Below are 57671 nucleotides of genomic sequence, written 5' to 3'. Positions count from 1 at the left end.
TGAGCAATTATGGAAATAAATGAATACATTGTTGAACAAATGGTTGATCCGACAGGAATCATAAGTGGAGATCGATATGAATTTCGACTCTATTTTACAGTGGATGAAGAGGATGAGTTATATGCGGAAGGAGGAACGGGACTGCGGGTCATTTTTGCAGTGGAAGGTGAGAAAGAATGGATTGCCACTTATCATTTCTTCGAACGATCGACGGAAAAGCCCCTCGATTTTGAAATGGAAGACGACGAAAAAGAAATTGTTTTGGCGTTTTGTAAAACGCATGCAGAAGGTTAATGTGTAAAAGTTGTGTCCGTTAAAAAAAAATGGCGAATACCAAAACACATTAAGTGAGTTTTATTGCAATTTGTTAGATAATGAGATGAGTGGATCGGAAAGAATGAATTTTCATCCAAGACTATTCTAATTGGAGTGTTTATATATGGATAAAGAAATCGTCGATATTACAATAATCGGGGGAGGTCCGACAGGGCTTTTCGCTTCATTTTACGCAGGAATGCGGGAGATGTCCGTTAAAATCATCGATAGCTTGCCTCAGCTTGGGGGCCAGCTCATTGAGTTGTATCCAGATAAATATATTTATGATGTGGGTGGTTTCCCTAAAATCCTTGCAAAGGACTTTGTTGCAAATTTAGTGACACAAGCCCATTATGCAAAGCCGGAAATCCTGCTAGGGGAGACGGCGCTATCAGCAACGCGTGATGGCGATCATTTTGTCCTTCAAACGGATAAAGGCGTGCATTTGACACGTACGATATTATTGACAGCGGGAATCGGTGCATTCCAGCCCCGTAAAATCGGTTTGAAGGAAGAAGTGGAGTTTGAAGGGAAGACGTTGCACTACGGCATCAAAGATTTATCCCTCTTTAAAGATAAAGAAGTGCTCGTATGTGGAGGAGGCGATTCAGCGGTTGACTGGGCGCTTATGCTGGAAGACATCGCTTCAACAGTGACGTTAGTCCATCGCCGTGAGCGTTTCACAGCCCACGAAACAAGTGTCAATCAACTGATGGAATCGAAAGTGAACGTGTTAACTTCCCGTGCAATCAAAGCGATTGAAGGGGAAAATGGAAACGTAAGCGGAATACTCCTTGCTGAAAAAGATGGTACCGAGCAACATATGCCAATCGATCATTTAATCGTCAACTACGGCAATATCTCTTCGCTTGGACCGCTGAAGGAATGGGGACTTGAAATGGACAAAAACTCCGTCTTGGTCAATTCCCGTATGGAGACGAATATTGAAGGAATTTACGCAGCAGGGGATATTACGAATTATGATGGAAAAGTAAAACTGATTGCTGTCGGACTTGGAGAAGCGCCAATTGCCGTGAACCACGCAAAAGCTTACGTCGACCCGAAAGCAAGACTACAGCCACTTCATAGTACAAGCATATTCAGTTAATCGTTCCTATACAAATAAGAAAAAAGGGATGCTCATCGATCAATGAGCATCCCTTTTTGGTAAGCCTTATTCGTGTTTTACCAATTATAGAAGTAAACTAATGGCGATTATGAGTAAAATTGGACCGAAGAGGATAAGATAGCCGATTGGGTTTCCGAAATTGATCGTCCAGCCGACCCCGAATCTCTTTTCAACAAAAATGGAAGGATCATTTTTATTGACATAAAAGACACCGGCTTTCCAGTATTGATCGTCGTCAACATCGGTAATCCCTGGAGCGGATTCGTCTTCCACTAGGACGTCAATCCTTGAGCCGCCCTGCCCGACTTTAAAGGCGTAAACTGCAGTTGCAATCAGTATGACAAACAAAAAGCCGAGTGGGAAGGCGAGCATGATGACCTCATTGCCAAGCCCTTCATGGATCGTGACAAGTTGTAAAAAACCGAATAGAATTGTGATCAAAAAACTGGTCATAAACAGAAACCAACTTGTATACTTCCGGAATGACAGTTGCTGGATTTGCGAAGTTTTGCTTTTCGCGGCATTTAGTTTAATGCCGGATTGTTTGGTCAGCGCATGGATACCGAGCATCATCCCTTGCATGACAAGCAAGATAAGTAAGAGGGCGACAACCGAAAAGGGCGTCTTTTCACTAAATGCATCGGGTTGACCGTTCGGGCCCCAATGTGTCGGGATCAGATCGGGCATATTCCCATATTGGGTTGCCGTATAGGCAATCAGTCCGATGGTGATCACGATCGGTAAGGCGTATAGAGCAGTCGGTAGCATTTCATCTTTCGATCGGATAGCTAAATCAGCAATACGCACTTGCTTCAAGTCTGACCCCCAGTTTTGCGAGCGTTTCAAACGGGTTATTTTCGCATGGAAGTAGAGGTAAAGCACCATGCTGATCAATAAGATTCCAAACTGAATACCCAATCCGATTAGAACGATGTGTTCTTCGGAAAGTACTGGCTGATTGGCCCAGATTGCATACCCCAAAAGAGCGACTGTACCAAGTAGTAAACAAATAGCCGAATAGGCTTTTTTGGAAGCAGTGACGGTTTTATGATCGGTATAACCTTCGGGAATGGTGACACCGAAAGCGAGCGTTTTTTTCAGTAAAAACGGAATGGAAGCCTGCATGATGATAATAAAGGCAATCATGACAAGGAAAATCGTCAGAGTCATTTAAGATTCCTCCTTCAAAGTAGAAATGATGGTAGAAGTAAGCGTTTCGATTCCTTCCGAAGTCATCCCCAGTGCAATCGCTTCAGCAATAATAGGTTCTAACTCTTCGACAATTCGCAGTCGATGCACCTCAGCTATTCCGTCACGGGGAATTGGGTTTATGACTGCACCTGATTTGGGAACGATTTGAATGAGCCCTTTTTTTTCAAGCTCATGATAGGACTTATTTACGGTATGCATATTCATGCCTAAGTCTGAAGCCAAAGACCTGACAGAAGGCAATGTATCACCTGCTTTCAATTGCCCTTGAGCAATGAGTATGATCAACTGATGGGTCAATTGTGTATAAATCGGGATACTTGATGATGGTTCAATATGAATAAGCACCATGGCACCTCCTCGTTGTTCTAATTGAAGTATAACAAATTTGTGTTAGTTTGTATATAACAAAGTCGTGGTGAATTTTTGGGGAAATTTTCTTTTGAAGCTCAAAACAGCCATGAAGAAGGATTTGAAAAAGACCTCCTGAACAGTGCTAGCACTTGTTCAGGAGGTCTGGTTTCAATCTAATTCTGATACGGTGACAAACGTGAATCCTTCACTTTGTAAGTATGTGAGAACGGCATCGAGCCCATCGGCCGTCGCTTGATGGATATCATGCATAAGGATGATGCTACCGTCTTTCACTGAATTTTGAACGTTAACGAGGAGTTGTTCGGCATTTCTATGTTTCCAATCGAGAGTGTCGACATCCCATAAAACAACAGGTAAATCCGTTTGACTACGTACTGTAGAATTCACTGCACCGTAAGGCGGACGGAAAGAAGTCGATTTTATTCCGGTCACTTCCTCAATAATTGAAGAGGTGCGTTCAATCTCTTTGTCGATTTTATCAAGACCGGCTTTTGTTAAATCAGGATGGGTCCATGTATGATTCCCTAATTCATGACCTGCGTCTGCTACATGTTTAGCGATTTCAGGGTAATATTCGACCCGGCTGCCAAGCATGAAGAATGTTGCTTTTGCATCATACTTCTTTAAAGTATCAAGGATTTGCATCGTCACTTTCGGGTCAGGACCGTCGTCAAATGTCAGGGCTACTTTCTTCACAACTGTCTCTGTGGAAGTGTCGGCATCTGTTACGTTATCTGTTTCGTCAGTATGGTCAATGTCCGTTCCGTCTGTTTCGCTGTCGTCTTGATTGTGTACAGGTTGACGATCGGTGTTATCCGGAATAGGGTCATTTTCCTTGTTGCCGTCGATGTTGTCCACCGGATCATCCATTTCTACTTGGTCTGTCGTCGTGTCTAGTAGTTTGAATTCATCGGCTAGCCACTCATTGCCCTCTTGAAGGGGAATAGTGATAATTGGTGGTCCGGCAGTGTCGGCTGCCACTGTGTTCTCAGCAAAATAAAAAATGAGAGATTCATCGGTAAGCGCGAAGTTCTGGTAATTTTCCCATTTAGGTTCAGTATACCGCTCTACATCTTCCGAAGAGAGCATCCCGTTCAATGCCGGATCCATGTATAAGATGTCACGGACAAGCGGCGCAATCTGTTCCAAATTCGTTAAATCATGATTGAAAAGATCTTCTATAGAAATTACTTCTCCAGTTTCCGGATTTAAGTGAAAAGAACGAATTTCAGTTGATCCGTTTTCGCCTCCGCTATAGCGATTGGTTAGCAGAACAAATGAATAATGGCTGGAATTGAATTGAAGCGTTTCAAAAGAAATATTCAGTTCCCCGGTCTTAGCGTTATCCTTCTGTTTTTTGTCATTCATTTTCACCAAATAATCTTGCTTCGCTTTTTTTATGTATGTTGAAATTTCATCGTTGAAATGGCTATGTTTGCTTTGTGGATACTGAATCGCGAATGGTGAAAAAGGATCATTTGATGTCTCAATAATGATTTTAATGCCCGGATAGTTTGAGTCGATTGTGTCGATCGTAATAGGTGTAGGAGCTGCTCCACCCGAGGACGCGGTATCCTTTTTGGATGCCTGTGAAATTAAATAGATAGCGGCTACCGTAAGAGTGATGATAGCGATGGAAAATGTCATGTCGATCCAGAAAGAGCGACGTTTCCGATGTGTTCTTTTCATACAGAATACTCCTTTTTTAGTTATAGAAAGTTAGACGGGCGAATCTAGAAATAGTTTCAAAAATCTAGTTAGATAATGTCGAATTCAGTCGGTAATTCTATTCTACTAGTATACATGAAAATGAAAAGCAAACCAAGGATTGACAAAAAAACGGAAGATATTAGTTTGCTAACTTTGAAAAAACTACGAATCTATAATTTATAGGTGTATGAAAAATGCTGCCAAGCGATTTGCATCGTCCATTTTGACATGGAAAATCCTTTTTTCGACAACGGCCATGTGTTATAATGTCAAGGTCCCGGATTTTGTGAATACGGGATTGCTTTTGTATGTTGACAAAACCATATGTATCATCCGATCCGGTTGTTGGCTATAACATGCAATTATAAAAAACAAGGTGGTTGGAAAAATGGAGAAAAATGCTTATCGGGTTCTTCTGTACTATAAATATGTACCTGTCGAAGACCCAGAAACGTTCGCAGCGGAACATTTGGCAGCTTGTAAGGAAATCGGTTTGAAAGGTCGTATCCTAGTCGGAACAGAAGGAATCAACGGAACATGTTCCGGTACGATTGAGCAGACAGATGCCTATATGGAACTGTTGAGAAGTGATGAGCGTTTCAGCGATATCGTATTTAAAATCGATGAAGCAGACGGTCATGCGTTTAAGAAAATGCATGTGCGTCCGCGTAAAGAAATTGTCAATTTAAGTTTGGATGAAGATATCAATCCGAATGAATTGACAGGAAAACGCTTAAGCCCTGAAGAATGGTTCAAGCAAATGCAGGAAGAGGATACGATTATCATCGATGCAAGGAATGATTATGAGTTCGATTTAGGACATTTCCGGGGGGCAGTTCGTCCGGACATTGAAAACTTCCGTGATTTGCCGGAATGGATTCAAGAGAACCGGGAGATGTTCGAAGGGAAGAAAATCCTGACATATTGTACAGGAGGCATTCGCTGTGAGAAGTTCTCTGGCTGGCTCGTACGCGAAGGCTTTGAAGATGTAGGCCAATTGCATGGCGGTATTGCCACGTATGGGAAAGATCCTGTCGCAAAAGGACAGCTTTGGGACGGACAAATGTACGTATTCGATGAGCGGATTGCTGTACCGATCAACCAGGTGGAGCATGTGGTCGTTGGTCGTGATCATTTCGATGGAACGCCATGTGAGCGCTATGTGAACTGTGCGAACCCTGAATGTAATGCGAAGATCCTCTGCTCTGAGGAAAATGAGCATTTCTATATGCGCAGCTGTTCGGACGAATGTCGCACACATCCGCGCAATCGCTACTTCGTCGAGCATAAGTTGACGGTCGAAGAGTACGATGCACGCTTGGAAGCGATCGAACGTCGTAAAAATGAAGTGCTTGCATCCAATTAATACGAATAAAACGTCAAGGTAGTTAGTTTGCTACCTTGACGTTTTTTGCTTTCGTCTAGACTCTGAGCGCCAGACGCCCTGCGCTTTTGTTATTATCTAGGAAATTATAAAATCTCGCATTGTGGATAAGTAGGAATGGAGTTAGTTACCGTCTAGACTCCGGGCGTATAGGCAGGCGCCCTACGCTTTTGTTCTTATACGCGAATCTCTTTCCTTCGACTTGAAGAAGGGATATTCAGTTCTTCCCGATACTTACTGATCGTCCGTCTGGAAATGGTGATTCCTTTTTCGGATTTCAAATAGTCGGCAATTTTTTGATCGGAATGGGGCTTGAATTTGTCTTCCTGATCGATAAAGCTTTTTAGCAAGGATTTGACGGTTGTTTGGGAGATGCTGTTTCCATCGGTCGTTTCCAGCTTCGATGTAAAAAGCAACCGAAGATTGAAGGAGCCTAATGGTGTTTGAATGACTTTATTCGCCGTCGCACGACTGACGGTAGACTCATGCATGCCAATCTCATCCGCCACATCTTTCAAAGTGAGGGGCTCCAATGCTTGAAGTCCCGTCAAGAAGAAGTTTTTCTGTTTTTCGAGCAGTACGTGCATAATGGAGATAATTGTATTACGTCGCTGTTCAATACTGTTCAGAAGCCATTGATAGCTTTTGTAATGCTCGTGCATATAGTTGGCAACATCACTTTTTCCTCGCAAATAACCCGAGTAATCTTGATGGATGTGGATGGAAGGCAAATTGCCATCATTCAAGTGGAATGTAAATTCATCGTTTATGTATTCAACGATTATATCCGGGTTCAAATAATCGGTTGCAAAATCGGCCATGAACGTACATGGTCGAGGATTCAGCGAACGAATTAAATCAGACAACCTTTTCACTTCTGCTAATGGTATTTTCATCAAAACTGATAGCTCATTCCATTTGCGATCTGCTAATAACTGCAAATGATGGTCCACTAAATATTCCGCCTCTTTTTCATCTGGATAGCTGTACTGCAGCTGTAATAGTAGGCATTCTTTCAACGACCGTGCACCTGTACCGAGCGGTGCAAACTGTTGGAGTAAATGGATTCCTCGTTCTATGTCAAGGTCGGTCAAGTTTAGGGATATCATAAAATCTCCATCCGGCAGATTTAAATAGCCGTTATCATCCAAGTTATAAATAAGTGTGCTCAACAAGAAGCGCTTATGCTCATCTGAGAACATGAATTTTGCTTGTGCAAATAATTCATCTCTCATATTGGCCTCAAATGATCGGGTTTTTTCAATCAGGGATTCAGAAGAGTCCGATGTCGGAGAAACCCTTTGGATACGCTCTTCATATTGATTTTGTCCATCCTTTTCCTTCAATTCGATCAAAGGATTTTCAAGTTCCTGTTCCCTGATAAATTGTTCGAGTTCAAAAGTAGAATATTGTAATAGTTCAATTGCTTGCCTAAGCTCAAAGGTCATTAATAGTTTTTGTTCCAGCTTTTGGTGAAGAACTAGCTCCATAATGTATCACTTCCTCTCATGGACAATAAATTTTGGCAGCGCTTTCATTGATATGATGCTATTATAGCATTAACTTCATAGAACTTCGAGGGAGAAAATGATTTTCCGTTTTCTGGACGCTGTTGTGCCAAGTGTGGTGGCTGTATTTTTGAACAATTGTAACTTGTTAGTTGCTTAAGTTTGATAAACGTGCTTTGATAGGATTTAGAGCGCGGATGGCTGCGGTCTGCCACGCATTTCCAAGTCACGTTTCGCATGCCGGGAATCATTGGAAATGTATTACATTTACGTTAAGGCGTAATGAATGAAAAGAAAGGGGCTTGCTAGTGGGGAGATACAGGTTTGAAGGGGAAGAACATCTCATGTTCCGAAAAACGCTTCGAAAATTTTTGCAAAATGAAGCGGTGCCGAACTATAAGAAGTGGGAGAGGGAAGGGATTATCCCAAAGTCGTTTTGGAAAGGTCTCGGCGAGTTAGGTTTTCTTTGTCCGCAAGTGAGCGAAGATTACGGGGGGCTTGAACTTGATTTTACCTTTAGCGTCGTTATTACGGAAGAGTTGGAAAGGGTCGGTACAAGTTTAGTCGGTATTAGTTTGCATAATGATATTGTCGTTCCTTATATCGAAGCTTATGGTTCTCCAGAACAATTAGAACGTTGGCTGCCTGGTTGCACCTCTGCAGACTATATTACAGGGATTGCAATGACTGAGCCGGATACAGGTTCCGATTTGGCGAATGTGCAGACAACAGCCATTCGTGATGGGGATCATTATATTGTGAATGGGCAAAAGACGTTTATCACGAATGGGGTCAATGGTAACTTATTCGTCGTCGTCGTAAAAACGGATCCAAGTGCTGAACCGAAGCATCGGGGAATCAGTCTCCTTGTGGTGGAAGAAGGGACGCCAGGATTCACAAAAGGCCGAAACTTGGACAAAGTCGGTCTTCATGCGCAAGATACAGCAGAGCTATACTTTGAAGACTGTCGTGTTCCTATCGCAAACTTGCTTGGTGAAGAAGGTCAAGGCTTTCCATATCTCATGGAAAAGCTTCAACAGGAGCGACTCGTCGTAGCTATAGGTGCGCAAATTGCATCCGAGGATATGCTTGAAATGACCATTAATTATGTGAAATCCCGTAAAGCATTCGGAAAGCCGGTCTCCTCTTTCCAGAATACCCAATTTAAACTAGCAGAAATGGCGACAAAAGTGGAACTTGGAAAAACGTTTCTCGAATCGCTCATCGAAGATCATATACAAGGCAAGGAAATTGTTAAAAAAGTGTCCATGGCTAAATATTGGCTAACTGAAACCGCCCATGAAATCTCTTCGGAATGTATGCGGTTACATGGGGGCTATGGTTATATGGAAGATTATAAGATTGCGAGGCGTTATCGGGATATTCCGGTCGCATCGATTTACGCAGGGACAAATGAAATCATGAAAGGAATCATTGCGAAGAAAATGGGCTTATAAGCTAAAGAAAGTGCTAGCGAGTAATACGCCGGCACTTTTTAAATTCACTTCATCTAACTGGGGTGGACTGTTACATTAAAAGCGTCTCGATTACGCCGAGGCGGCAAGTATATCAAAAAAGGAACTTTTCAATCCCTTAGCCGTCTTAGACAGTTGGAAAATGAAGGGGAAATCCAAAGGATAGGAAGGGAAATAAGAAGAGAGACCCTCCATTTCATCTTCGTAAAATGGTATACTAAGAACATTCAATTGAAATTGGAGGAACAGGTTTTATGCAGTGGAGAAATTTATATCGCGGATTCTTCATGGGAATCAGCGATCTTATTCCTGGATCGGGCGGAGCAACCATCGCCAACATTTTAGGAATATACGATGAGTTGTTAACGGCAATCAGAGGTTTTTTCAGTCGTGACTGGAAAAAGCATATCGGTTTTTTGGTGCCGTTAGCAATTGGCATTGCTGTTACGCTACTTGTATTCAGCAAAGTGATGGATTTTTTATTGAAAAATTATCATGCTCCAACACAATATTTTTTCTTAGGACTGATGATCGGCGTCCTTCCTTTTATCGCGAAACAAGCGAATGTGAAAAAGAATTTCAAGTGGTCCCATTTCCTGCTCATTTTTGCCGTAGGAATTTTACTAGCCATTGCAGCGTCGATGCTACCACATGGTCAAAAACCGATCACTGCTTTGACTGGCGGAAACGCAATCCTGCTCTTTTTAGCGGGATTAACAGGCAGCGTGGCAATGTTATTGCCTGGGATCAGTGGGTCCTTATTATTGTTAGTGCTTGGCGTTTATTCAACGGTAATCGGGGCACTTTCAAATTTCAATCTTCCAATCATCATCGTCATTGGTGCCGGTATGGTCGTTGGATTGCTTATTAGTGGCAAGACGATTCAATATTTGCTGTCGCACTATAAATACGCGACATTTGCAGCGATGATTGGTCTTGTTATCGGATCTTTATTTATCGTTTATCCCGGCATACCAGAAAGCGGCACACCGTTTGTACTCAGTGTGATTGCCTTCATTACAGGGCTGATCGTCGGGAACTTATTCAGTTCGCCGAATGATAGACTTGTTGAAAGTAAATGATGAAAAGCGCTACGTTCAAGACGATTAACATTCGTTTATGAACATAGCGCTTTTCTTATGTTTTCATAGAGCCGTCATGATTAGCTTGTTCCACGCATACTATAGATAAAACCATGCCCTGAATGGAGGGAATTCAATGGATATCTTAGACAAAGTAAGAAGCTTTAGAGAAGAAGAAAACAAGTTGAAGTGGGAAGGTACATTTGCGGAGTATTTGGACATTGTAAAGAAAAGGAAAGAAGTGGCCCAGACAGCCCATTCGCGTGTTTACAATATGATTAAAAGCTCGGGGTTAATTGAAAGAGATGGAAAACGCCTCTATCAGTTTTTTGGAGAAGAAATTTTCGGGTTGGAAGATGCGATTGAGCGGTTAGTGGAAGAATATTTTCATCCAGCTGCAAAGAGATTAGATGTCCGAAAGCGGATTTTATTGTTAATGGGACCGGTAAGTGGCGGTAAGTCGACCATTGTAACTTTGTTGAAAAGAGGACTTGAAAGCTACTCCCGAACAGATGAAGGGGCGGTTTACGCTATTAAAGGTTGTCCGATGCATGAGGACCCTCTTCATCTGATTCCGCAACATTTGCGTCATGACTTTTATGAAGCGTATGGCATTCGAATCGAAGGCAGCTTATCCCCTTTGAATACGATGCGTCTGGAAAAAGAATACGGTGGGGAAATTGAAAATGTATTAGTGGAACGGATCTTTTTCTCGGAAGATAAACGTGTCGGAATTGGGACGTTTACACCATCTGATCCAAAATCACAAGATATCGCGGATTTGACAGGGAGCATCGACTTTTCGACGATTGCTGAATTTGGTTCCGAATCAGATCCACGTGCGTATCGATTTGATGGGGAATTGAATAAGGCAAACCGAGGAATGATGGAATTCCAAGAAATGTTAAAACTGGACGAAAAGTTTCTATGGCATCTTTTATCCCTTACGCAGGAAGGGAACTTCAAAGCAGGACGATTTGCATTGATCAGCGCAGATGAACTGATTGTCGCGCATACGAATGAAACGGAATACCGTACTTTTATATCCAATAAAAAGAACGAAGCTTTGCATTCGAGAATTATCGTCATGCCGATTCCGTATAACTTGAAAGTTAGCCAGGAAGAACGTATTTATGAAAAAATGATCAAGGAAAGTGATATGTCCCATGTCCATATTGCACCGCATGCTTTACGTGTCGCCGCGATTTTCTCGGTATTGACGAGATTGGAAGATTCGAAAAAACAAGGCTTGGATGTCGTCAAGAAAATGCGGTTATATGACGGTGAAAATGTGGAAGGGTTTAACCAAGTCGATGTGGAGGAATTGAAAAAAGAGTTTCCGAATGAAGGCATGCATGGCATTGATCCGCGTTATGTCATCAACCGGATATCTTCGGCCATCATTCGTAAAGAAGTACCTTCCATCAATGCGCTTGACGTCCTACGTGCTTTGAAAGATGGATTGGATCAGCATGCTTCCATCTCCCAGGAAGACAGGGAAAAGTATATGAATTATATTGCCATTGCGAGACGAGAATTCGACGAGATTGCCAAGAAGGAAGTCCAAAAAGCGTTTGTCTATTCGTATGAAGAATCGGCCATCACGTTAATGAATAATTATTTGGATAATGTGGAAGCGTATTGCAATAAAAACAGATTGAGAGATCCATTGACCGGTGAAGAGATGAATCCTGACGAAAAGCTAATGCGTTCGATCGAAGAACAAATCGGGATTTCAGAAAATGCGAAAAAGGCGTTCCGGGAAGAAATTCTTATACGGATTTCCGCTTATGCGAGAAAAGGAAAGCGTTTTGACTATCGATCCCATGATCGTCTAAGAGAAGCGATTCAAAAGAAATTATTTGCCGATTTAAAAGATGTTGTCAAAATTACAACTTCATCTCAAACGCCGGACGAATCGCAGCTGAAGAAAATCAATGAAGTTGTTGCGAGATTGATTGACGAATACGGCTATAATTCTACCTCTGCCAATGAGTTATTACGTTATGTTGGAAGTCTATTGAATCGATAGTGAAGTTGAAGGGGAAAAACAAGACTGATGATGCATTGGTCTTGTTTTTTTCTCAAAAATCGTTGCTGTTCAATACACTGGAACTATAAAATTTCGGATAGATAATAGATAGGTGTGGGTGAAAATGAGCGAAAAACAGGAAAATCAGTTTGTCGTTTCTCAGGAAAACTGGTCCCTCCATCGGAAAGGGTATCAGGATCAGAAACGGCATATGGATAAAGTAAAGGAAGCCATTCAAAATAATTTGCCCGACATTATTAGTGAAGAAAGCATTATCATGTCGAATGGTCAAGAAGTCATTAAAATTCCAATTCGTTCCTTGGATGAATATAAAATCCGTTATAACTATGATAAGTCCAAACATGTAGGGCAAGGGGACGGAGATAGTCAAGTCGGGGATGTCGTGGCAAGTGATAAAGGACAGGAAAAGGCCGGGCAAGGGCAAGGGAAACAAGCCGGAAATCAGCCTGGCCGTGATTATACTGAGGCGGAAGTTTCCATTGCCGAAATAGAAGAAGCGCTCTTCAAAGAGCTGGAGTTGCCGAATCTTGAACGGAAGGATCATGCCGAGACGACAACGGATAAAATTGAGTTCAATGATATTCGAAAAAAAGGTCTTATCGGCAATATTGATAAAAAACGGACGATTTTATCGGCCGTCAAAAGGAATGCAATGAAAGGGAAGGCAGAAATTGCACCATTTCATAATGATGATCTTCGTTTTAAAACTTGGAACGAAGTGCAAAAGCCGGAGTCCAAAGCCATTGTACTCGCCATGATGGATACGAGTGCTTCCATGGGGAATTTCGAGAAATTTATTGCGAGAAGTTTTTTCTTTTGGATGACTAAATTTTTACGTTCGAAGTATGAAAGTGTCGAAATAGAATTTATCGCACATCACACCGAAGCGAAAGTTGTAACAGAAGATGACTTCTTTACGAAAGGGGAAAGTGGCGGAACGATCTGTTCCTCCGCATATCTCAAAGCATTGGAGTTAGTGAAGGAAAAGTATCATCCATCCCGTTATAATATTTATCCTTTTCATTTTTCGGACGGGGAAAACATGTCTTCCGACAATGCGAAATGCATTCAATTGGTCAACGAGCTCATGGCTGTTTCGAATATGTTCGGATACGGAGAAGTGAATGCGTATAATCGCTTTTCCACGTTGATGAACACCTACAAGACGATTGACCATCCGAAATTCCGTCCATATATCTTGAAGGAGAAAAAAGATGTGTATCACGCACTCAAAAGCTTTTTCCAAAAAAATGCGGAGGGGTTCGATTGACGGAATATAAAGCGCTTCATCGGGCCATCGGTGAGATTACAGACATTGCCAAAGGGTTCGGACTCGATTTTTATCCGATGCGTTATGAAATCTGTCCAGCGGATATTATTTATACGTTTGGGGCATATGGTATGCCGACACGGTTTACGCATTGGAGTTTCGGAAAACAGTTTCATCGAATGAAGTTGCAATATGATCTTGGACTAAGCCAAATATACGAATTGGTCATCAATTCGGATCCATGTTATGCATTCTTACTGGATACGAACAGCCTGATTCAAAATAAGCTGATCATTGCCCATGTTCTGGCCCATTGTGATTTCTTTAAAAATAATGTCCGTTTTTCCAACACACGTAAAGATATGGTTGAAAGCATGACCGCGACAGCGGAAAGAATTGCAGAATATGAAATGGTTCACGGAAAGGAAGAGGTCGAACGGTTCTTGGATGCGGTTTTGGCGATTCAGGAACATGTCGATCCTACTTTAACTAAGCGGAAGCAACCGATTGATGAGTTGGATGAAGAAATGGAAAGTTATGTACGAAAAACTCCGTATGATGATTTATGGAGTTTGGACCAGCAGGAACCTGCAACGAAAAAGTCGAAGAAAAAAGCAGGGAAATTCCCTGCAGAAGAAGAGAAAGACTTGCTGCTCTTCATTTTAGAAAATAGCCGGGAGCTTGAAGAATGGCAAAGGGATATCTTGACAATGATGCGGGAAGAGATGCTCTATTTTTGGCCACAACTTGAAACGAAGGTTATGAATGAAGGCTGGGCATCTTATTGGCATCAACGAATCCTGAGAGAAATGGACTTAACCTCGGATGAAACGATCGAGTTTGCCACATTGAATGCCAATGTGGTGCAACCTTCAAAAACTCGGATTAATCCGTACTATCTCGGAGTGAAAATTTTTGAAGACATCGAAAGGCGCTACAACGAACCGGATGAGGAAATGAGAAAACTGGGCGTCAAGCCGAATTCGGGCCGGGAGAAAATTTTTGAAGTGCGTGAAATCGAATCGGATATTTCCTTCATCCGCAATTATTTAACGAAAGAGTTGGCCGAGCAAGAAGATCTCTATTTATTCGAGAAAAAAGGAAGCGACTATAAGATTTCTACCAAAGATTATGAATTGGTTCGGGATCAGCTTGTCTCCATTCGGGTGAATGGTGGATTTCCATATATTGTTGTAGAAAATGGAGATTATTTACGCAACGGGGAATTGTATTTAGTGCATAAATACGAAGGGACAGAACTTGATCTACAGTATTTGGAAAATGTGCTTCCCTATATTTATCAGTTATGGGGTCGAATCGTCCATTTAGAAACGAGCGTGGAAAATATGCAAGTCGTCTATTCCTATGATCGCAACAAAGTTCATCGCCGGTATGTCTAGCCGGCAGCTAGGGGCTGTCCAGAAAGTCAGTGAAAATTGACTTTCTGCGACGGCTCCTTTTTATAAAGTTATATGAACCATCTAAAAATAATTAATCCTTTTAATTGAGAATAATTATCATTTATTGTATAGTAGATAGTAACGCTACATACTAATTGAGTAAGGGGAATAAAACATGCAAATATACTGGACTAAAATAAATAAGATCATTGAAGAAACACCTGAGGTTAAAACGTATCTACTGGACTGTCCGGAAGACTTTACATGGGAAGAAGGTTCCCACACCCACTTCGCACTGGAAGGTTTCAATGCCGGAGAGAAACCGAACCGAAGCCTGATACGCCATATGTCCATCTCCACATTACCGCATGAAAATTCAATCGGTATCACAACACGCATCAGAGAGCAGTGCTCTGAGTTTAAAGCAATTTTAAGAAATCTTGAAATCGGTGATGAAGTTGCCCTATTTAAAACGCATTCGAATGTGCCACTTAAAAGAGAAGATAAAAATGTTTACCTGCTGTCATCGGGTGTCGGCCTGGCAACTTTCAGACCGCTTGTACTTGATTATTTCGAACGTGCGGATAACGTCAAGCAAATTCATTCCTTGAACATCGATTCGTCAAAAGATTTCTTATTCACTGATATTTTTAAATCCGTACCTGACAAGAAGTTCACATCACAGTTCGTCGATAACCGTAAAGACTACTATGAAGAAGTGAAAAATCTTGCTGCAGACAAGGATGGGCTTTTCTATGTTGTCGGAAGCGATGAATTCATCGTGCAGAACATTGAAGTACTGCGTGAGCAGGGTATAAAGCCGGCACAGATTATCCTCGACAAGCATGAACGACAACGCTCTGAGTTTTTATCATTTGAATTGTCAATTTAATTACAGTACCCAATCATCTATACGAGTTTTTTTCTTGATCGACACGAGCTTTCTCCCTTAATGTTTTTCTTTTCCTAATCATTTACGGTTATGTTACCCTTAATGGAACAAATAGGTTGAAAGGGTGATTGGAATGGCAGGTCCAGCGTTAAAACAACTACATTCCCATCGTGCGATTCACGAAGGGGGATTATCGGGAGCGATCGGGAAAACGGAAGGAATGTTAGAGTTTTTACAGCAGGGGGATCTTACATCTGCAAATCGGGCAGCGGACGATCTGATCGATTACTGGAAAACACGTGTTATCAGCCATGCGGATGCGGAGGAAGAAGGGTTCTATGGGGAAATCGTTGAGGAACAACCGGAATTGAAGGATGCTGTTACCCAATTGACGAGAGATCATGATCTCCTTCGCATCATTGTGAAAGATATTGAGGAACTGCGTGAAAAAGAAAATTTAAGCCCCGCTGTACTGCAGCGCTTCCAAGCATTGATGGTCGTTAATGAAATACATAGCCGTGACGAAGAGCGTTTACTATTTCAATAATAATCTCTTTTAAGCACCGAAATCCGGTGCTTTTTTTTCATGCGTAAAGTCGAATTCATGGATAAGCAAATTCATCCAAATTACGGGAATTTTCAACATTATCATCCCCTTTTTGAAAAATATGATAAAATAGTATTTAAAGTTTTAATAATTTTAAAAGAAGGAGGGATGCGGTTTATGAATACATATGAAATTGAACATTTGGCGGAACAGCAGATGTTAATCGAAGATATAACGAATAACTTGGAAGTGGGAATTTGTCAATATGACGCAAAGGAAAACAAGTTTCTCTATCTCAGCCCGGCGATGGAAGGTCTTCTTGGCATCCCGGTCGCCGATGTGTTACGCGATCATCGGATGTTTGTTGCGAATTGTCACGCGGAAGACGTAGCAGACTTGGCTCGGTTTTATAAAGGAGCGTTCAAAGAACAAACAGACGTCGAATATCGGATACTAGATACAGCTGATGAGGTTCGTTGGCTGCGAACAACGATTACGCCAATCCTGGATGAGGCAGGAAATGTATTACGCTATATTTCCATAACCCAAGATATAACGAATCAAAAATTGCATGATGAACTTTTGCAAAAATGGGATAAGTTAAACGTTGTTGGGCAATTGGCGGCAAGTCTTGCCCATCAGATCAGAAATCCTTTGACAACGATTAAAGGCTTCATCCAATTGCTCGAGTTGAAAAATGACAAGTCTTTTAAAGCGATCATGACTGAAGAAGTCGAAACGATCGAGTCTATTATCGAGGAATTTCTACAACTTGCAAAACCGAGTAGTTCAACCGAGTTTTCCATAGCATTGGTTCAGAATAAGATCAAGCGGACCGTCTCTTTGTTAGAGAAGGAAGCGATGTTGCGCAATATAGAAATTAGAGTTTTTCCAAATGGTGAGGACGCTTTCATACGCTGTGAGTCGAAGCAAATTCAACAGGTTTTCATGAATATTATCAAAAATTCAATAGAAGCAATGCCTACTGGTGGAATTATCGAAATCCGGACTGTAGTAGAAGCGGATAATATGGTCAAAATTACAATTGCAGATACCGGTAGCGGGATGTCCATGGAGCGGCTTCAGAAACTTGGAGAACCGTTCTATTCACAGAAAGAGAAAGGAACGGGTCTTGGCTTAATGGTCAGTTATAAAATCATAGAGAGCCATAATGGAACCATCCAATTTGCCAGTCAAGAAGGTGTTGGAACGACTGTCGAAATTCGCCTGCCAATCGTTCTCTCTTCATGAAGAGGCATAACGCTTCCTGTCGGATTGAAGAAGGGCCTTTCTTCTTCTATAATAGGAGGATGGGATAATCTCCCGCATCAATCGAATGGATGATTTCGAAAGTAACAGGGGGATCTAAAACATTGATAACGAAAGCAACAACTGTGTTACGCGATTATTTTGGATATGATTCGTTTCGAACGGGACAGGAAAAGGTGATTAGCAATGTTCTGTCCGGAAAAGATACACTATGTGTAATGCCGACAGGTGGAGGGAAGTCCATCTGTTATCAAGTGCCGGCATTGGTCATGGAAGGGACTGTGCTCGTCATTTCCCCACTCATTTCGCTGATGAAAGACCAAGTCGATGCCCTACACGAAGCAGGCATCGCTGCCGCCTTCATCAATAGTTCACTATCCACGGAGGAATATCGGGATACGATGGACCGGGCGGAACGGGGGGAATATCGCCTTCTCTATGTTGCGCCGGAACGACTGGATTCCACAGCATTTACAAATCGGCTGCGTTCGATTTACGTTCCAATGATCGCAATCGATGAAGCGCATTGTATTTCACAATGGGGACACGACTTCCGTCCGAGCTATCGAAATATTCGTAGCATCATTTCGATTTTCGACGAGCGACCGATCGTGTTGGCACTCACTGCTACCGCCACGCCTGATGTGCGGGAAGATATATGCCGCCAACTTGACATTACTGAAACGAATACGGTAATGACCGGTTTTGAACGATCCAATCTTACCTTTTCGGTCATTAAAGGACAAGACCGGGACAAATTCGTGAAGGAATATGTAAAGAAAAATGATGGGGAAGCGGGTATTATTTACGCAGCGACACGGAAAGCGGTCGATTCCGTCTATGAAACGTTACGGAAAAGCGGGGTAGCGGTTGCCAAATACCATGCGGGCTTGTCGGATGTTGAACGGCAATCGGAACAAGATCGTTTCTTAATGGACGAAGCAACGGTGATGGTCGCTACAAACGCCTTTGGGATGGGTATCGATAAAAGTAATATCAGATACGTGATCCACTACCAGATGCCGAAAAATATGGAGAGCTATTACCAAGAAGCTGGTCGTGCTGGACGAGATGGTCTTGACAGCGATTGTACACTATTATTTTCATCACAGGACGTTCACACGCAACGTTTCCTAATCGATCAGTCACAAGATGAAAGCCGGATTCCAGCAGAACTGGAAAAGTTGCAGTCCATGATCGATTTTTGTCATACGGAAACTTGTTTACAGAAATTCATCATTACGTATTTTGGTGAAAAAGATGTAGCGGATTGCGGAAGATGTGCCAACTGTACAGATACAAGGGAAAGTTCCGATGTGACGGTGGACGTTCAAAAAGTGCTTTCTTGTGTCATCCGAATGGGGCAAAGATTCGGAAAAACGATGATTGCACAAGTGTTAACAGGTTCAAGAAACAAAAAAGTATTGGAATTCGGTTTTGATAAACTGACGACCTACGGACTGATGAAAGGACGTAACACAAAAGAAATTTCCGATTTCATCGAGTTCATCATCTCCGAAAATTGCCTTTCTGTTGAGAACGGGCAGTTTCCCATCATTTATGTCAGTGAACGCGGCAAAGATGTCTTAACCGGGAAAGTAAAAATCTATCGGAAAGTGTCCGTTGTGACGAAACAGATTACAAACGATGATCCGTTATTTGAACAACTGCGTGCACTCCGTCTGAACTTGGCCCAAGAAGCCGGTGTTCCTCCTTTTGTTGTCTTTTCCGATAAAACATTGCGGGATATGGCTGCACGAATGCCTGTAACAGATGAGGAATTCCTGGAAGTGAATGGAGTCGGCTTGTCGAAGTTGGAGCGCTACGGCGAAGCCTTCATGAACGAAATCAAATCGTATACGATGGAAAAAGCATAAAAAAACATCCGGAAGGTGACTGCAAAGCCAAGTCGTTCCGGATGTTTTTATCTTCAGTCAGCGGTTATCGATTTTCTCTGGGTACAGGTCATGATTCATCATCCGGTGATCGGCCATTTGTTCATATTTTGTGCCGGGTTTACCGTAATTGCAGTAAGGGTCTATTGACAACCCACCGCGTGGCGTGAATTTGCCCCATACTTCGATGTAACGCGGTTCAATGAGTTTGATCAAGTCGTTCATAATGATATTGACACAGTCTTCATGGAAATCGCCGTGATTCCGGAAGCTGAATAAGTAAAGTTTCAATGATTTACTTTCGACCAGTTTTTGATCAGGGATGAAACTGATATACATCGTTGCAAAATCGGGTTGGCCCGTCATCGGGCAAAGGGATGTAAACTCGGGACAATTGAATTTGACAAAGTAATCCCTTCCACTATGCATATTATCGACCGATTCTAATACGTCCGGATTGTATTCATATAAGTATTTTGTGTTTTGGTTGCCGAGTAATGTCAAATCACTCAATGTTGCTTCATCTCTTCCAGCCAATTAAAAAAACCTCCCGTAAATTTTGTCGGGGAGGTTCGTCTATGCAATCTAAAAAAGCCGTGTCGAATGATCGAGGCATCCATACATAGTTTTTTATAGAGGGTCGCTATGAACCTCTCCCAGACAGGGTATTCGTTTCGTCTTTGACTTTAGACGACAGGAGTGGATTTGTCAATAGAACGTTTTTTCATACCGAGCAGCGTGTAGGCCGCTACGGCTAGCAGAATGATCCCGGTTAGCATGAAAGCGCCGCGAAACTCAAGGTCCAAAAATCCGATCAGACCTGATCCTGCTACGACACCGATCGAGAAGAACGCGTAAAAATAGCCATATGCTTTCCCGCGGTATTCCGTCGTGGACGAGTCGATGAGCAGGGAATTGATGGAAGGGAATAGGAAAGCGAAGCCTACCCCGTAAATCGCCATGGCCACATATAAAAGATTCAATTCCTCGATCTGACTTAAAAACAACATGCTCAGCCCCATCAGTGAGATGCCGAATGCAAGCGTCGAAACCGGACGGGCACGGTCGAATATCCGGTTGATCGGCAATAGGAAGATCAGGATTGCAACGACGCCGAACGTGCTCAATAAGATCCCGCTCGTTTTCGTATCAAATCCGAGCGATTCGACTTTCAATGGCAGGACGAGCGCAAGGACGCCTTGTGAGAACATAAGAAAAAATGCGCCTGCAAATGCCCGAATCATCCCTGGGTTCCGGAATAAGTTTTTCACTGGAAAGCGCCGGGATGGTTTGGTCTTGCGTTTACGGACATAGTTGAAGGAACGGAGAACAAAGAATGCGAGGATCGCCAATAGAAGCATAATCCCCCCATTGACAGCCATGATGAACGGCGTGCTCGTTTTAGCAGCCACAATTCCGCCATACGCCGGACCGATAATGGCAGCAAGTCCGACAAATGCACCTGAAATGGCAACATTACGACCTCTTTTCGATTCTTCTGCCCGATTGGCGAGAAAAGTGAATGCCGCCGGAACGATCAACCCTTCCATGAAACCGTGGATGAATCGGACACCGAGCAATGCCGTCGCATCCGCTACGGCCGAGTAGAGGAAAAGGGAAAGAGCAGAAGCGAACAATCCTAATACAAGTAAAAGGAATGGCCCTCTTTTATCGGTCATAAAACCCGAGATGATATTGCCGATCGTATTGGAAAAGGAATACATACCGACAGCAAGTCCGACCAAAAATGGGGTGCCCCCAAGCGAAAGTGCAAATGGACTCATGACGGGTAACTGTGAAAATAAATCAAAAAACGAGAAAAAGACGATCAGATAAACAAAACCGCGCATAATGAAGCCTCTTTTCAATTGAAATGCATCCCTTATAGTTTAACATTTTTTTGGAGATTAGTGAAAAGGCTAGATTATGAACAATGTAGTTGGATTAGCCTTTTCAAACTAGAAACGTTAAGATAATCCCATATCAACGAATTAACGGAGGAGATCTATTCATTGAACTTCATAAAAAAACTATTTAGCAAGCGAGACGAAAAAGCAATCGAAGAACAAATCGAAAAACAATATATTTTCGTCGAACTCGATTTGGAACATTGGTACGAGCCTTTCTATGCACAAGATTTGACAAGGAAACCGTCTATTTTAACTGAAATAGAAGAAGATCCCGTTCTATATGAAAGATTGGAGACAGGACATTCCATCTTTCCGAAAATCGCGGCGGACACTTCCATTGAATTTTTTATTCAACCCGACCATTTCGATGCAGATGATATTGTCAAAGCTGGAATCGTCGTCAGGCATGCATATTCCACTCTTAATGCGATTGTAATGGAGGCGGTTTTCTGGAAGAGTGATCATTCAGTTGAAGCGATTCCCTTTCAACTGAACGTCAGACAGGATGACGAACAATGCCGCTTGGCCTCGGCATTGATCAGTATCCAAAAAGAAATTCCTTTCTATTTTGGAAGGGTCGAAAATGGAGAATTTACAATCGGTAAGCAATTGATCGCACAAATGCCGGAACCCGTTCAAAATGATATGCAAATCACACTTGTCGAACTGTACAATGATGAAATGCGCAAAACGGGTCCTCTTGTTGAACTGCAAAGTATAACGGACCGAGAGATGACAACTGCTGGTTGGGTCTTTCATTTTGATGATGAGAAGTTGAAAGAAGAGGATCTCGATTTATCTTTTATAAAAGTGGATATATTACGAACAATTTTTGATAAAATCAATCGTCTATCCGGTGGAGGGCGCTTCACAGGATGGATTGCAGAGAATGTAGGTGATCGGGACGGAAGTGGGCTCTATGGGGAAACAACGACGTTCGTATTGACTGCAACGGAATCCCTTCATATGAAGGGAAAATTACATGCGGAGGTATTGCACTATTTACAATCATTGCAAGGATTCATTCGGGAAGATGGCGGCTATCCAATAAAGTACGAAGCACTCCCGATCTTTCGGCAAGAAGAGGGCGGTTACGGATTTGGAGCTGTCGATGAAGATTTTTTAGCAAAAGCGGATAGGTTATCTAGAAAGATGACGAATAAAGAGGTAAACTTATACAACAAACTGCTGAATATGAAAGCAGTAACATGAAAGGAGTTAATATAAGATGACAATTAGAATTGGAATTGCAGGATATGGAAATTTAGGGCGTGGGGTTGAATCTGCAATCGCTCAAAACGAAGATATGAAATTGGTCGGGGTATTTTCCAGAAGAAATCCGGAAGATGTGAAGTTATTGAATGGGAACGTACCTGTACATAAGATGGATGACATCCAAAATTTTACGGACGAAATAGACGTCCTGATTCTTTGTGGCGGATCGAAAAACGATTTGCCTGAACAAGGTCCTGCTTTGTCAGCGCTGTTCAACACTGTGGACAGCTTTGATACGCATGCGAAAGTTCCGGAATATTTTGCAGCGGTCGATGCATCTGCAAAACCGAATGGCAAGACGGCCATCATTTCTGTCGGCTGGGATCCAGGTTTATTTTCCATCAACCGCCTGTACGGCGAAGCGATCCTTCCGGAAGGTGCGACGTATACATTTTGGGGGAAAGGCTTGAGCCAAGGACATTCAGATGCGGTAAGAAGAGTCTCGGGCGTTAAAGGGGCTGTTCAATATACAATTCCTGTGCCGGATGCAGTAGACCGTGTGCGCAGCGGATCATTCCCTGAATTATCTACACGGGAAAAGCATACACGTGAGTGCTATGTTGTATTAGAAGAAGGGGCGAATCCGGATGAAGTGAAACAAGCGATTGTCACAATGCCTGACTATTTCACGGACTATGACACAACGGTGACATTCATCTCAGAAGAAGAATTGAAACGCGATCACTCCGCAATGCCACATGGCGGTTTCGTAATCCGCAGCGGTAAAACGGGCGAAGGCAATGCACAAGTGATGGAATATTCCTTGAAACTCGACAGCAACCCGGAATTCACATCCAGTGTCCTGGTTGCCTATGCACGTGCGGCTTACCGTTTGAGTCAAAACGGAGATGCTGGGGCCAAGTCGGTGTTCGATATTGCGCCGGGCTTGCTTTCACCGAAGAGCGCTGCTGATTTGCGAAAAGAATTACTGTAAGTGGAATAACAAAAGCTGGCGTTGCTTCTATTAATGAAGTGACGCCATTTTTTTGCATTGCAAAGTGTCTACCACCGTTGCAATTTTTGATAATGTCCTGCATTTCGCATATACTACAATGGTAAGGTTTATTTAGGAGGTTGAAGCATTTGACAAAATTAGACGATACATTAACGATGCTGAAAGCGCTCACAGATGCAAAAGGGATAGCGGGAAATGAGCGTGAACCGCGCGAAGTGATGCAAACATACATAGAGCCGTTCGCGGATGCTCTGACCCAAGACGGTTTAGGGTCTTTAATCGCTCAGAAGACGGGCGATGCAGACGGGCCGAAAATCATGGTGGCCGGTCACCTTGATGAAGTCGGATTCATGGTTTCGAAAATCGATGACAAAGGGTTCATCTCTTTCCAAACGGTTGGCGGATGGTGGTCACAAGTCATGCTTGCGCAAAGGGTTACAATAGTGACGCGCAAAGGGGATACAGTGACAGGTATCATTGGATCGAAACCTCCGCATATTCTTACACCGGAAGCGCGTAAAAAGCCTGTCGATATCAAGGATATGTTTATCGATGTAGGTGCGACTTCCAAAGAGGAAGTGATGGAGTGGGGGATCTTGCCTGGAGATATGGTCGTCCCTTATTTTGAATTTACGGTTATGAATAATGAAAAATATCTGCTTGCCAAAGCGTGGGACAACCGAATCGGTTGTGCTATTGCGATTGAAGTCATGAAAGCGTTAAAAGGTGAGAAGCATCCGAATATCGTATTTGGAGTTGGCGCTGTGCAGGAGGAGATCGGTCTACGCGGTGCGCGGACGGCAGCAACGAAAATTCAGCCGGATATCGGTTTTGCGGTTGACGTTGGTGTGGCAGGTGATACGCCGGGAGTCTCATCGAAAGAAGCGATGGGCAAAATGGGCAATGGTCCACAACTTGTGTTGTTTGATGCTTCCATGGTTTCACATAAAGGACTGCGGGAACTTGTCATCGATACGGCTGAAGAACATGGCATCCCTTATCAGTTCGAAACGATGGCGGGTGGCGGAACGGATGCAGGTTCCATTCATCTTTCAGGGAAAGGCGTGCCATCTCTGGCAATCTGTATTCCGACTCGTTATATTCACTCGCATGCAGCTATGTTGCATCGCGATGATTTTGAAAACACCGTGAAACTGATGGTGGAAGTCATCAAAAAGCTAGATCGTGACACAGTAAATAAAATAACGTTTGAATAAATGTTTAGGGAACTGCTCAAGTCGGGTAAATGACTTGTGCAGTTTTTTTTGTGATTTTTCATAATAATGCACTTGACTTTATAATTATGCATACATATAATTGATTATACAAATCGAAATTAACGATTGGGGATGACGATATGGTGAAATATAAAATGACGAATACGGAAATTGCGAATGGTTTAAAAGGAAAAGATCTATTATCCCTTCTTGATTATACAAGCGAAGAAGTCGCGTTTTTATTGGATTTTGCAAATGATATGAAACAAGAAATGTTAGCGGGGCATATGCCTCCATTGTTGGCAGGGAAAACATTAGGCATGATTTTTGAGAAACATTCTACACGTACACGTATCTCATTTGAGGTAGGGATGATCCAACTCGGTGGTTATGCAATGTTTATGAATGCGAGAGACTTACAAATCGGCCGTGGGGAATCGGTTTATGATACAGGCCATGTCTTCTCTGAGTATTTGGATGGTGTCATGATCCGCGCAAATTCACATGAAATGGTGAAGGAGCTAGCAGAGCATACTTCAGTTCCAGTCATTAATGGATTGACGGATATTTTTCACCCGTGCCAAGCTTTAGCGGACTTGCTGACGATACTGGAAGTGAAAGGGTCATTGGCAGGAAAGAAAATCGCCTATATTGGGGATGGCAATAATGTGGCGCATTCCTTGGTCATTGCGGCGGCTCATATGGGGATGCATGCAGCGGTTGCAACGCCTGTAGGATTCGAATACGACGCAGAACTTCTTGTGAAAGCGCAAGAGCTTGCGGCGGCGAATGGCGGAAGTGTTGTCACTACGACAAATCCTGTTGAGGCTGTGAAAGATGCAGATGTCGTCTACACGGACGTCTGGACGAGTATGGGGCAAGAAGAAGAAGCGGCTGCACGTCTTGAAGCATTCAAAGACTTCCAGATCAATGATGAATTGGTGGCGCATGCGAAGAAAGATTATATGTTCTTGCATTGCCTTCCTGCACACCGTGAGGAAGAAGTCGCAACTTCCGTTATTGATGGACCGAACTCCTACGTCTTCCAACAAGCCGGGAACCGCCTGCATGCTCAAAAAGCAGTTCTTGCGACTTTGTTAGGATGAATCAATCAACAAGCTTAGGTTTTCATGCCTGAGCTTGTTTTTTTTATAATCAATTACGCCTCGGCGTAATTGCGTCGAGATTTTGAATCGAGCTTGAGGCCTACAGGATGTAGGTCATGCAACCATTGCCGCAGGACGCGGCGAACTTAGGTTGCCTTCCTTAACTCCTTTCAAAATCTGTGACATCCGCCGGAGGCTTGGACCTGCACGATGCAGGTCATGCAGGCGATGCCACAGGACGTGGCGATCTTAGCCTGCGTTCTACTCCTATTCAGCGAATAAAGATAAATAAATGACGTAGGGACTTGTTCCCCACGCCATTCCGAAATGATTCACCCAGCAGAAAACGCTTGTGCCAGTTCGCCTGCCATTTTTGATTTTTCTTGTTCACCTGAATTGTTCCAGAGCTTCTCGAAGAACACGCCAAGGCCTGGTAACAAATGTTCTTCTCCACGTTTAATCGCATCTTCGACGACGTTACGGACATCTTCCGCTGAATTATTTCTCATGTTTGCCGTAATCGCATCTCTTATTTGGAAATCCATTTTATCAACCTCCCACAGTCATTTTGTACACAAATATCGCCAACTATACCGTCATTTGATACACTAAAAAGAAAAAGGCGGTAACGATATAGATGAAACGCATTGAATCCCCACAAAACGCATTGGTGAAGCATTGGAAGAAGCTCGTGACAACGCGCAAAGAACGAGATAAATCAGAAGAATTTCTTGTAGAAGGATTTCACTTAGTCGAGGAAGCATTAAAGCGTGAAGGAATAGTCCTAACATTGATGGTACGGGAAGATATTGAAGTGCCCGCCCATTGGTCCACGGAAAATGTACATATAGTGGAAATAAATAATGCGGTCGCTAAAGAAATTTCAGAAACGGAACATACACAAGGTGTATACGCGCATTGCCGTCAGCCTCAACATGCCGAAGAAGAGGTTGCGAATTGGAAAAAGCTATTGCTCGTTGATGCTGTCCAAGATCCAGGCAATGTTGGGACGATGATCCGGACAGCGGATGCAGCAGGTATGGATGCGGTCATCCTCGGAAAAGGTTCAGCGGATCCGTACAATCCGAAAACGGTCCGTTCGGCACAAGGATCCCATTTCAATATCCCGGTTGTGAAGGGAGATTTGTTCGAATGGGTATCGCAATTGAAAACAGTGGGTATTCGCGTGTTGGGGACCGGTTTGCAAAATGCGGTCAATCATTTCGAAATCGAACCGCAAGCTGCGTTTGCCGTTATTGTTGGAAATGAAGGCAGCGGTGTCGACCCTGAACTGCTAGAAACGGCTGATGAAACGGTTAAGATCCCGATGTATGGAAAAGCGGAATCATTGAACGTTGCAGTGGCTACGGGTATCCTGTTATATGCCTATTCAATAAAATAAGCTTGAACTTAGTTGATGAACAAACTGATTTCGGGTATACTAGCGTTGATTGGAAAAATGAAAAGCGTTGATCGGGAAGAGTAAACTTGCACGAACCAAAAGGGAATCCGCGCCTTGACTGAAAGCGTGGATGGGCAAGTGTCTGTTGAAGTTCACCCCGAAAGCTGCCACCGGGACCAGTGTATGCTGTAAAGGTGTGCCGGCTCCGGACCGTTATTCCGAAATTGAGTGATCATGTCTATTGGCATGGTAAATCAGGGTGGTACCGCGAATTCGTCCTCGTCCCTTTTATAGGGGCGGGGATTTTTTATTCAATTAAAGAAAAGGAGACTTAAAATGGAAGCACAATTGGAACAGCTGAAAATGGAGGCGCTCGAAAAAATTGAAGCCGCCTCAGATGTAAAAGCATTAAACGAAGTCCGTGTTGCCTACTTAGGGAAAAAAGGGCCGATTACGGATCTACTGAAAGGTATGGGGAAACTCCCTGCTGAAGAACGTCCGAAAATGGGGGCACTCGTCAACGTCATTCGTGAAACGGTAACAGAAGTATTGGAAGAACGGATGGCGAAGCTTGAAGAGCAAGCCATCAATGAGCAGCTTGCAAAAGAAGCGATTGACGTCACATTGCCGGGAAGACCTGCGCGTACAGGTAATCATCACCCATTGACACGTGTTGTGGAAGATATTGAAGACTTCTTCATCAGTATGGGCTATGAAATCGCGGAAGGACCTGAAGTCGAAAAGGACTACTACAACTTTGAAGCGTTAAACTTGCCGAAAGGTCATCCGGCACGCGATATGCAAGACTCTTTCTACATATCGGAAGAAGTGCTTCTTCGTACGCACACATCACCTGTCCAAGCGCGGACAATGGAAGCGAAAGGCGGCGCGCCGATTAAAATCATCTGCCCGGGAAAAGTGTATCGTCGTGATAGCGACGATGCGACGCATTCGCATCAGTTTACACAAATCGAAGGGCTTGTCATCGGCGAAGATATTCGCATGAGCGATTTGAAAGGGACCCTTTCTGCGTTCGCGAAGAAAATGTTTGGTGAGGAACGCGAAATCCGTTTGCGTCCAAGTTTCTTCCCGTTCACGGAGCCGTCTGTTGAAATGGATATTTCTTGCTTCAAATGTGGCGGAGAGGGTTGTAATGTTTGTAAAAAGACCGGCTGGATCGAAATTTTGGGCGCGGGGATGGTTCACCCGAACGTGCTGAAAATGGCTGGCTATGACCCTGCTGCTGTATCAGGTTTCGCTTTCGGTATGGGACCTGAACGGATCGCAATGTTGAAATATGGTGTGGAAGATATCCGTCATTTCTATACGAATGATGTGCGGTTCATATCACAATTCCACCGGACGGAAGCTTAAGGGGAGGACATGACATGTTAGTATCTACAAAATGGTTAAGTGATTATGTGAATATAGAAGGAATCGCCTCGCAAGATCTAGCGGAAAAGATTACACGTTCCGGAATAGAAGTCGATACCATCATCGACCGCTCCCACGGCATGACAAATGTCGTTGTCGGTTATGTAAAGGAATGTGTAAAGCATCCGGAAGCAGATAAGTTACGTATTTGCCAAGTGGATGTTGGGGAAGAAGTTACACAAATTATTTGTGGTGCCCCGAACGTTGCAGAAGGGCAAAAAGTGATCGTGGCACGTCCAGGTGCAGTGCTACCGGGCAATTTTAAAATTAAAAAAGCAAAACTGCGCGGTGAAGAGTCGAACGGCATGATCTGTTCACTCCAAGAGCTGGCCATCGAAGGGAAACTTGTGCCAAAAGCGTATGCGGAAGGGATTTATGTTTTGCCTGAAACGGCGGTGCCGGGAGAAAGTGCATTGCCATTGCTTGGATTGGATGATCAAGTGTTGGAATTCGATTTGACTCCGAACCGTTCAGATGCGCTCAGTATGCTAGGCGTGGCGTATGAAGTAGGTGCAATTTTATCGCAAGGCATCGAACTTCCGAAAATTTCATATACGGAATCGACTGAAAAAGCGGAGGATGTACTGAAGTTACGTGTCGATGCAATCGAAGAAAATCCAATGTACGTGGCGAAAGTCGTGAAAAACGTCAAGATCGCAGAATCACCATTATGGCTTCAAAATCGTCTAATGGCTGCAGGTGTACGTCCTCACAATAACGTTGTCGATATTACGAACTTTGTCCTAATGGAGTACGGTCAACCGCTTCATGCATTTGACTACGATCGCCTTGAAACAGGGGAAATTGCTGTCCGACTAGCAGAGGAAGGCGAAAAGATCACGACGTTGGATGAAACGGAACGGACATTGAAATCGCATAATCTAGTTATCACAAATGGTCACGAACCTGTCGCCGTTGCGGGTGTCATGGGTGGATTGAACTCCGAAGTGCATGATGGAACCACGACAGTTGTCATTGAATCGGCTTATTTTGCTCCGGCATCCGTCCGCCAAACTTCGAAAGAAATCGGATTGCGCAGCGATGCGAGTACACGTTTCGAAAAAGGCGTCGATCCGAACCGTGTCATTGCGGCTGCAGAACGTGCTGCACAACTGATGGCTGAGATTGCAGGTGGAGAGGTGTTGGCTGGTTCTGTCATCGTTGACGAACTGGATAAGGCACCTGCACGCATCACCGTTTCTCCGGATTATATCAATAATCGTCTTGGCATGAAAATTTCGTTGGAAGAAATGCTGTCCATTTTAGATCGATTGCAAATCCCGACGGAAGCGGTAAACGGCAAACTCGTTATCGACGCACCGACACGCAGACAAGATTTGCGGATTGAAGAAGATATTATCGAGGAAATTGCCCGCATGTACGGATACGATCATATTCCGATGACACTGCCGATTGCGGAGTCGAAGCCAGGAGGTTTAACTTCGTATCAAGCGAAGCGTCGTACAGTGAGAGCTTTCCTTGAAGGGGCAGGCTTGTATCAAGCGTTGACCTATTCATTAACTTCGAAGGAACATGCACAACAGTATGCGCTTGAAACAGCGCCTGTTACAGAATTGCTCATGCCGATGAGTGAAGATCGGAGTACTCTGCGTCAAAGTATCATTCCGCATCTTCTAGAAGCGGCGACGTACAACGTTGCACGTCGTATCGATTCAGTTGCACTTTATGAAACAGGATCGGTATTCCTTGGAGAAGAAGAGGACGGATTGCCGCAGGAAGTGGAACATGTAGCTGCTGTCATCACTGGAAAATGGGTTGATCATGCATGGCAAGGCGAAACGAAGCCGGTTGATTTCTTTGTGTTGAAAGGAATCGTCGAAGGGATGATGGACAGTCTTGGTCTGAGCGAAGATCTGTCATTTGAGCAAGCTGTTATCGATGGCATGCACCCTGGACGCACAGCGAATATTCTTCATAACGGTGAACAGATCGGCTTGATTGGCCAAATCCATCCAACTGAACAGAAAAAACGTGATTTGAAAAATACTTACGTGATGGAGATGAATCTTCAAAAAATCCTTTCCATCGAAACGGATGAATTGGTATACGTTCCAGTTCCACGTTTCCCGTCGATTTCAAGGGATATCGCACTCGTCGTCGATAGCGGAACATCAGCGGGAGCGCTGGAAACAGTCATCCGCAGTGCAGGCGGGAAATTATTGAAAGACGTAAAACTCTTCGACTTGTATGAAGGGGCTAACGTTGAGGAAGGTAAGAAATCCGTGGCGTTCTCCTTGACCTATACAGATCCAGAGCGCACATTGACAGACGAAGAAGTCGTTAAAGCACATGACAAAGTGTTGAAAGCTTTAACAGAACAAGCAGGAGCATTACTTCGAGGATAAATGAATAATAGCCGCTCACGGTGCCGTGAGCGGCGTTTTTTAATGGTAGTTTAGTCTTGAATCGCCGATAAATTATTCATTAACGCCAATAACTCGGTTCATATCGCCAATAAACCGTCTTTCAGCGCCAATAAACAACGGGCGAACGCCAATAACTCCGCTACGAACGCCAATAAGCCCCAAGACAACCTAACAATACTGTTACCTTTTTTTCCTCTCAGCAATTTTTTTCGCTTTCCCCGCATTTGCAAAATGCCATTTGGTCATTACTTTCAATTGTTCTTCCCCATCTTTTAATAAAATCCTTGCGGCTACTTCATCCACTTTGGGTCCTGCGCCTTTCGGAAGCGTCATGCCTGCAACCGTACTCAAGCGGTCCATCTCTTCCAAAAATGCAACACGTGCAATGATGGAGGCTGCGGCGACTGAAACGTGTAGCCCTTCCGCTTTCGTTGAAAATAATACATTTTCCCGCACTATTTCAGACTGGGCCTTAATATGATTATAATAAATGCCTCTTTCCGCGAATTGGTCGATTAAAATATAGTCGGGTTTTTCGTCGCCCATTTTCCGAAGCACATGCTTCAGTGCCTGATTATGAAGCAATGCCTTGATTTTCCCTTGGGACCAACCGCGGCCTTGTACTTCATTGTACTTCTCATTTTTCAAAGTGAGCACACTATGAATCAAAGTCGCTTGCAAATCTGGAGCGATCTTCCGCATCACGTCATCCGTTAATAGTTTGGAGTCCATCACGCCTAGCTCCCGAACAAGCGCCACTTGATCGGCTCTCACGTAGCACGCGGCAACGGTCACCGGTCCAAAGAAGTCACCGGTGCCGGTTTCGTCCGATCCAACGACAGAGAGTTCTGCCAACCGATCTGGCAATCGATCCCCTTTCGATGTCGCTTTGACGGATGTCGATTTATTTTCTACTTTGCCCCAACGTGCCGCTTCTCGATCGGCTCCCGCGCCTTGGAACAACACTTTCCCAGATTTGTAAGCAGTAATCGCCGTATCCGGTAATTTTGCCGCAAAAACGACGCCGGGTGCGTTGCGGACCACTTTGGATGACGCATAGTGATTCATCACTTTTTGTACAACTTGTGCATCTACTACAATGACATGATTGCTCAATTATGAACTTCCTTTCCTTCAAGGGATGATAGGGTCAATCGTATTCAATATTGGGTCCATGACAACTAAATCACTTTCATGGTATGATGGGTACTAGAGTTTTTTAGGCGTAATTGATTGTAGGAGGTCAGGTCTTTGATTGACGAAGAAAAGACGCGCATAGCGGTTGACATATACGGTCAGACATATAAGATGGTCGGTACCGAAACTAGCAGTCATATGCGGCTGGTCGCCTCGATGGTCGATGATAGAATGCGCGAAATTAGTGCGCGTAACCCTTCTCTCGACAGTGCAAAAATCGCTGTGCTCACCGCTGTAAATACTGTACATGATTATCTTAAATTAAAAGAGCAACTTGAACAAATGGAAGAAGAATTGAAAAAGTTGAAGGGTTGACGGTCTGACATGCTAGATTTACTTATTATTTTCCTCCTTTTAGGGGGACTTATTACAGGATTCAAGCGCGGATTTGTCGTGCAACTCATACATATGACAGGTTTCATTATCGCACTTATCGTCGCTTATCTGTATTATAAACAACTGGCAGAGAAATTTGTTCTTTGGGTTCCTTATCCGGGTGTAACGGCAGGCTCGAAATTGACAATGACCGTTGAACAGCTTGATTTGGATCAGACGTTTTATCGTTTGCTTGCATTTGTCCTCATTTTTCTTGTGGTCAAATTCGGTTTACAAATTGTCGCTTCCATGTTCGATTTCTTGCAATACGTGCCGGTCCTAGGCTTTGTCGCCCGACTTGTTGGGGCGCTATTCGGATTTCTGGAATTTTATATTTTCATATTCCTTGTCCTTTACTTGTTGGCCATGTTACCGATGGATTTCATTCAAAACATGTTAAGCAGTTCATTGTTTGCCAAGACGATGTTTGAGCATACACCACTGCTTTCTGAGATGGTGCGGAACTGGTGGTACATCTATACAAAATGATGGCTTCCCCCTTTGTGGAGGGAAGCTTTTTTCAAGAACACCTCGAGGCTAGGTACTTTTCAGTTTCAATTGGGAGGGAATTTAAGGTGAATAAAAAAACGATTATCCGCACATTTGAAAAAATTGCTTTATATATGGAATTGCTAGGGGAAAATCATTTCAAAGTGGCTGCATTCAGAAAAGCGGCCAATGTCCTTGAACTTGATCCGCGGAGTTTATCGGAAATGGATGATATTTTAACATTGAAGGGGATTGGGAAAGGGACAGGTGCAGTCATTTCCGATTTGTTGGAAAAAGGCGAGTCTGATCTGCTGAAAGAATTGGAGCAAGCAGTTCCGAAAGGGCTTATTCCTCTTTTGAAAATCCCTGGGCTTGGCGGCAAACGGATTGCCAAATTGCGCGAAGCGATTGGCATCGATTCAGTTGGATCGCTACAGGAAGCGTGTATCGATGGAAAAGTGAGCAAAGTGCCTGGTTTTGGCAAGAAGACGGAGCAGAATATACTGGCAGAAATTGAACTACTAGGTTCGCGCCAAGGGAAGTTCGCGATTTGGCAAGTGGAAAAAGTCGTTTCATTGATAGAGGCTGAGCTGCAAGCAATTCCTGAAATTACACGTTTTTCAGTGGCGGGCAGCTACCGCAGAGCCGAAGAAGAAAGCAGCGATGTCGATTTTATCGTTGTGACGGAAGAGCCGGGAACGGTGCGCGAAAAATTGCTTGCCGCTTTACCGCTTGCTGCGACGATTGCAGCCGGTGATGCTAAACTTTCCATCACGCTCGATTTGGAGGACCAAATGGACGCGGATTTCCGTTTTGTCACAGATGAGCAATTTGCCTCTGCCATCCATCATTTTACAGGGTCGAAGGATCATAATATACGCATGCGCCAACTGGCAAAATCAAAAGGGTGGAAAATCAGTGAATATGGCGTGGAAGATGAAAATGGCCAAATCACGACGTTTGATTCAGAAGAACAGTTTTTTGCCCATTTCGATTTGCCATTCATCCCCCCAGCTGTCCGGAGTAGCGGCCGTGAAATCGATCGAATCGATGAATTGAATGATTTGATTGAATTGAAAGATATTCGTTCAGACTTCCATATGCATACGACGTGGTCGGATGGGGGGTACTCGATTCGTGAAATGGTGGAAGCTTGTCGTGCAAAAGGCTATTCCCATATGGTGATCACCGATCATACGCAATATTTGAAAGTGGCAAATGGTCTTACGCCTGATCGGGTGCGCGAACAAATAGCAGAAATCCGTACATTGAACGAAGAATATAAGGACATTGAAATCTTTTGTGGGACGGAAATGGATATTCTTCCCGATGCGACGCTCGATTTTGACGACGAATTGTTGAGTGAACTCGATTTCGTCATCGCCTCCATCCATTCGAATTTCAATCAGCCTCAGGAACAGATTATGGACAGGCTCCATGCAGCCATGAAAAATCCACATGTCGATATGATTGCTCATCCGACAGGCCGGATTATCGGTCAGCGGGATGGCTATGATACGGACGTGCCACAGTTGATCCAATGGGCAAAAGAATATAACAAACTATTGGAGTTGAACGCAAACCCTTATCGGCTTGACCTTGCGACGGAGCATTTGATCATGGCGCAGGATGCGGGTGTGAAGATTGCCATCAACACAGATGCCCACGCTATCGATCAATTGAAATATATGGAAATCGGTGTGAAATACGCCCAAAAAGCATGGTTGAAAAAAGAGACGGTCGTCAATGCATGGCCGCTCGATCGATTCATCCGTGACATACTACGGAAGTGAAAGGAAGTGTAAGACATTGGAAAGTCGTGTCTTAAAAACACTTGAGTTTGATAAAATCCGGGAGATTGTAGCAGGTTATTGCACATCATCTGCCGGACGGACAATGATCGAAAAATTAGTGCCTGTCAGTGATTTCGAAGAAGTGGTCCGGTTATTGGAAGAAATGGATGAAGGCTTAGCCATTTTACGGATCCGAGGCAATGTGCCGATGGGGGGAATCAGTGACGTCAGACCTCACGCCAAACGTGCGCAAATGGGCGGGATGCTCAGCGCGTTTGAATTGATGGAAATTGCCAATACGATTCGGGCGAGCCGCATCCTGCGTCAATTTATCGAAGCGATTGAGACAGATGAAGATATCGAGATTCCGCATTTCACTGCGAAAAAAGAGACGATCCCGGTTTTGACGGGCTTGGAACATGAAATCAATGCATGCATTGACGACAATGGTCATGTCGTCGATAGTGCTTCGGGTGCCCTCCGTTCAATCCGACAAAGCCTTCGGATGCAAGAAGGGCGTGTACGCGAAAAACTGGAAAGTTATACACGCGGCAAAAATGCGGCGAAAATGTTATCCGATTCGATTGTGACGATCCGGAACGATCGTTACGTCATTCCTGTGAAGGCAGAGTATCGTTCCCACTATGGCGGTGTTATCCACGATATGTCATCTTCCGGCCAGACGTTATTCATTGAACCGGATGCAGTCGTCCAAGCGAACAATGAAATTAGACGGCTTAAAATGCTAGAACAGGAAGAAATTGAAAAGATCCTTCTTGAGCTTTCAGCGAAGGTGCAGGAAATCGCGCATGAGTTGTTTGTTCTTGTTGCTGTTCTTTCTGAAATCGACATCATTTTAGCAAAGGCAAAATTCGGGATGGCCCAAAAATGTACGAAGCCGGAAGTGAATGATCAAGGCTATATTCGTCTGACAAAAGCGAGGCATCCACTGCTCCCTATTGACGAAGCGGTTGCCAATACGATTGAATTCGGCAAGGATATTACAACAATAGTCATTACGGGGCCGAACACCGGCGGGAAGACGGTCACGTTGAAAACGGTCGGGCTTTGCACATTGATGGCGCAGGCGGGGCTACCGATCCCGGCGCTTGACGGTTCGGAAGTCGCTGTTTTCGAATCGGTGTATGCGGATATTGGCGATGAACAGTCCATTGAGCAAAGCTTGAGTACATTTTCGTCCCATATGGTTAATATTGTCGACATTTTGCAGAAATACGATGACCGCTCCTTGTTGATTTTCGACGAACTTGGATCGGGTACGGACCCGCAAGAAGGGGCGGCACTTGCAATCTCGATTCTAGATGAAGTACATGGACGCGGTGCGCGTGTGATGGCGACGACACATTATCCAGAATTGAAGGCTTATGGCTATAATCGTCCCGGTGTCGCGAATGCGAGTGTGGAATTCAATATTGATACACTGAGCCCGACTTATCGATTATTGATTGGCGTGCCAGGTCGCAGTAATGCATTTGAAATTTCCAAGCGGCTCGGTCTTCAAGAGCGAATTATCGATCGGGCAAAAAGCTTTACCGGAACGGATCGCGGCGAAGTGGACTCCATGATTGCCTCTCTTGAGACAAGCCGCGTACAATCGGAAAAAGACGCGGAAGAAACGCATGAAATCCTGTTGGAAACTGAACAGCTGAAACGGGAATTGGAAGCGAAAATAGCTGAGTACGATGCGATGAAAGAGCAGTTGGAAACGAAAGCGAAAGACAAAGCGAAAAAAATTGTCGAAGATGCGAGGCGTGAAGCAGAAGCAGTCATATCTGATCTACGTGCGATGCGACTCAATGTAGGAGCCGATGTCAAAGAGCATGAATTGATTGAGGCGCGGAAAAGGCTTGAAGGCGCGACCCCTACGGAAGCGAAGAAAAAAGTGGTCAAAGCAAAAGCGGCTCCAAGACCTTTGCAAGTCGGCGATGAGGTGAAAGTGCTCAGCTATGGTCAGAAAGGGACATTGATTGAAAAAGTATCGGATCAGGAATGGGTTGTCCAAATCGGTATTTTGAAAATGAAGCTGGAACAATCCGGTTTAGAATATGTCAAACCTGAAAAAGAGAAGCAACCTGTCGTCTCGGCTTCTGTGAGAGGAAGAGATTCCTATGTCAAATTGGAGCTTGATCTAAGGGGAGAGCGGTACGAGGACGCCATTCTTCGCACAGAAAAGTATTTGGATGACGCACTGTTATCGAACTATCATCAAGTTTCGATCATTCATGGGAAAGGAACAGGGGCTTTACGCAAAGGAATCCAACAATATTTGAAAAATCATTCCCGTGTGAAAAGTTTCCGCTTCGGTGAAGCTGGAGAAGGTGGACACGGCGTCACGGTTGTCGAACTGAAATAAACAGCAATCAAGAGCGATCAAATGGAGGATAACCCCCAAAAGAAACTCCTTCCTTCTAATTATCTTGAAATAATGATGTTTTTTTGAAACCTTTCTCAACTTCATCCGTATTAGGAAGGATTGACTGAACGATCAATTACGCCTTGGCGTAATTGCGTCCAGATTTTGAATTGCGCTTGCGCAATTAACTCCTTTCAAAATCTGTGACATCCGCCGGAGGCTTAACTTGAATCAGCAGGGAGTTTGGACTCTCTCTGATTAAAAATACATTCTGGCATTCATCCCGCCACTATGGAAGTGGGGGGGGCTGCTGAATCAAGTTAAAGGAGTATGAGAAAATGACGAAAACTGGTTTTTGGAGCCATCCATTGGTGGAAACAGCCGGATACTTCAGTGTGGTTGTCCTCTGTCTGATCGTGTCCATGGTGATTTTTGAACTTGTTACGAAATATAATAATTGGGAAGAAATCAGAAAAGGGAACCTTTCTGTCGCATTCGCAACAGGGGGTAAAATATTTGGTGTCGCCAATATATTCCGCCATTCCATCGAGCAGCATAATTCATTGCCACAAATGATCGGATGGGGGCTGTACGGATTTTTGCTGCTTATTTTTGCGTATTTCTTATTTGAGTTTTTAACGCCGAAGTTTAATATTGATAAAGAAATCGAGTCGGATAATCGCTCTGTCGGTTTTATCTCGATGGTCATTTCAGTAGGACTGTCATTTGTCATCGGAGCAAGTATTTCATAGGAGACGTAGACGGATGGAAAAACTATCAAAAATCTTAATCATAGTCTGTATCTTATTTATTGCAGTAGGAATTTATTGGATGACTGCCAATACGCCTTGATCGATGCATATCGATCAAGGTTTTTTCATATGGTTTGCCAAAGGGAGACTATGCACTTCAACCGTGTATCGATCACTAAGACCCTTGATGCAGGTTATTGTTTGAAAGCCTATTCCAGAGAGATTATAATAAACTATAGGAATATTCAAAGAACTGAAATCGAGATAGAAAGGGGCCATTGAATGTCTTTGAAGCCTTGGTTAGATTTATATCCGCCGGAGATTGCCAAGACGTTACAGTATGAAAAAATTCCGATTCAGGAATATTTGACGAAGACTGCCTCGAGATTTCCTAATAAGATTGCTATCCATTTTCTGGGGAAAGAGATTCCTTACAAAGAGTTTTATGATTCGGCATTGAAGTTGGCAAATTATTTGCGATCGATCGGCATAAATAAGGGAGATCGGGTAGCGATCATGTTGCCTAATTGTCCGCAAAGCGCTATCGCCTACTTTGGGATATTGTATGCGGGAGGAATTGTCGTTCAAACGAACCCCCTTTATACGGAGCGTGAGCTCGCCTATCAAATGGTGGATTCGGGTGCAAAAGCCATCATTTCACTCGATATTTTATTTCCGCGAATTTCCAAAATCGTTAAAGAGACAGAGCTGGAGAATATCATAATAACGGGGATAAAAGACTATTTACCATTTCCTAAAAATTTCATCTACCCGTTCATTCAGAAAAAAGAACATGGTGTTACTGTGAAGGTGGAACATCGAGGCATGCACCACCTTTTTACTGAAATCATGAATAGTTCGAAACCGGATCCGGTACATTATGCATTCAATTATGATGAGGATATTGCGTTACTCCAATATACAGGAGGAACAACGGGCTCTCCCAAAGGGGTCATGTTAACGCATAAAAATCTTATCTCAAATGTGAGAATGTGTGAAGAGTGGTTATACAAATGTAAAGCGGGCGAAGAAACGATCATGGGCATTTTGCCATTCTTTCATGTATATGGAATGACGACAGTCCTAGTATTTTCAGTCATGCAGGGGAATAGAATGGTGTTACTTCCGAAATTCGATATGGAAACGGCTTTGAAGACAATCGATAAACAGAAGCCGACACTATTTCCCGGTGCACCGACCATCTACATCGGCTTACTCAATCATCCCGACATTGCCAAATACGACCTGTCATCCATCAAAGCTTGTCTGAGCGGCTCAGCTCCGTTGCCCATCGAAATCCAAGAGAAATTCGAGAAAGTGACAGGAGGGAAACTTGTTGAAGGCTATGGCTTGACGGAAACATCTCCGGTGACACATGTGAATTTTCCTTGGATTGAAGAACGTGTGAAAGGGTCGATCGGCGTGCCGTGGCCGGATACGGATTGCTGCATATTCGGTCCGGAATCGTCCGAACCATTGCCGAATGGCGAAATAGGGGAGATTGCAGTAAAAGGGCCACAAGTGATGAAAGGGTATTGGAACAGATCGGCAGAAACAGCGCAAGCATTCAGAAATGGCTGGTTCTTGACCGGAGATCTCGGTTATATGGATGATAAAGGGTATTTCTATATTGTGGATCGTAAAAAAGATGTCATTATTGCGGGCGGTTTTAATATATATCCGCGGGAAATCGAAGAGGTCTTATACGAACATGAAGCGATTCAGGAATGTGTCGTAGCAGGCATTCCAGATTCTTATCGAGGCGAAACGGTTAAAGCATTTATCGTCTTGAAAGAGGGTGTAACCGTATCTGAGGAGGAACTCGATCAATACTGCCGCGAACGATTGGCTTCTTTTAAAGTGCCGCGCATTTATGAATTCCGAAAAGAATTACCGAAAACTGCAATTGGAAAAATATTGCGACGCACACTTGTGGAAGAGGCAAAACAGGAACTGGAACAAAATTTACTCACTTCTTAACTTTCTATCAAAACTTGACTTAACAGAAACGATAGATTAATATGAAAATATGAATGAATAACCATTCATATTTTCTTTTTTGGTGGTGATTACAAGTGAAACGGGATAAGCCGAAATATAAGCAAATTGTGGATGCAGCGATTATTGTCATTGCTGAAAACGGTTATCATCAAGCGCAAGTTTCAAAGATTGCAAAAGAAGCAGGCGTTGCCGATGGGACGATTTATTTATATTTTAAAAATAAAGAAGATATCCTCATATCCGTATTCAAAGAGAAAATGGCTATTTTTATAGAAGATTTGGAAGAGATATTGAAAAAAGATATCTCAACTTCAGAGAAGCTCTTTAAAATGATTGATAATCATTTTCGCTTGCTCCACGAAGACCGTTATTACGCGATTGTCACCCAATTGGAACTACGGCAAACGAATAAAGAATTACGGATGCAGATTAATGGCGTATTGAAAGAATACTTGACCCTTCTGGATAACATCTTGAAGGAGGGAATGGATAATGGGACATTTGATGACAGCATTGACATTCGCCTCGCGCGTCAGATGGTATTCGGAACAATTGATGAAACGCTCACTTCATGGGTGATGAAAGACCAAAAATATGATTTAATGAAATTATCAGTCGGTGTACATCGGCTGATAATGAAAGCCTTACAAGCTTAAAAAGGATGGGATGAAATGGAGTTTCTATCTGTAACAATAGGGGATGGTGTAGCGGTTGCTACGATCAAGCGGGCGCCCGCGAATGCGCTTTCACGCGCGCTCATTTTAGAAGTCGATGCACTTCTGGATCAGGTGGAAAACGATGACGCGGTCAGAGTGATCGTGTTGCATGGGGAGGGAAGATTCTTCTCGGCAGGGGCCGATATTAAAGAGTTTACTGAGATCGAGTCGGGAGCTGAATTTTCCAAATTGGCGAGCAGCGGACAAGAGGTCTTTGAACGTCTTGAACGGTTCCCTAAACCGGTCATTGCCGCTATTCATGGAGCGGCGCTTGGTGGGGGCCTTGAACTGGCAATGGCCTGTCATATCCGTAATGTGACTGCGAATGCAAAGTTGGGATTACCGGAATTGCAGCTAGGTCTTATTCCTGGATTTGCGGGTACCCAACGCTTGCCGAGATATGTCGGTATGCCGAAAGCGGCGGAGATGCTTTTGACGAGTGAACCGATCAGTGGGGAGGAAGCAGTCCGTTATGGGCTAGCGAATCGCTCCTATTCGGATGAAGAATTGCTGCCAGCGACAATGGAACTGGCGAGGAAAATCGCTAAGAAAAGTCCGATTGCGGTGAAAGCGACATTGGACATGCTCCAATATTCGAAGCCGTCTACTTATTATGAAGGCGTAAAAGCGGAACACAAAGCATTCGGTGTTGTTTTTGATTCGGAAGATGCAAAAGAAGGAATCCAAGCATTTATTGATAAACGTGAGCCCTCATTTGTGGGGAAATGATAGAAAATTAGGGAGGTTCTCAATATGAACATTTATGTGTTAGTTAAACGTACATTTGATACAGAGGAAAAAATTACAGTTTCAAACGGTAAAATTGCCGAAGATGGAGCGGAATTCATCATCAATCCATATGATGAGTACGCAATTGAAGAGGCGATACAAGTGCGCGATGCACATGGCGGGGAGATAACAGTTCTGACAATCGGTAATGAAGAGGCGGAAAAACAGCTCCGCACCGCTTTGGCAATGGGGGCTGATAAAGCTGTCTTAATCGATACCGAAGATGATCTTGACGAAATGGATGAGCATACAGTTGCAAAAATTTTAGCAGAATACTTGAAAGATAAAGAGGTTGACCTGATTTTGGCGGGGAATGTGGCAATCGATGGCGGTTCAGGTCAAGTCGGTCCTCGTGTAGCAGAACTGTTGGGCATCAACTATGTGACGACGATCACTAACCTTGAAATCGATGGGACATCCGCCAAAATCATTCGTGATGTGGAAGGGGATTCCGAAACAATTGAAACGTCTCTGCCGTTACTCGTAACAGCGCAACAAGGTTTGAATGAACCGCGCTATCCATCCCTACCAGGGATTATGAAAGCGAAGAAAAAGCCGTTGGATGAACTCGAGTTGGATGATCTAGATCTGGATGAAGATGATGTGGAAGCGAAAACAAAAACAATCGAAGTGTTTCTTCCGGCGCAAAAAGCGGCTGGACGTGTCTTGGAAGGTGAAATCGCTGACCAAGTAAAAGAGCTTGTCGGTCTACTTCACACAGAAGCGAAAGTCATCTAAAAATATCAATCTAGTCGGAATACAAGCCTAGTCTTCTAGCGGAAAAGTGGTCGGATGCTTTTGTTAGAAACGGGAGTTCAGTAAATGGTTAAACGTATATGAACGTGTATGAATCGAAATTGGAATCGGAGGGAATCGAAATGTCTAAAAAAGTATTAGTGCTTGGGGAAGCGAGAGAAGGTGCTTTGCGTAACGTTTCATTTGAAGCAATAGCAGCAGCGAAAACGATTGCCGGAGGCGGGGAAGTGGTCGGCGTATTATGTGGTGACGCGGTTCAGTCACTCGGGGAAGAATTGATTCATTATGGGGCGGACCGTGTCATTACGGTTGAACATCCTCATTTGAAACAATATACATCGGATGGCTTCGGCCAAGCATTCATGGCTGTTTATGAGCAGGAAAAACCGGAAGCTATCGTTTTCGGACATACAGCACTTGGAAAAGATTTGTCTCCAAAGATTGCGAGTAAACTGGATTCGGGACTGATTTCCGATGTGACTGCAATTGAAGGGGAAGGCGATGATGCCGTATTCATCCGTCCGATTTATTCGGGGAAGGCGTTTGAAAAGGTGGAAAATAAAGAAGGGTTGCTGTTCATCACAGTACGTCCGAATAATATTGCACCACTTTCACAAGACACAGGTCGCGCAGGGGATGTGTCATCCGTTTCTGTCGATATTACAAACTTGCGTACAATCATTTCTGAAGTGGTCCGTAAATCGACGGAAGGTGTGGATCTGTCAGAGGCGAAAGTTGTCGTCGCCGGTGGCCGCGGAGTGAAAAGTGCAGATGGATTTAAACCGCTCCAAGAATTGGCGAATCTATTAGGCGGAGCCGTCGGTGCTTCACGTGGAGCGTGTGATGCAGATTACTGTGATTATTCATTGCAAATTGGACAGACGGGTAAAGTCGTCACACCAGATCTGTATATTGCTGTCGGGATTTCCGGCGCGATTCAGCATATGGCAGGAATGTCCAACTCGAAAGTGATTGTGGCGATCAATAAAGATCCAGAAGCGAATATTTTTAAAGTGGCTGATTATGGAATCGTTGGCGACTTGTTCGAAGTTCTTCCATTATTGATTGATGAAGTGAAAGAATTGAAAAAAGCAAAGGTGAACTGACTTAGAACGGTGCCAGCTGCTGGCACCGTTTAAAAATGCTATAAGCATATATTTAGCTCGCGTAAAGGGTGCGTGCTATACTACGTACATAGTGAACAAAGGAGGAAATTTTAACATGGCTATTATCAATGCGACAGATCAAACATTTGAAGAGAATACTAAAGAAGGACTTGTCCTCGTGGACTTTTGGGCACCTTGGTGCGGACCTTGTAAAATGATCGCTCCTGTATTAGAAGAGCTTAGCGGAGATATCGAAGGCAAAGCGAATATTGTCAAAGTGGATGTTGATGATAACCAAGAAACTGCAGGTAAATACGGCATCATGTCCATTCCGACACTTCTTCTATTCAAAGACGGCGAAGTTGTTGACAAAGTGGTCGGTTTCAAGCCGAAAGAAGCACTTGCTGAATTGATCGAAAAACATGCATAACATAATCAATCACGCCTCGGCGTGATTGCGTCCAGATTTTGAATCGAGCACGCTCGATTCAAAATCTGTGACATCCGCCAGAGGCTCTTTATCTTCATTCGGCGGGAGTCTTCTGCTGAATGAAGATACACATTGATTAGATAAAAGCCAGGTTCCTTCATCGGTACCTGGTTTTTTGAGTAGGTGAGAAAGAATGAATGAATTGATCGAACAAAAATTGGCCATTTTACCCGAAGTGCCTGGCTGTTATTTGATGAAAGATAGACAAGGGACGATTATTTATGTCGGCAAGGCGAAGGTGTTGAAAAATCGTGTGCGCAGTTATTTTACAGGTACACATGATGCAAAAACACAACGGCTTGTCGGCGAGATCACGGATTTCGAATATATCGTCACGTCTTCCAATATTGAAGCGCTCGTGCTCGAATTGAACCTGATCAAACAGCATGATCCCAAGTACAATATTATGCTGAAAGATGATAAGAGCTATCCTTATCTTAAGTTGACCGCAGAACGGCACCCTAAACTGATCATTACGAGGCAAGTGAAAAAAGATAAAGGGAAGTATTTTGGCCCTTATCCGCATGCGCATGCCGCAAGTGAAACGAAGAAGCTGCTGGATCGTTTATATCCTTATCGAAAATGCCATACAATGCCTGATCGCGTCTGCCTCTACTATCATCTCGGCCAATGTCTTGCTCCGTGTGTCAATGAAGTACAGGAAGATACGTACAAATCGATGGTAGAAGATATTAGTCGGTTTTTGAATGGCGGCTACAAACAAATGAAGAAAGAGCTGACTGAAAAAATGAAGTCGGCGGCGGAAAATCTCGAATTTGAACGTGCAAAAGAATATCGGGACCAGATTGCGAATATCGAAGCGGTCATGGAAAAACAGACCATTACGATGAATGACTTTACAGATCGCGATATTTTCGGTTATGCAGTCGATCGGGGTTGGATGTGTGTGCAAGTGTTCTTCGTACGACAAGGGAAGTTGATTGAACGGGATGTATCACTCTTTCCGGTCTATCAGGAACCTGAGGAAGAATTATTAACATTTATCGGCCAGTTTTACGGGAAATCCGAACATCTCTTACCGAAGGAGATTTTGTTGCCGCAAGGCATAGACCGTAAAATAATACGTCAGCTCCTGCAAGTGAATGTGCTGATTCCACAAAGAGGTAAAAAGAAAGATTTGGTCAATCTCGCGATTAAAAATGCGCAGATGTCGCTGAAGGAGAAATTCCAACTCATTGAACGTCAGGAAAGCAGAACGATCGGAGCGTGCGAAGAGCTTGGTGAAGCGATGAATATTACCATCCCGTTGCGTATTGAAGCATTCGATAATTCCCACACGTATGGGGCGGATCCGGTATCTGCGATGGTTTCTTTCGTCGATGGTAAACCGAACCGGAAAGACTATCGGAAATTCAAGACAAAAACGGCAGCGGCGCATGACGACTATGGTGCGATGCGGGAAGTTGTCCGCAGAAGATATACCCGCGTGTTGAAAGAGGAGTTGCCTTTGCCTGACTTGATTGTCATCGACGGGGGGAAAGGGCAGATGGAAGTTGCGCGTGAAATTATCGAGAACGAACTTGGCTTATCCATCCCGATAGCAGGATTGGCGAAAGACGACAAACACCAAACAGCTGAACTGCTTTACGGTGATCCGCCTGAACTTATTCCGTTGAAAAGAACAAGTGAGGCATTTTATTTGTTGCAGCGGATCCAAGACGAAGTGCATCGTTTTGCAATTACATTCCACCGTCAACGACGTGAAACGAATTCGCTTGTCTCGACGCTCGATGGACTTCCAGGTGTCGGACCGAAACGGAAAAACATGTTGTTGAAGCATTTCGGTTCTGTCAAAAAGATTCGGGAGGCTTCCGCAGCAGAATTGCAAAAAGCAGGATTGCCAATGACCGTTGCGGAAAAAGTGGAGACCTATTTTCAAAATGAAGCATTGCGAGAAAAGAAATAGTATGCTATTGTGGATGCACTGAATTTTTTCACATATTATGCACTGCATTATATCGTGAGGATAGAGGCGCGAATGTTAAGAGTACATTCCTTGAAGGCGGCAGCCTAATGAGGGGAATTGAAAGGGACTTTCGCCGAAGCGGATCATCAGCTGCCATGATGATCTAGCTGGATTTCCATTGAAGAAGTGGGAGTCTGTCAGGTATCAAATACCTGGAGAGCTATCCGTTCGGAGCTTTTTTGTGATTGCTCCCATCGGACCGGCTCTCAATTTATGATTGAGGGCCTTTTTGGCATTCCGGGAAAAAGATGGAGGACTGAAAATGGAACGAATTGTAATGAAGTTCGGAGGGACTTCGGTTGCGAATCCTGAAAAAATCGCACGTGCGGCGCAATTGGTCGTCGGGGAAGTCAATCGCGGAAAAAAAGTGGCTGTCATCGTGTCGGCAATGGGAAAAACGACTGATGAATTACTGGCGTTAGCCAATGAAGTAAACCCGAATGCGGGGCGACGCGAGCTGGATATGCTTTTGACGACAGGCGAACAAGTAACGGCTTCCCTTCTTGCGATGGCCATTGCTGCGGCAGGGGTCGAGGCAAAATCTTTTACCGGTTGGCAGGCGGGAGTCACAACAGAAGCTATACATGGAAATGCTAGGATTGAACAAGTTCAAGCAGACAGAATCATCTCCACTCTCGAGGAGGATGCGGTCGCTGTCATAACAGGATTCCAAGGAATCGATGCTCATGGGCAATTGACGACATTGGGGCGTGGCGGATCAGATACAAGTGCCGTTGCCATCGCTATAGCGATTGATGCGGCTGTTTGCGATATTTACACAGACGTAGAAGGTGTCTTTACGACCGATCCACGTTTGATCGAACAAGCGCGGAAGTTGGAAGAGATTTCGTACGACGAAATGCTGGAAATCGCGAATTTAGGAGCGGGGGTCCTGCATCCAAGAGCCGTCGAGTTCGCTAAAAACCATCAAATGCCATTGCGTGTCAGACCGGCTCATATTGAAGGCGAAGGCACGATCATTAAGGAGGAAATCGATTTGGAAAACAATCTTATCGTTCGGGGAGTCGCATTTGAACGCGATATTGTCCGAATCACTGTTATGTATGACACACCATACAATGGTTCACTAGCGAATATTTTTACAACCTTGGCAAAACATCATGTTAACGTAGATATTATTGTGCAGACGATCCGGGAGGACGCACAGCCATCCGTTTCTTTTTCGATTAAAAAACAGGATTTTGCGGAAGTCGTCAATATATTGGAGACGAATCAGGAAGCGCTCGGATATCGACAAGTGGATTTTGAAGTAGGGCTTGCTAAAGTGTCGATCGTCGGTAGTGGAATGGTATCAAATCCGGGCGTTGCCGCTACGATGTTCGATGCAATGCGCAATGCATCTATCCCGATCAAAATGGTGAGTACATCAGAGATTAAAGTTTCCGTTGTTATTCCGGAATCGGATATGGAAAAAGCGGTAGCGGTCCTTCATGAACAATACGAATTAGCAGGGGAATAAAAGATAGGGATGCTCCGATTCACTAGAGCATCCCTATCAGCATTTCAAATAGTTGATTTTAAATCCCATTTCACATGAAAGTGAACGAGAGGTTCTTTATCGTTCACTTCGCCGTAGCATTCCGTCAGTAAGCCGTTCAATTTTTGATACTGTTCCGCTAAAAAACCGGCCTCGAGGCGAAAGGATCTTTTGTGGAAAGTTGGGCCTGCTTCGTTTTTTAATATGTAAAAAGTCTCGTCTTTTGCCGTTTCATGAAGTATAAGCTCACCCCATCCAGCTTCTTGGAAGAATACAGGCAATTCTTCGATAGCAAAAACCGGGAATTTTCGAGCGATTTCTTTTCCTGCCCAATAGAGGATTTCGTCTTCATGTTTCCCAAGTATGCTTGGCAATACATGATCACGCAATAATTCGTAGCCGAAGCGGGTCGGCGAGTCGTATGTAATATTTTCCAATCGAATAAACAACCCTTCGGATAATGTAGAAATTAATAGAATAATCAGCAGGCAATTGCCTTCCTCATCTTGACCTCTTCAAAACAGAGGAGTACAATGAACATGTTATATTATTGTATCATGAAGAGGAGAGCAGTCAACGGTTGCTTCGTGTCAAAACGATGGCAGCCTTAGATGCACGTCCTCAGCAATAAGGGAGGGTAAAAGATTTGTCGAGAGAATCAGATTTTTATTTGCGCCGACTACATTCGTTGCTCGGGATCATCCCGGTTGGGCTCTTCCTTGCTCAGCACTTGGTTATTAACCATTTTGCGACACGCGGTGCAGAAGCATTCAACAACGCATCCAATTTCATGGGGAATTTACCGTTCGTTCTGTTTTTAGAATGGTTCGTCATTTACATTCCACTCATGTTCCATGCGTTCTATGGTGTGTACATAGCTTTTACTGCGAAAAATAACGTACAGCGCTTCGGTACGTTCCGCAACTGGATGTTCATGTTGCAACGAATTACAGGAGTTTTCCTAGTAATCTTCATCGCATGGCACATCTATGAAACAAGAATTCAGAAGGCATTGGGAGCCGAAGTAGACTACAACATGATGGCTAATATTTTTGAGAATCCGTTCATGATTGCATTCTACATCGCGGGTGTTATCGCGGCGACTTTCCACTTGGCGAACGGCCTTTGGGGATTCCTTGTCACTTGGGGAATCACGCAATCGCCACGTTCACAGAAAATCGTCACTTACGTCTCGATTGCAGCTTTCGTAATACTTTCTGTTATCGGTGTACAGGCAATACTTGCATTTGTGTAAAAATTATGATTGACATTGAGATTACCTAAAATTTGAGGAGTGAAACAATAATGGCAAAAAGCAGATTGATTGTTGTCGGCGGCGGTCTTGCAGGCTTGATGGCAGTCATCAAAGCGGCTGAAGCAGGCACTCCGGTTGACCTGTTCTCACTCGTCCCGGTTAAACGTTCCCACTCCGTATGTGCCCAAGGAGGCATCAACGGTGCAGTGAATACGAAAGGGGAAGGCGATTCGCCTGCAATCCACCTTGACGACACTGTATATGGAGGGGACTTCCTAGCGAATCAGCCGCCTGTTAAAGCGATGACGGATGCAGCACCAGGGATCATCAATTTATTGGACCGGATGGGCGTCATGTTCAACCGGACACCTGAAGGACTTCTGGATTTCCGTCGTTTCGGGGGTACACTTCACCACCGTACAGCATTTGCGGGTGCAACAACTGGTCAACAACTCCTTTATGCATTGGATGAGCAAGTTCGTCGCTTCGAAGTGGATGGATTAGTTCAGAAATATGAACATTGGGAGTTCCTAGGAGCGATCCTTGATGATGAAGGCGTTTGTCGCGGTATTAAAGCACAAAACTTGAAAACGATGGAAATCCAAGCATTCAAAGGTGACGCAGTCATCATGGCTACTGGAGGCCCTGGGATCATTTTCGGGAAAACGACAAACTCTGTTATCAATACAGGATCGGCAGCATCCATCGTTTACCAACAAGGTGCGTATTACGCAAACGGTGAGTTCATCCAAATCCACCCGACGGCAATTCCTGGTGACGATAAACTTCGTCTGATGAGTGAATCTGCACGTGGTGAAGGTGGACGCGTTTGGACTTACAAAGATGGTAAACCTTGGTACTTCCTTGAGGAAAAATATCCTGCATATGGTAACCTCGTGCCGCGTGATGTTGCCACACGTGAAATCTTTGATGTTTGTGTCAATCAAAAACTCGGCATTAACGGTGAAAACATGGTTTACTTGGATCTTTCACATAAGGATCCAAGAGAGTTAGATATTAAACTTGGTGGTATCATTGAAATCTATGAGAAATTCACAGGCGATGATCCACGTAAATTACCAATGAAAATCTTCCCAGCCGTTCACTATTCGATGGGTGGTCTATGGGTTGATTATGATCAACATACAAATATACCAGGTCTGTTCGCTGCCGGTGAATGTGATTATTCACAGCACGGTGCTAACCGACTCGGAGCAAACTCTCTTCTTTCAGCTATTTACGGAGGAATGGTCGCAGGACCGAACGCCGTTAAATATATGAAAGGCTTGAAGCGCACTGCGGAAGAGCTACCATCAACAATCTTCGATACAGCAGTGAAAGATGAGCAGCAGAAGTGGGATGACACGCTCAAAATGGATGGCACTGAAAACGCCTATATCCTTCACAAAGAGCTTGGCGAATGGATGACGGACAACGTCACAGTTGTACGTTATAATGATAAGTTGAAAGAAACAGACGAAAAAATTCAAGAGCTTCTTGAACGTTATGAAAATATCAACATTAACGATACACAACAATGGTCTAACCAAGGTGCGACATTTACGCGTCAGTTGAAAAACATGTTATACTTAGCACGTGTTATCACACTTGGTGCACTAAATCGTGACGAAAGCCGCGGGGCGCATTACAAACCGGACTTCCCGGAACGTGATGATGAAAACTTCATGAAAACGACAATGGCGAAATTTGACGGAAAATCTGCTCCGATTTTCCACTACGAAGATATCGACGTTTCGCTAGTTCCGCCACGTAAACGCGACTATTCCGCGACGAAAGGAGATTGACGTAAATGAGCGAGCAAAATACTGCCGTACAGGAACGTGAACAACAGACGGCACAAAAAACTGTCCGTTTTGAAATTCTTCGTCAGGATACAGCTGAATCGACTCCGTATTGGGAAAAATTCGAGTTGGAATATAGACCGAACATGAACGTTATTTCTGCGCTGATGGAAATTCGCCGTAATCCGGTGAATGCAGACGGCGAGAAAACGACTCCGGTTAATTGGGATATGAACTGTCTGGAAGAGGTTTGTGGTGCATGTTCTATGGTCATCAATGGCCGTCCACGCCAGTCGTGTACAGCGCTAGTCGACCAATTCACACAGCCGATCAGACTTGAACCGATGAAGACATTCCCAGTTGTCCGTGACTTGATTGTCGACAGAGAATTCATGTTTGATTCCTTGAAAAAAATCAAGGCTTGGGTTCCGATCGATGGAACTTATGACTTAGGGGAAGGACCACGTATGCCTGAACGTAAGCGTCAATGGGCATATGAGCTTTCAAAATGTATGACTTGCGGCGTATGCCTTGAAGCATGCCCGAACGTCAATGACAAAACGGACTTTATCGGTCCAGCGCTTATTTCGCAAGTCCGTCTCTTCAACACGCATCCAACAGGTGCAATGAATAAGGACGAGCGTTTAGCAACGATAATGGCAGACGGAGGAATTACTGAATGCGGTAACTCACAAAACTGTGTAGTTGCATGTCCAAAAGGGATTCCACTCACAACGTCGATTGCTGCGATGAACCGCGCAACTTCTGTTCAACTCTTTAAAAACTTCTTCGGAAGCGACCATATGGTAGACTGATTTCAACCTACCGAAAACCCCGCTCAGGAAAATACCTGGCGGGGTTTTCTTGTGGAAAATTTTGGAGAGATCATATCTAACGTAACGTGCTCAATCTATCGTTTGAGCGCTCATGAAATATGGCAAGTGATCAATCTGCCGTTTAAGCGCCCATAAAACATGGCAAGTGATCAATCTGCCGTTTAAGCGCCCATAAAACATGGCGAGTGATCAATCCATCGTTTGAGCGCTCATAAAACGTGGGAAGTGATCAATCCACCGTCTAAGCGATCATAACTTGTAGCAAACGCTCAAACTATCTTTTGAGTGATTATAACTTCTATCAAGTGCTCAATGCATCCTCCAAGTGCTCAAAATACAATAGTAAGTGATCAACCTTTAACCTTTCATCCTACGTTTGAAAACATATATACAAGCAACAAGTGTGATTCAGGATTTTCCCCATTAAAATGCAGATTCATCCCACTTTTAATTGAATATACTGTAAACTGGGAAGATCGAGTATAATCTACTATCGTTTGGAGGGGTTTGAGAGTGAAACAAACATATATACATGATCTATCATCATGGGTTGCGGGATTTACATATTCCGTGCCGGTACAGGTTCGGTTTTCTGATACGGATATGTACGGCCATTTGAACAATACGGTACCCTTTGTTTATTTTGAATATGCAAGAATTGAATATTTTAAGCATATTGGACTGATGAATGATTGGCTTAATCCGGATGGCGAGAAGATACCGGTTGTTGCAGATTTGCAGTGCGATTTTGTCAAACAGGTATTTTTCGATGAACAGCTCTCCATATTTGTGAAAGCGGAGTCGGTCGGCAAGAGTTCGGTCGATATCCATTATATGGCGAAGAACGAAAATGGGGATCTTGTTTTTACGGGAAGAGGTGCAATGGTCCAAGTAGGCAGGCGTTCAGGGAAAGGTATTCCGTGGACGGAAGAAGAAAAGTCGCTTTTAGGGTTGGAAATGAGCAAGTAGCCGGCACAGCCCGCTCTCTCTTCACATATTTTAAAGTGAAAGTGGATAGGAGGGGCGCGTCTTGACAGAAGAATCGAAAAACCGTTCCTTGCTGACTGCAAGAGAGCGTGAAATCTTTCATCTGCTCGTTGACGATCATACGACAAAAGAAATCGCAGGACGGCTCGGAATTAGTGAAAAAACTGTCCGGAATCATATTTCGAACACAATTCAAAAATTAGGTGTTTCCGGAAGGGCACAAGCGATAGTCGAATTGTTGCGGCTAGGTGAGTTGAAATTGCATTAAGCATAAGTGATCATGATGGAGATCGTCGACCATACATGAGCGCGAGTATAGGTATGCAACGATATGAGAGTAGCATGCTGATATTTAAATAAACTTTTCAAACAGTTGAACGGACTGCACACTGCAGTCATCCGGCAACTGTTTTTTCTTTTGGAGTAGGATGTTACGGCCGCAGACTAGGAAAAGTATTGCCTTCAACACAAAAAAAGGTGACAATAGAAAGACAGTAATTGTTTTGGGAGCTGATCTATTTGAAGGAGCAAAATACACCTAATCAGGAATATATAGATGATGTTGCCCGCATGGAAAAGGACTTGAGATATATCTCAGCGATCATTAAACAAAGAGGCCGACGTATTTTGAGCAATTATACCGTTACGCCGCCACAATTCGTAGCTTTACAGTGGCTGTTTGAACACGGTGACATGACAATTGGGGATTTATCGACTAAGATGTATCTTGCGTTCAGTACGACGACGGATTTGGTTGATCGGATGGAGAAAAATAATCTTGTGAAGCGCGTACGGGATGAACAGGATCGCCGGGTTGTCCGCATTCATCTATTGAGTGAAGGAGAGCGCGTGATAGAAGAAGTGATCGAGAAACGCCGTGATTATTTAAGCAATGTCTTAGCTGACTTTGATGTGCGGCAAATTAAAGAGTTTTCAGAGCTGTTGACTAAACTTCATCAAGAGATGAAAAAGGATTGAGGGATTTAAGTGGATTTACCAATTGGTGTAATTGATTCGGGCGTCGGCGGCTTGACCGTCGTGAAAGAAATGCTCAGTCAATTACCATATGAACGAATCGTTTACTTGGGAGATGATGCACGCTGTCCGTACGGCCCAAGACCAGTAGAAGAAGTACGGACGTTTACAATGGAAATGGCAACGGCTCTTTCCAAAATAGGCATAAAAATGCTTGTCATAGCTTGTAATACGGCAACCGCCGTCGCGCTAGAAGATATAAGAGAGCAATTCTCATTTCCAGTTATTGGTGTGATTGTTCCGGGTGCCCGTGCTGCGGTGAACGCTTCTGCAACAGGGAAAATTGCTGTCCTCGGAACAGAAGGTACAATCAAAAGCGGTGCATATAATGATGCCATCCATTCGTTATCGCCGGCTGCAACGGTGTACCCGCTTGCTTGTCCGGCGTTTGTGCCGATTGTGGAAAGCGGTCAATACCAATCAGAACAGGCGAATGAAGTTGTTTCGGAAACATTGAAATCGATGATTGGCAAGGATTTTGATGCAGCTATTTTAGGGTGTACACATTATCCGCTTTTGCAACATCATATTGAAAAGCATCTACCTGCAAATGTAAGCATTATTTCTTCGGCAGTAGAGACGGTACGTGATGTGGAAAGAACCCTAGCTGCTAGAAATATTGCACGAATATCCGAACGAAAAGTCTTACCTGTTTTCTTTTCAACGGGAAATGTAGAGCAATTTCGTTCGATCGTGATGGACTGGCTATCGATTCCAGAGCCGGAAGTAAAGACTATTCAACTGTAGAAAGGTCCGGGGTGTCCGCAGACGGATGTCCCGGGTTTTTGCGTCTATGAAACAGGTTATGATAAGATGATAACGCAATTTGAGAGCTGGAGGGTACTCATGATGAGACATGATGGACGAAAATTTGATGAAATTAGGCCGGTTACAATCGAAACGGATTATTTGCTGCACCCTGAAGGTTCGGTTCTAATCTCGGTCGGCAATACGAAAGTGATTTGCACGGCAACAATCGAAGAACGGGTACCCCATTTTCTTCGAGGCGGGGGAAAAGGATGGGTGACAGCAGAGTATTCGATGTTGCCACGGGCGACAGGGCAACGGACACAGCGTGAAGCTACGCGAGGAAAAGTCGGCGGACGGACGATGGAAATACAACGTTTGATCGGGCGTGCGTTGCGGGCAGTTATGGATTTGGAGGCGCTTGGAGAGCGGACCCTTTGGATCGATTGTGACGTTATACAGGCGGACGGCGGAACGCGGACAGCGTCGATTACAGGTGCATTTGTCGCGATGACGTTAGCGATCGCTAAACTGTATAAGGATAAAAACTTAAAGAAATTTCCGATAACCGACCTACTTGCCGCGACAAGTGTCGGAAAGTCGAACGAAGGCCAATTAATATTGGATCTTGATTATGTGGAAGATTCGGAAGCTGCTGTCGATATGAATGTCGTCATGACGGGCGCAGGCGCATTTGTTGAATTGCAAGGAACGGGCGAAGAATCGACATTTACACGGGACGAGATGAATGAACTTGTATCTCTTGCGGAAGAGGGCATCCATCAATTATTTGAAATGCAAACAGAAGCGCTCGGATTAATTGGTCAAATGATTGGACAGAAAGAGGAGGATCATTCATGAAAGAAGTACTCATTGCAACAAACAATCAGGGAAAAGCAAAAGATTTCGAGACGTTATTCAAACCCTTTGGTGTACAAGTCCTTACATTGAATGATATTGAAGGAAATATCGATGTGGAAGAGACGGGCACCACTTTTGAGGAAAATGCGATTTTAAAAGCGGAGACAGTGGCGAATCTACTAGGTAAAATCGTCATTGCAGACGATAGCGGTTTGGAAATTGATGCACTTGATGGAGCTCCGGGCGTATACTCCGCCCGTTATGCAGGCTTGGAGAAGAATGATGACGCAAACATCGACAAAGTGCTTGGAGAGTTGGCAAAGACTCCTGAAGAAGCGCGTATTGCACGTTTCCGATGTGTGCTTGCAGTTGCGGGTCCAGGAATTGAAACGGAGACGTTCTCGGGAAGTTGCGAAGGAATCATTCATTCGAAGCGACAAGGAACGAATGGGTTCGGCTATGACCCGATTTTTTACCTGCCTGAACAAAAGCGGACGATGGCGGAATTATCACCTGAAGAGAAAAGTGCAATTTCCCATCGCGGTGCGGCTCTTTCAAAGTTGAAATCCAAGCTTCCTCAATATATGGAAGGTGATCAGTAATGAAGCTGATTGTGATGAGTGATTCACACGGAGATAAGGAAACGGTGACAGCCGTTTCCTCCCTTCTTGCGGATGCCATCTTTCATTGCGGTGATAGTGAACTACAATTTGACGATCCAATTTTACAAAATATACACATCGTCCGTGGAAATTGCGACCGCGATAATCGTTTTCCTTCAATTCTTTTGGTGGAGCTTCAAGGAAAGTCAATCCTCACTGTCCATGGACATGAACATGATGTGAACCAGTCTTTGATGAGTCTTTACTATAGCGCGAAAGAAATGGGCGCTGATATTGTGCTATTTGGTCATTCACATCTATAAGGTGCGGAAATGCAGGATGGGATCTTATTTTTGAACCCGGGAAGCACTAGGTTGCCGAGAGGCGGGAAAGAGGCGACTTATGCCGTTGTAGAATGGGATGAAACAGTGAATGTAATGTTTAAAAATATGGCGCATGAAACAATTGATTCGATTGAAATAAAAAAGTTTTAAAAAATAGTGTTGACTTTATGTGCAACCCATTCTATAGTAATAAATGTCCTCACAATCCTGTGATTGTTTGGAACATGTCTCAGTAGCTCAGCTGGATAGAGCAACGGCCTTCTAAGCCGTCGGTCGGGGGTTCGAATCCCTCCTGGGACGTTTTAAGATGAATTTTGAAAACGATTAGAAATAAAAATGACCCCAAACGTTGATGTGAAAACGTTTGGGGTCTTTTTTATTTTTGGAATTTACGGTTAAAAACGATTGAAAATAAATGAACACAACACAAATACAACACATTTGCTACACAACTGCTGATGTATAGAAGTTATTATCGTAACTAATCTTTCCTCTTCCTTTTTTGTATTTCTTTTAACAGTTGTGAATAATACTTCATGCTCCCAAACTTTTATTGGTATTTATTTGAACATTGGCTTCATCCGAGCAGAAAATGCGGTAACAAATGAATCGAGGAACTGCTGAAGAAAAGAGTCACCGGTTTGGAAAGTGTAACGAAAAGAAGAACGAGCCATTTAATGTTTGTTTGATCCTATTACCTTTTACGAACACTATTTGAAATAAATGTTGCAATCGATAGAATTAGATGGTATATTATTAAACGTCGCATTTGCAAGTGAGCATAAACGACGAAAATTATAATTGATTGTTGACTAACTTGTATGCAAATGTTACGATAGTAAACCTTGCGCTTCTGAAATGCGGAAGCAAAAAGGGATGTCGAAAAAGTTGTTGACATCAAATTGGTAAAATGCTAAGATATAAGAGTTGTCGCTGAAACGCTGCGGCGACATGAACCTTGAAAACTGAACAGCAAAACGTTAACAAATACAGTTTGTTGAACCAACTCTGTTGGGGACACAAACACAAACGAATCTTCGGATTCAAAGTCAGCAAGAAATGAGCTATTCATTTTCTTCTTTTATGGAGAGTTTGATCCTGGCTCAGGACGAACGCTGGCGGCGTGCCTAATACATGCAAGTCGAGCGAATGGATGGGAGCTTGCTCCCTGACATTAGCGGCGGACGGGTGAGTAACACGTGGGCAACCTGCCCTGCAGATGGGGATAACTCCGGGAAACCGGGGCTAATACCGAATAATCAGTTCCTCCGCATGGAGGAACTCTGAAAGACGGTTTCGGCTGTCACTGCAGGATGGGCCCGCGGCGCATTAGCTAGTTGGTGGGGTAACGGCCTACCAAGGCGACGATGCGTAGCCGACCTGAGAGGGTGATCGGCCACACTGGGACTGAGACACGGCCCAGACTCCTACGGGAGGCAGCAGTAGGGAATCTTCCACAATGGACGAAAGTCTGATGGAGCAACGCCGCGTGAGCGAAGAAGGTTTTCGGATCGTAAAGCTCTGTTGTGAGGGAAGAACAAGTACGGGAGTAACTGTCCGTACCTTGACGGTACCTCATTAGAAAGCCACGGCTAACTACGTGCCAGCAGCCGCGGTAATACGTAGGTGGCAAGCGTTGTCCGGAATTATTGGGCGTAAAGCGCGCGCAGGCGGTCCCTT

Annotated in this window: 52 protein-coding genes, 1 tRNA gene, 1 rRNA gene, 2 riboswitches and 1 other annotated feature; of the genes, 45 read left to right on the top strand and 9 right to left on the bottom strand. The window is 43.9% G+C overall.

Annotation, left to right across the window (positions count from 1 at the left end; all coding sequences use genetic code 11):
* Positions 1-9: 9 nt before the first annotated feature.
* Complete coding sequence (locus tag MHZ95_RS09275) at positions 10-294, top strand: DUF6509 family protein (protein ID WP_239390343.1); 285 nt, start codon at positions 10-12, stop codon at positions 292-294.
* Positions 295-439: 145 nt separating this feature from the next.
* Positions 440-1423 carry an NAD(P)/FAD-dependent oxidoreductase gene (locus tag MHZ95_RS09270; protein WP_239390342.1) on the top strand — a complete coding sequence of 328 codons (984 nt, stop codon included), beginning with the start codon at positions 440-442 and terminating at the stop codon, positions 1421-1423.
* 84 nt (positions 1424-1507) lie between these two features.
* Here the strand turns inward: MHZ95_RS09270 and MHZ95_RS09265 are convergent, their stop codons facing one another.
* The 3 genes from MHZ95_RS09265 to MHZ95_RS09255 form a co-directional block, all read right to left on the bottom strand.
* Positions 1508-2614, bottom strand: a complete 1107-nt coding sequence (locus MHZ95_RS09265; protein WP_239390341.1) for a DUF1648 domain-containing protein — start codon at positions 2612-2614, stop codon at positions 1508-1510.
* Entirely contained in the window at positions 2615-3001 is a 387-nt protein-coding gene (locus MHZ95_RS09260; protein ID WP_239390340.1) for a GntR family transcriptional regulator, read from the bottom strand.
* A gap of 174 nt (positions 3002-3175) precedes the next feature.
* Positions 3176-4717, bottom strand: coding sequence for a polysaccharide deacetylase family protein (locus MHZ95_RS09255; RefSeq protein WP_239390339.1), 1542 nt, complete (start codon positions 4715-4717; stop codon positions 3176-3178).
* A gap of 409 nt (positions 4718-5126) precedes the next feature.
* On the opposite strand from MHZ95_RS09255, the gene trhO reads away from it, so the two are divergent.
* Positions 5127-6104 carry an oxygen-dependent tRNA uridine(34) hydroxylase TrhO gene (trhO, locus tag MHZ95_RS09250; RefSeq protein WP_239390338.1) on the top strand — a complete coding sequence of 326 codons (978 nt, stop codon included), beginning with the start codon at positions 5127-5129 and terminating at the stop codon, positions 6102-6104.
* 194 nt (positions 6105-6298) lie between these two features.
* On the opposite strand, the gene rpoN is transcribed toward trhO, so the two are convergent.
* The gene (gene rpoN / locus MHZ95_RS09245; RefSeq protein WP_239390337.1) at positions 6299-7612 is read right to left on the bottom strand and encodes an RNA polymerase factor sigma-54; all 1314 of its coding nucleotides are present in this window, start codon (positions 7610-7612) and stop codon (positions 6299-6301) included.
* Between the two features lie 326 nt (positions 7613-7938).
* Here rpoN and MHZ95_RS09240 point away from each other — a divergent pair, with 326 nt between their 5' ends.
* The 9 genes from MHZ95_RS09240 to recQ all read left to right on the top strand — a co-directional run bounded on the left by MHZ95_RS09240 (position 7939) and on the right by recQ (position 19495).
* Positions 7939-9087 (top strand): acyl-CoA dehydrogenase family protein, encoded by a 1149-nt coding sequence (locus MHZ95_RS09240; protein ID WP_239390336.1) that lies wholly within the window; start codon positions 7939-7941, stop codon positions 9085-9087.
* Positions 9088-9359: 272 nt separating this feature from the next.
* Positions 9360-10187, top strand: coding sequence for a DUF368 domain-containing protein (locus tag MHZ95_RS09235; RefSeq protein ID WP_239390335.1), 828 nt, complete (start codon positions 9360-9362; stop codon positions 10185-10187).
* Between the two features lie 136 nt (positions 10188-10323).
* Complete coding sequence (locus MHZ95_RS09230; protein WP_239390334.1) at positions 10324-12219, top strand: PrkA family serine protein kinase; 1896 nt, start codon at positions 10324-10326, stop codon at positions 12217-12219.
* Between the two features lie 124 nt (positions 12220-12343).
* Positions 12344-13510, top strand: coding sequence for a sporulation protein YhbH (gene yhbH / locus MHZ95_RS09225; RefSeq protein ID WP_239390333.1), 1167 nt, complete (start codon positions 12344-12346; stop codon positions 13508-13510).
* Positions 13507-14910, top strand: coding sequence for a SpoVR family protein (locus tag MHZ95_RS09220; RefSeq protein ID WP_239390332.1), 1404 nt, complete (start codon positions 13507-13509; stop codon positions 14908-14910). Before yhbH ends, MHZ95_RS09220 begins: the two co-directional genes overlap by 4 nt.
* Before the next feature lie 175 nt (positions 14911-15085).
* Positions 15086-15802, top strand: coding sequence for a ferredoxin reductase domain-containing protein (locus MHZ95_RS09215; protein ID WP_239390331.1), 717 nt, complete (start codon positions 15086-15088; stop codon positions 15800-15802).
* Positions 15803-15935: 133 nt separating this feature from the next.
* Positions 15936-16349 (top strand): hemerythrin domain-containing protein, encoded by a 414-nt coding sequence (locus tag MHZ95_RS09210; protein WP_239390330.1) that lies wholly within the window; start codon positions 15936-15938, stop codon positions 16347-16349.
* Between the two features lie 177 nt (positions 16350-16526).
* Positions 16527-17600: an ATP-binding protein gene (locus MHZ95_RS09205; RefSeq protein ID WP_239390329.1), complete on the top strand. Its 1074-nt coding sequence runs from the start codon at positions 16527-16529 to the stop codon at positions 17598-17600.
* A 122-nt stretch (positions 17601-17722) separates the two neighbouring features.
* Positions 17723-19495 (top strand): DNA helicase RecQ, encoded by a 1773-nt coding sequence (recQ, locus tag MHZ95_RS09200; protein ID WP_239390328.1) that lies wholly within the window; start codon positions 17723-17725, stop codon positions 19493-19495.
* A gap of 57 nt (positions 19496-19552) precedes the next feature.
* On the opposite strand, the gene queF is transcribed toward recQ, so the two are convergent.
* Positions 19553-20050: a preQ(1) synthase gene (gene queF / locus MHZ95_RS09195; RefSeq protein ID WP_239390327.1), complete on the bottom strand. Its 498-nt coding sequence runs from the start codon at positions 20048-20050 to the stop codon at positions 19553-19555.
* 79 nt (positions 20051-20129) lie between these two features.
* Positions 20130-20173: riboswitch (PreQ1 riboswitch) on the bottom strand.
* A gap of 26 nt (positions 20174-20199) precedes the next feature.
* Entirely contained in the window at positions 20200-21363 is a 1164-nt protein-coding gene (locus MHZ95_RS09190; protein ID WP_239390326.1) for an MFS transporter, read from the bottom strand.
* Between the two features lie 162 nt (positions 21364-21525).
* On the opposite strand from MHZ95_RS09190, the gene MHZ95_RS09185 reads away from it, so the two are divergent.
* From MHZ95_RS09185 to argF, 4 genes are all read left to right on the top strand, one after another.
* A complete protein-coding gene (locus MHZ95_RS09185; RefSeq protein WP_239390325.1) occupies positions 21526-22635 on the top strand; it encodes a hypothetical protein in 1110 nt (369 codons plus the stop codon).
* A gap of 16 nt (positions 22636-22651) precedes the next feature.
* Entirely contained in the window at positions 22652-23632 is a 981-nt protein-coding gene (locus tag MHZ95_RS09180; RefSeq protein WP_239390324.1) for a diaminopimelate dehydrogenase, read from the top strand.
* A 149-nt stretch (positions 23633-23781) separates the two neighbouring features.
* Entirely contained in the window at positions 23782-24870 is a 1089-nt protein-coding gene (locus MHZ95_RS09175; RefSeq protein WP_239390323.1) for a M42 family metallopeptidase, read from the top strand.
* A 140-nt stretch (positions 24871-25010) separates the two neighbouring features.
* Positions 25011-25976 (top strand): ornithine carbamoyltransferase, encoded by a 966-nt coding sequence (gene argF / locus MHZ95_RS09170; RefSeq protein WP_239390322.1) that lies wholly within the window; start codon positions 25011-25013, stop codon positions 25974-25976.
* Between the two features lie 332 nt (positions 25977-26308).
* Here the strand turns inward: argF and sspI are convergent, their stop codons facing one another.
* Positions 26309-26521, bottom strand: coding sequence for a small acid-soluble spore protein SspI (sspI, locus tag MHZ95_RS09165; RefSeq protein ID WP_239390321.1), 213 nt, complete (start codon positions 26519-26521; stop codon positions 26309-26311).
* 92 nt (positions 26522-26613) lie between these two features.
* Between sspI and MHZ95_RS09160 the strand changes: the two genes are divergently transcribed.
* The 3 genes from MHZ95_RS09160 (at position 26614) to pheT (ending at position 31178) form a co-directional block, all read left to right on the top strand.
* Positions 26614-27378, top strand: a complete 765-nt coding sequence (locus tag MHZ95_RS09160; RefSeq protein WP_239390320.1) for a TrmH family RNA methyltransferase — start codon at positions 26614-26616, stop codon at positions 27376-27378.
* Between the two features lie 58 nt (positions 27379-27436).
* Positions 27437-27668 (top strand) — a binding site (T-box leader).
* A 46-nt stretch (positions 27669-27714) separates the two neighbouring features.
* A complete protein-coding gene (gene pheS / locus MHZ95_RS09155; protein WP_239390319.1) occupies positions 27715-28752 on the top strand; it encodes a phenylalanine--tRNA ligase subunit alpha in 1038 nt (345 codons plus the stop codon).
* Between the two features lie 14 nt (positions 28753-28766).
* A complete protein-coding gene (pheT, locus tag MHZ95_RS09150; protein ID WP_239390318.1) occupies positions 28767-31178 on the top strand; it encodes a phenylalanine--tRNA ligase subunit beta in 2412 nt (803 codons plus the stop codon).
* 201 nt (positions 31179-31379) lie between these two features.
* Here the strand turns inward: pheT and rnhC are convergent, their stop codons facing one another.
* Positions 31380-32315, bottom strand: coding sequence for a ribonuclease HIII (gene rnhC / locus MHZ95_RS09145; protein ID WP_239390317.1), 936 nt, complete (start codon positions 32313-32315; stop codon positions 31380-31382).
* A 135-nt stretch (positions 32316-32450) separates the two neighbouring features.
* Between rnhC and zapA the strand changes: the two genes are divergently transcribed.
* The 13 genes from zapA to MHZ95_RS09080 all read left to right on the top strand — a co-directional run bounded on the left by zapA (position 32451) and on the right by MHZ95_RS09080 (position 47504).
* Positions 32451-32711, top strand: coding sequence for a cell division protein ZapA (zapA, locus tag MHZ95_RS09140; protein WP_239390316.1), 261 nt, complete (start codon positions 32451-32453; stop codon positions 32709-32711).
* Positions 32712-32720: 9 nt separating this feature from the next.
* Complete coding sequence (locus MHZ95_RS09135) at positions 32721-33260, top strand: CvpA family protein (protein ID WP_239390315.1); 540 nt, start codon at positions 32721-32723, stop codon at positions 33258-33260.
* Positions 33261-33346: 86 nt separating this feature from the next.
* Positions 33347-35053, top strand: a complete 1707-nt coding sequence (polX, locus tag MHZ95_RS09130; protein ID WP_239390314.1) for a DNA polymerase/3'-5' exonuclease PolX — start codon at positions 33347-33349, stop codon at positions 35051-35053.
* Positions 35054-35069: 16 nt separating this feature from the next.
* Positions 35070-37427: an endonuclease MutS2 gene (locus tag MHZ95_RS09125; RefSeq protein ID WP_239390313.1), complete on the top strand. Its 2358-nt coding sequence runs from the start codon at positions 35070-35072 to the stop codon at positions 37425-37427.
* A 338-nt stretch (positions 37428-37765) separates the two neighbouring features.
* A complete protein-coding gene (locus tag MHZ95_RS09120) occupies positions 37766-38179 on the top strand; it encodes a DUF350 domain-containing protein (protein ID WP_239390312.1) in 414 nt (137 codons plus the stop codon).
* Positions 38180-38461: 282 nt separating this feature from the next.
* On the top strand, positions 38462-40159 hold the full coding sequence (locus MHZ95_RS09115; RefSeq protein WP_239390311.1) for an AMP-binding protein: 1698 nt from the start codon (positions 38462-38464) through the stop codon (positions 40157-40159).
* A gap of 95 nt (positions 40160-40254) precedes the next feature.
* Positions 40255-40836 (top strand): fatty acid metabolism transcriptional regulator FadR, encoded by a 582-nt coding sequence (locus tag MHZ95_RS09110; RefSeq protein ID WP_239390310.1) that lies wholly within the window; start codon positions 40255-40257, stop codon positions 40834-40836.
* A gap of 15 nt (positions 40837-40851) precedes the next feature.
* Positions 40852-41625, top strand: a complete 774-nt coding sequence (locus MHZ95_RS09105; protein WP_239390309.1) for an enoyl-CoA hydratase — start codon at positions 40852-40854, stop codon at positions 41623-41625.
* Positions 41626-41649: 24 nt separating this feature from the next.
* Positions 41650-42423 carry an electron transfer flavoprotein subunit beta/FixA family protein gene (locus MHZ95_RS09100; RefSeq protein WP_239390308.1) on the top strand — a complete coding sequence of 258 codons (774 nt, stop codon included), beginning with the start codon at positions 41650-41652 and terminating at the stop codon, positions 42421-42423.
* Between the two features lie 140 nt (positions 42424-42563).
* On the top strand, positions 42564-43547 hold the full coding sequence (locus tag MHZ95_RS09095; protein WP_239390307.1) for an electron transfer flavoprotein subunit alpha/FixB family protein: 984 nt from the start codon (positions 42564-42566) through the stop codon (positions 43545-43547).
* 115 nt (positions 43548-43662) lie between these two features.
* Positions 43663-43977: a thioredoxin gene (trxA, locus tag MHZ95_RS09090; protein WP_239390306.1), complete on the top strand. Its 315-nt coding sequence runs from the start codon at positions 43663-43665 to the stop codon at positions 43975-43977.
* A 193-nt stretch (positions 43978-44170) separates the two neighbouring features.
* Entirely contained in the window at positions 44171-45964 is a 1794-nt protein-coding gene (gene uvrC / locus MHZ95_RS09085; protein ID WP_239390305.1) for an excinuclease ABC subunit UvrC, read from the top strand.
* A 53-nt stretch (positions 45965-46017) separates the two neighbouring features.
* A riboswitch (Lysine riboswitch) is annotated at positions 46018-46195 on the top strand.
* Positions 46196-46286: 91 nt separating this feature from the next.
* A complete protein-coding gene (locus MHZ95_RS09080) occupies positions 46287-47504 on the top strand; it encodes an aspartate kinase (RefSeq protein ID WP_239390304.1) in 1218 nt (405 codons plus the stop codon).
* 44 nt (positions 47505-47548) lie between these two features.
* On the opposite strand, the gene MHZ95_RS09075 is transcribed toward MHZ95_RS09080, so the two are convergent.
* Positions 47549-47959 (bottom strand): YslB family protein, encoded by a 411-nt coding sequence (locus MHZ95_RS09075; protein WP_239390303.1) that lies wholly within the window; start codon positions 47957-47959, stop codon positions 47549-47551.
* A gap of 209 nt (positions 47960-48168) precedes the next feature.
* Here MHZ95_RS09075 and MHZ95_RS09070 point away from each other — a divergent pair, with 209 nt between their 5' ends.
* The 13 genes from MHZ95_RS09070 to MHZ95_RS09010 form a co-directional block, all read left to right on the top strand.
* The gene (locus MHZ95_RS09070; RefSeq protein WP_239390302.1) at positions 48169-48777 is read left to right on the top strand and encodes a succinate dehydrogenase cytochrome b558 subunit; all 609 of its coding nucleotides are present in this window, start codon (positions 48169-48171) and stop codon (positions 48775-48777) included.
* A gap of 50 nt (positions 48778-48827) precedes the next feature.
* Positions 48828-50582, top strand: a complete 1755-nt coding sequence (gene sdhA, locus MHZ95_RS09065; protein WP_239390301.1) for a succinate dehydrogenase flavoprotein subunit — start codon at positions 48828-48830, stop codon at positions 50580-50582.
* Between the two features lie 5 nt (positions 50583-50587).
* Positions 50588-51394 carry a succinate dehydrogenase iron-sulfur subunit gene (sdhB, locus tag MHZ95_RS09060; RefSeq protein ID WP_239390300.1) on the top strand — a complete coding sequence of 269 codons (807 nt, stop codon included), beginning with the start codon at positions 50588-50590 and terminating at the stop codon, positions 51392-51394.
* A gap of 534 nt (positions 51395-51928) precedes the next feature.
* Positions 51929-52384, top strand: coding sequence for an acyl-CoA thioesterase (locus MHZ95_RS09055; protein ID WP_239390299.1), 456 nt, complete (start codon positions 51929-51931; stop codon positions 52382-52384).
* A gap of 61 nt (positions 52385-52445) precedes the next feature.
* Positions 52446-52670: a helix-turn-helix domain-containing protein gene (locus MHZ95_RS09050; protein ID WP_239390298.1), complete on the top strand. Its 225-nt coding sequence runs from the start codon at positions 52446-52448 to the stop codon at positions 52668-52670.
* Positions 52671-52972: 302 nt separating this feature from the next.
* Positions 52973-53380: a MarR family winged helix-turn-helix transcriptional regulator gene (locus MHZ95_RS09045; protein ID WP_239390577.1), complete on the top strand. Its 408-nt coding sequence runs from the start codon at positions 52973-52975 to the stop codon at positions 53378-53380.
* 9 nt (positions 53381-53389) lie between these two features.
* Positions 53390-54184, top strand: coding sequence for a glutamate racemase (gene racE / locus MHZ95_RS09040; RefSeq protein WP_239390297.1), 795 nt, complete (start codon positions 53390-53392; stop codon positions 54182-54184).
* Between the two features lie 99 nt (positions 54185-54283).
* Positions 54284-55045, top strand: a complete 762-nt coding sequence (gene rph, locus MHZ95_RS09035) for a ribonuclease PH (RefSeq protein ID WP_304649085.1) — start codon at positions 54284-54286, stop codon at positions 55043-55045.
* Entirely contained in the window at positions 55042-55647 is a 606-nt protein-coding gene (locus MHZ95_RS09030) for an XTP/dITP diphosphatase (RefSeq protein ID WP_239390296.1), read from the top strand. The genes rph and MHZ95_RS09030 overlap by 4 nt, the downstream gene beginning before the upstream one ends.
* Complete coding sequence (locus tag MHZ95_RS09025) at positions 55647-55970, top strand: YfcE family phosphodiesterase (protein WP_239390295.1); 324 nt, start codon at positions 55647-55649, stop codon at positions 55968-55970. The genes MHZ95_RS09030 and MHZ95_RS09025 overlap by 1 nt, the downstream gene beginning before the upstream one ends.
* A gap of 9 nt (positions 55971-55979) precedes the next feature.
* A complete protein-coding gene (locus MHZ95_RS09020) occupies positions 55980-56141 on the top strand; it encodes a hypothetical protein (protein WP_239390294.1) in 162 nt (53 codons plus the stop codon).
* A gap of 76 nt (positions 56142-56217) precedes the next feature.
* Positions 56218-56291, top strand: a tRNA-Arg gene (locus MHZ95_RS09015).
* A gap of 780 nt (positions 56292-57071) precedes the next feature.
* A 16S ribosomal RNA gene (locus MHZ95_RS09010) occupies positions 57072-57671 on the top strand; the annotation flags it as partial.

It is taken from the genome of Sporosarcina sp. ACRSM, assembly GCF_022346545.1.
Lineage (GTDB): Bacteria > Bacillota > Bacilli > Bacillales_A > Planococcaceae > Sporosarcina.
The sequence above is the reverse complement of the archived record's forward strand: the minus strand, read 5'-3'. Positions and strand labels throughout refer to the sequence as shown.

Coding starts and splice junctions, on each gene's coding strand:
- MHZ95_RS09255 (WP_239390339.1), bottom strand. CDS start 4,717: ATGAAAAGAACACATCGGAAACGTCGCTCTTTCTGGATCGACATGACA.
- MHZ95_RS09265 (WP_239390341.1), bottom strand. CDS start 2,614: ATGACTCTGACGATTTTCCTTGTCATGATTGCCTTTATTATCATCATG.
- pheT (WP_239390318.1), top strand. CDS start 28,767: ATGTTAGTATCTACAAAATGGTTAAGTGATTATGTGAATATAGAAGGA.
- MHZ95_RS09100 (WP_239390308.1), top strand. CDS start 41,650: ATGAACATTTATGTGTTAGTTAAACGTACATTTGATACAGAGGAAAAA.
- MHZ95_RS09030 (WP_239390296.1), top strand. CDS start 55,042: ATGAAAGAAGTACTCATTGCAACAAACAATCAGGGAAAAGCAAAAGAT.
- MHZ95_RS09080 (WP_239390304.1), top strand. CDS start 46,287: ATGGAACGAATTGTAATGAAGTTCGGAGGGACTTCGGTTGCGAATCCT.
- MHZ95_RS09270 (WP_239390342.1), top strand. CDS start 440: ATGGATAAAGAAATCGTCGATATTACAATAATCGGGGGAGGTCCGACA.
- trhO (WP_239390338.1), top strand. CDS start 5,127: ATGGAGAAAAATGCTTATCGGGTTCTTCTGTACTATAAATATGTACCT.
- MHZ95_RS09210 (WP_239390330.1), top strand. CDS start 15,936: ATGGCAGGTCCAGCGTTAAAACAACTACATTCCCATCGTGCGATTCAC.
- MHZ95_RS09230 (WP_239390334.1), top strand. CDS start 10,324: ATGGATATCTTAGACAAAGTAAGAAGCTTTAGAGAAGAAGAAAACAAG.
- MHZ95_RS09215 (WP_239390331.1), top strand. CDS start 15,086: ATGCAAATATACTGGACTAAAATAAATAAGATCATTGAAGAAACACCT.
- trxA (WP_239390306.1), top strand. CDS start 43,663: ATGGCTATTATCAATGCGACAGATCAAACATTTGAAGAGAATACTAAA.
- MHZ95_RS09180 (WP_239390324.1), top strand. CDS start 22,652: ATGACAATTAGAATTGGAATTGCAGGATATGGAAATTTAGGGCGTGGG.
- MHZ95_RS09020 (WP_239390294.1), top strand. CDS start 55,980: ATGCAGGATGGGATCTTATTTTTGAACCCGGGAAGCACTAGGTTGCCG.
- MHZ95_RS09025 (WP_239390295.1), top strand. CDS start 55,647: ATGAAGCTGATTGTGATGAGTGATTCACACGGAGATAAGGAAACGGTG.
- MHZ95_RS09275 (WP_239390343.1), top strand. CDS start 10: ATGGAAATAAATGAATACATTGTTGAACAAATGGTTGATCCGACAGGA.
- MHZ95_RS09190 (WP_239390326.1), bottom strand. CDS start 21,363: ATGCGCGGTTTTGTTTATCTGATCGTCTTTTTCTCGTTTTTTGATTTA.
- sspI (WP_239390321.1), bottom strand. CDS start 26,521: ATGGATTTCCAAATAAGAGATGCGATTACGGCAAACATGAGAAATAAT.
- MHZ95_RS09095 (WP_239390307.1), top strand. CDS start 42,564: ATGTCTAAAAAAGTATTAGTGCTTGGGGAAGCGAGAGAAGGTGCTTTG.
- yhbH (WP_239390333.1), top strand. CDS start 12,344: ATGAGCGAAAAACAGGAAAATCAGTTTGTCGTTTCTCAGGAAAACTGG.
- MHZ95_RS09135 (WP_239390315.1), top strand. CDS start 32,721: ATGCTAGATTTACTTATTATTTTCCTCCTTTTAGGGGGACTTATTACA.
- MHZ95_RS09045 (WP_239390577.1), top strand. CDS start 52,973: ATGGAAAAGGACTTGAGATATATCTCAGCGATCATTAAACAAAGAGGC.
- MHZ95_RS09205 (WP_239390329.1), top strand. CDS start 16,527: ATGAATACATATGAAATTGAACATTTGGCGGAACAGCAGATGTTAATC.
- sdhA (WP_239390301.1), top strand. CDS start 48,828: ATGGCAAAAAGCAGATTGATTGTTGTCGGCGGCGGTCTTGCAGGCTTG.
- MHZ95_RS09160 (WP_239390320.1), top strand. CDS start 26,614: ATGAAACGCATTGAATCCCCACAAAACGCATTGGTGAAGCATTGGAAG.
- rpoN (WP_239390337.1), bottom strand. CDS start 7,612: ATGGAGCTAGTTCTTCACCAAAAGCTGGAACAAAAACTATTAATGACC.
- uvrC (WP_239390305.1), top strand. CDS start 44,171: ATGAATGAATTGATCGAACAAAAATTGGCCATTTTACCCGAAGTGCCT.
- argF (WP_239390322.1), top strand. CDS start 25,011: ATGGTGAAATATAAAATGACGAATACGGAAATTGCGAATGGTTTAAAA.
- rph (WP_304649085.1), top strand. CDS start 54,284: ATGATGAGACATGATGGACGAAAATTTGATGAAATTAGGCCGGTTACA.
- MHZ95_RS09115 (WP_239390311.1), top strand. CDS start 38,462: ATGTCTTTGAAGCCTTGGTTAGATTTATATCCGCCGGAGATTGCCAAG.
- MHZ95_RS09235 (WP_239390335.1), top strand. CDS start 9,360: ATGCAGTGGAGAAATTTATATCGCGGATTCTTCATGGGAATCAGCGAT.
- sdhB (WP_239390300.1), top strand. CDS start 50,588: ATGAGCGAGCAAAATACTGCCGTACAGGAACGTGAACAACAGACGGCA.
- MHZ95_RS09120 (WP_239390312.1), top strand. CDS start 37,766: ATGACGAAAACTGGTTTTTGGAGCCATCCATTGGTGGAAACAGCCGGA.
- MHZ95_RS09105 (WP_239390309.1), top strand. CDS start 40,852: ATGGAGTTTCTATCTGTAACAATAGGGGATGGTGTAGCGGTTGCTACG.
- pheS (WP_239390319.1), top strand. CDS start 27,715: ATGGAAGCACAATTGGAACAGCTGAAAATGGAGGCGCTCGAAAAAATT.